This window comes from Marivita lacus, assembly GCF_014637725.1.
Taxonomy (GTDB): Bacteria; Pseudomonadota; Alphaproteobacteria; order Rhodobacterales; family Rhodobacteraceae; genus Marivita; species Marivita lacus.
The window spans coordinates 113874-168553 of sequence record NZ_BMFC01000007.1; the positions used below are offsets into that span (position 1 = coordinate 113874).

The 54680-nt window shown below is 60.7% G+C and carries 60 protein-coding genes (1 of these 60 only partly in view); 36 read left to right on the forward strand and 24 right to left on the reverse strand.

Features of this window, described 5'->3' with window-relative positions:
• From IEV82_RS14120 to IEV82_RS14145, 6 genes are all read left to right on the forward strand, one after another.
• Window positions 1-722, forward strand: the 3' portion of a protein-coding gene (locus IEV82_RS14120) for a CheR family methyltransferase (protein ID WP_188482681.1). Its footprint begins 202 nt before the window's first position; only the last 722 of its 924 coding nucleotides appear in the window; the start codon falls outside the window, past its left edge; its stop codon occupies window positions 720-722.
• Window positions 719-1108: a response regulator gene (locus tag IEV82_RS14125; RefSeq protein ID WP_188482682.1), complete on the forward strand. Its 390-nt coding sequence runs from the start codon at window positions 719-721 to the stop codon at window positions 1106-1108. Before IEV82_RS14120 ends, IEV82_RS14125 begins: the two co-directional genes overlap by 4 nt.
• The gene (locus tag IEV82_RS14130) at window positions 1108-1443 is read left to right on the forward strand and encodes a hypothetical protein (protein ID WP_188482683.1); all 336 of its coding nucleotides are present in this window, start codon (window positions 1108-1110) and stop codon (window positions 1441-1443) included. The genes IEV82_RS14125 and IEV82_RS14130 overlap by 1 nt, the downstream gene beginning before the upstream one ends.
• A gap of 94 nt (window positions 1444-1537) precedes the next feature.
• Entirely contained in the window at window positions 1538-3820 is a 2283-nt protein-coding gene (locus tag IEV82_RS14135; protein WP_188482684.1) for a methyl-accepting chemotaxis protein, read from the forward strand.
• A 133-nt stretch (window positions 3821-3953) separates the two neighbouring features.
• The gene (locus IEV82_RS14140) at window positions 3954-4982 is read left to right on the forward strand and encodes a CheB methylesterase domain-containing protein (protein ID WP_188482685.1); all 1029 of its coding nucleotides are present in this window, start codon (window positions 3954-3956) and stop codon (window positions 4980-4982) included.
• A gap of 65 nt (window positions 4983-5047) precedes the next feature.
• On the forward strand, window positions 5048-5503 hold the full coding sequence (locus IEV82_RS14145) for a chemotaxis protein CheD (RefSeq protein ID WP_188482686.1): 456 nt from the start codon (window positions 5048-5050) through the stop codon (window positions 5501-5503).
• Between the two features lie 88 nt (window positions 5504-5591).
• Here the strand turns inward: IEV82_RS14145 and IEV82_RS14150 are convergent, their stop codons facing one another.
• Both IEV82_RS14150 and IEV82_RS14155 read right to left on the reverse strand, forming a co-directional pair.
• Window positions 5592-6362: a hypothetical protein gene (locus IEV82_RS14150; protein WP_188482687.1), complete on the reverse strand. Its 771-nt coding sequence runs from the start codon at window positions 6360-6362 to the stop codon at window positions 5592-5594.
• Between the two features lie 368 nt (window positions 6363-6730).
• On the reverse strand, window positions 6731-7681 hold the full coding sequence (locus IEV82_RS14155; RefSeq protein WP_188482688.1) for a hypothetical protein: 951 nt from the start codon (window positions 7679-7681) through the stop codon (window positions 6731-6733).
• A gap of 130 nt (window positions 7682-7811) precedes the next feature.
• On the opposite strand from IEV82_RS14155, the gene motA reads away from it, so the two are divergent.
• Together motA and IEV82_RS14165 are read left to right on the forward strand one after the other, a co-directional pair.
• Complete coding sequence (motA, locus tag IEV82_RS14160) at window positions 7812-8675, forward strand: flagellar motor stator protein MotA (protein ID WP_188482689.1); 864 nt, start codon at window positions 7812-7814, stop codon at window positions 8673-8675.
• Window positions 8672-9121, forward strand: a complete 450-nt coding sequence (locus IEV82_RS14165) for a hypothetical protein (RefSeq protein WP_188482690.1) — start codon at window positions 8672-8674, stop codon at window positions 9119-9121. Before motA ends, IEV82_RS14165 begins: the two co-directional genes overlap by 4 nt.
• Here the strand turns inward: IEV82_RS14165 and IEV82_RS14170 are convergent.
• Window positions 9093-10454 carry a FliI/YscN family ATPase gene (locus tag IEV82_RS14170; RefSeq protein WP_188482691.1) on the reverse strand — a complete coding sequence of 454 codons (1362 nt, stop codon included), beginning with the start codon at window positions 10452-10454 and terminating at the stop codon, window positions 9093-9095. The genes IEV82_RS14165 and IEV82_RS14170 overlap by 29 nt on opposite strands.
• 72 nt (window positions 10455-10526) lie before the next feature.
• Between IEV82_RS14170 and IEV82_RS14175 the strand changes: the two genes are divergently transcribed.
• From IEV82_RS14175 to IEV82_RS14210, 8 genes are all read left to right on the forward strand, one after another.
• Window positions 10527-10868: a flagellar basal body protein gene (locus IEV82_RS14175; RefSeq protein ID WP_188482692.1), complete on the forward strand. Its 342-nt coding sequence runs from the start codon at window positions 10527-10529 to the stop codon at window positions 10866-10868.
• A gap of 5 nt (window positions 10869-10873) precedes the next feature.
• A complete protein-coding gene (flgC, locus tag IEV82_RS14180; protein ID WP_188482693.1) occupies window positions 10874-11284 on the forward strand; it encodes a flagellar basal body rod protein FlgC in 411 nt (136 codons plus the stop codon).
• Between the two features lie 5 nt (window positions 11285-11289).
• Window positions 11290-11613 carry a flagellar hook-basal body complex protein FliE gene (gene fliE / locus IEV82_RS14185; protein ID WP_188482694.1) on the forward strand — a complete coding sequence of 108 codons (324 nt, stop codon included), beginning with the start codon at window positions 11290-11292 and terminating at the stop codon, window positions 11611-11613.
• Window position 11614: 1 nt separating this feature from the next.
• Window positions 11615-11884: a flagellar biosynthetic protein FliQ gene (locus tag IEV82_RS14190; RefSeq protein ID WP_188482695.1), complete on the forward strand. Its 270-nt coding sequence runs from the start codon at window positions 11615-11617 to the stop codon at window positions 11882-11884.
• 113 nt (window positions 11885-11997) lie between these two features.
• Window positions 11998-12852: a lysozyme family protein gene (locus IEV82_RS14195; RefSeq protein ID WP_229747809.1), complete on the forward strand. Its 855-nt coding sequence runs from the start codon at window positions 11998-12000 to the stop codon at window positions 12850-12852.
• 3 nt (window positions 12853-12855) lie between these two features.
• Window positions 12856-14958 (forward strand): flagellar biosynthesis protein FlhA, encoded by a 2103-nt coding sequence (flhA, locus tag IEV82_RS14200; RefSeq protein WP_188482697.1) that lies wholly within the window; start codon window positions 12856-12858, stop codon window positions 14956-14958.
• 3 nt (window positions 14959-14961) lie between these two features.
• Window positions 14962-15723, forward strand: coding sequence for a flagellar biosynthetic protein FliR (locus tag IEV82_RS14205; protein WP_229747810.1), 762 nt, complete (start codon window positions 14962-14964; stop codon window positions 15721-15723).
• Window positions 15724-15726: 3 nt separating this feature from the next.
• Window positions 15727-16866: an EscU/YscU/HrcU family type III secretion system export apparatus switch protein gene (locus IEV82_RS14210; RefSeq protein ID WP_188482698.1), complete on the forward strand. Its 1140-nt coding sequence runs from the start codon at window positions 15727-15729 to the stop codon at window positions 16864-16866.
• A 122-nt stretch (window positions 16867-16988) separates the two neighbouring features.
• Here the strand turns inward: IEV82_RS14210 and IEV82_RS14215 are convergent, their stop codons facing one another.
• The 7 genes from IEV82_RS14215 to IEV82_RS14245 all read right to left on the reverse strand — a co-directional run bounded on the left by IEV82_RS14215 (window position 16989) and on the right by IEV82_RS14245 (window position 24421).
• A complete protein-coding gene (locus IEV82_RS14215) occupies window positions 16989-17501 on the reverse strand; it encodes a hypothetical protein (protein ID WP_188482699.1) in 513 nt (170 codons plus the stop codon).
• Window positions 17498-17785: a rod-binding protein gene (locus IEV82_RS14220; RefSeq protein WP_188482700.1), complete on the reverse strand. Its 288-nt coding sequence runs from the start codon at window positions 17783-17785 to the stop codon at window positions 17498-17500. Before IEV82_RS14220 ends, IEV82_RS14215 begins: the two co-directional genes overlap by 4 nt.
• Window positions 17785-18927, reverse strand: a complete 1143-nt coding sequence (locus IEV82_RS14225; protein WP_373285233.1) for a flagellar basal body P-ring protein FlgI — start codon at window positions 18925-18927, stop codon at window positions 17785-17787. The genes IEV82_RS14220 and IEV82_RS14225 overlap by 1 nt, the downstream gene beginning before the upstream one ends.
• A 55-nt stretch (window positions 18928-18982) precedes the next feature.
• Window positions 18983-19891 (reverse strand): flagellin, encoded by a 909-nt coding sequence (locus IEV82_RS14230; protein WP_188482701.1) that lies wholly within the window; start codon window positions 19889-19891, stop codon window positions 18983-18985.
• Between the two features lie 13 nt (window positions 19892-19904).
• The gene (gene flgK / locus IEV82_RS14235) at window positions 19905-21299 is read right to left on the reverse strand and encodes a flagellar hook-associated protein FlgK (RefSeq protein ID WP_188482702.1); all 1395 of its coding nucleotides are present in this window, start codon (window positions 21297-21299) and stop codon (window positions 19905-19907) included.
• Window positions 21300-21311: 12 nt separating this feature from the next.
• On the reverse strand, window positions 21312-22586 hold the full coding sequence (locus IEV82_RS14240) for a flagellar hook protein FlgE (protein ID WP_188482703.1): 1275 nt from the start codon (window positions 22584-22586) through the stop codon (window positions 21312-21314).
• Window positions 22587-22648: 62 nt separating this feature from the next.
• Entirely contained in the window at window positions 22649-24421 is a 1773-nt protein-coding gene (locus tag IEV82_RS14245) for an amino acid adenylation domain-containing protein (protein WP_188482704.1), read from the reverse strand.
• 387 nt (window positions 24422-24808) lie between these two features.
• Between IEV82_RS14245 and IEV82_RS14250 the strand changes: the two genes are divergently transcribed.
• Genes IEV82_RS14250 through IEV82_RS14270 form a run of 5 tightly spaced genes read left to right on the forward strand, consistent with a single transcriptional unit; the run spans window position 24809 to window position 28302 of the window.
• Window positions 24809-25552 carry a flagellar hook-basal body complex protein gene (locus tag IEV82_RS14250; RefSeq protein WP_188482705.1) on the forward strand — a complete coding sequence of 248 codons (744 nt, stop codon included), beginning with the start codon at window positions 24809-24811 and terminating at the stop codon, window positions 25550-25552.
• Window positions 25553-25585: 33 nt separating this feature from the next.
• Entirely contained in the window at window positions 25586-26371 is a 786-nt protein-coding gene (gene flgG / locus IEV82_RS14255; protein WP_188482706.1) for a flagellar basal-body rod protein FlgG, read from the forward strand.
• The gene (gene flgA, locus IEV82_RS14260; RefSeq protein ID WP_188482707.1) at window positions 26368-27054 is read left to right on the forward strand and encodes a flagellar basal body P-ring formation chaperone FlgA; all 687 of its coding nucleotides are present in this window, start codon (window positions 26368-26370) and stop codon (window positions 27052-27054) included. Before flgG ends, flgA begins: the two co-directional genes overlap by 4 nt.
• A 14-nt stretch (window positions 27055-27068) precedes the next feature.
• Window positions 27069-27836 carry a flagellar basal body L-ring protein FlgH gene (locus IEV82_RS14265; RefSeq protein ID WP_188482708.1) on the forward strand — a complete coding sequence of 256 codons (768 nt, stop codon included), beginning with the start codon at window positions 27069-27071 and terminating at the stop codon, window positions 27834-27836.
• 25 nt (window positions 27837-27861) lie between these two features.
• Complete coding sequence (locus tag IEV82_RS14270) at window positions 27862-28302, forward strand: hypothetical protein (protein ID WP_188482709.1); 441 nt, start codon at window positions 27862-27864, stop codon at window positions 28300-28302.
• Window positions 28303-28357: 55 nt separating this feature from the next.
• Here IEV82_RS14270 and IEV82_RS14275 read toward each other — a convergent pair whose 3' ends face one another.
• The 3 genes from IEV82_RS14275 to IEV82_RS14285 are packed head-to-tail and all read right to left on the reverse strand — an operon-like array spanning window position 28358 to window position 31712.
• Complete coding sequence (locus tag IEV82_RS14275; RefSeq protein WP_188482710.1) at window positions 28358-29005, reverse strand: flagellar hook assembly protein FlgD; 648 nt, start codon at window positions 29003-29005, stop codon at window positions 28358-28360.
• A gap of 11 nt (window positions 29006-29016) precedes the next feature.
• Window positions 29017-30747, reverse strand: coding sequence for a hypothetical protein (locus IEV82_RS14280; protein ID WP_188482711.1), 1731 nt, complete (start codon window positions 30745-30747; stop codon window positions 29017-29019).
• Window positions 30744-31712 (reverse strand): sigma-70 family RNA polymerase sigma factor, encoded by a 969-nt coding sequence (locus IEV82_RS14285; RefSeq protein WP_308420441.1) that lies wholly within the window; start codon window positions 31710-31712, stop codon window positions 30744-30746. The genes IEV82_RS14280 and IEV82_RS14285 overlap by 4 nt, the downstream gene beginning before the upstream one ends.
• Here IEV82_RS14285 and IEV82_RS14290 point away from each other — a divergent pair.
• Window positions 31666-32604 carry a flagellar motor protein MotB gene (locus IEV82_RS14290; RefSeq protein ID WP_188482713.1) on the forward strand — a complete coding sequence of 313 codons (939 nt, stop codon included), beginning with the start codon at window positions 31666-31668 and terminating at the stop codon, window positions 32602-32604. The genes IEV82_RS14285 and IEV82_RS14290 overlap by 47 nt on opposite strands.
• Window positions 32605-32688: 84 nt before the next feature.
• Here the strand turns inward: IEV82_RS14290 and IEV82_RS14295 are convergent, their stop codons facing one another.
• The gene (locus tag IEV82_RS14295) at window positions 32689-33423 is read right to left on the reverse strand and encodes a response regulator (RefSeq protein WP_188482714.1); all 735 of its coding nucleotides are present in this window, start codon (window positions 33421-33423) and stop codon (window positions 32689-32691) included.
• On the opposite strand from IEV82_RS14295, the gene IEV82_RS23610 reads away from it, so the two are divergent.
• The gene (locus tag IEV82_RS23610; protein ID WP_229747822.1) at window positions 33368-33592 is read left to right on the forward strand and encodes a hypothetical protein; all 225 of its coding nucleotides are present in this window, start codon (window positions 33368-33370) and stop codon (window positions 33590-33592) included. The genes IEV82_RS14295 and IEV82_RS23610 overlap by 56 nt on opposite strands.
• Window positions 33593-33766: 174 nt before the next feature.
• Here the strand turns inward: IEV82_RS23610 and IEV82_RS14300 are convergent, their stop codons facing one another.
• Complete coding sequence (locus IEV82_RS14300) at window positions 33767-35638, reverse strand: hypothetical protein (RefSeq protein WP_188482715.1); 1872 nt, start codon at window positions 35636-35638, stop codon at window positions 33767-33769.
• 343 nt (window positions 35639-35981) lie between these two features.
• On the opposite strand from IEV82_RS14300, the gene IEV82_RS14305 reads away from it, so the two are divergent.
• Window positions 35982-36428, forward strand: coding sequence for a hypothetical protein (locus tag IEV82_RS14305; protein ID WP_188482716.1), 447 nt, complete (start codon window positions 35982-35984; stop codon window positions 36426-36428).
• Window positions 36429-36524: 96 nt separating this feature from the next.
• Here the strand turns inward: IEV82_RS14305 and IEV82_RS14310 are convergent, their stop codons facing one another.
• From IEV82_RS14310 to IEV82_RS14325, 4 genes are read right to left on the reverse strand one after another with little or no spacing between them, the layout of a single operon-like run.
• Window positions 36525-37178: a MotE family protein gene (locus tag IEV82_RS14310; protein WP_188482717.1), complete on the reverse strand. Its 654-nt coding sequence runs from the start codon at window positions 37176-37178 to the stop codon at window positions 36525-36527.
• On the reverse strand, window positions 37172-37510 hold the full coding sequence (locus IEV82_RS14315) for a hypothetical protein (RefSeq protein WP_188482718.1): 339 nt from the start codon (window positions 37508-37510) through the stop codon (window positions 37172-37174). Before IEV82_RS14315 ends, IEV82_RS14310 begins: the two co-directional genes overlap by 7 nt.
• On the reverse strand, window positions 37507-38475 hold the full coding sequence (locus IEV82_RS14320; protein WP_188482719.1) for a flagellar motor switch protein FliM: 969 nt from the start codon (window positions 38473-38475) through the stop codon (window positions 37507-37509). Before IEV82_RS14320 ends, IEV82_RS14315 begins: the two co-directional genes overlap by 4 nt.
• 13 nt (window positions 38476-38488) lie before the next feature.
• Window positions 38489-39007, reverse strand: coding sequence for a flagellar basal body-associated FliL family protein (locus IEV82_RS14325; RefSeq protein ID WP_188482720.1), 519 nt, complete (start codon window positions 39005-39007; stop codon window positions 38489-38491).
• A gap of 266 nt (window positions 39008-39273) precedes the next feature.
• On the opposite strand from IEV82_RS14325, the gene fliF reads away from it, so the two are divergent.
• The 5 genes from fliF to IEV82_RS14350 are packed head-to-tail and all read left to right on the forward strand — an operon-like array spanning window position 39274 to window position 43774.
• On the forward strand, window positions 39274-40908 hold the full coding sequence (fliF, locus tag IEV82_RS14330; protein ID WP_188482721.1) for a flagellar basal-body MS-ring/collar protein FliF: 1635 nt from the start codon (window positions 39274-39276) through the stop codon (window positions 40906-40908).
• A gap of 5 nt (window positions 40909-40913) precedes the next feature.
• Window positions 40914-41582 carry a FliH/SctL family protein gene (locus tag IEV82_RS14335; RefSeq protein WP_188482722.1) on the forward strand — a complete coding sequence of 223 codons (669 nt, stop codon included), beginning with the start codon at window positions 40914-40916 and terminating at the stop codon, window positions 41580-41582.
• Complete coding sequence (gene fliN / locus IEV82_RS14340) at window positions 41575-41904, forward strand: flagellar motor switch protein FliN (RefSeq protein ID WP_188482723.1); 330 nt, start codon at window positions 41575-41577, stop codon at window positions 41902-41904. The genes IEV82_RS14335 and fliN overlap by 8 nt, the downstream gene beginning before the upstream one ends.
• 3 nt (window positions 41905-41907) lie before the next feature.
• Window positions 41908-42738: a flagellar type III secretion system pore protein FliP gene (fliP, locus tag IEV82_RS14345; protein ID WP_188482724.1), complete on the forward strand. Its 831-nt coding sequence runs from the start codon at window positions 41908-41910 to the stop codon at window positions 42736-42738.
• 22 nt (window positions 42739-42760) lie between these two features.
• Window positions 42761-43774 (forward strand): flagellar motor switch protein FliG, encoded by a 1014-nt coding sequence (locus IEV82_RS14350; RefSeq protein ID WP_188482725.1) that lies wholly within the window; start codon window positions 42761-42763, stop codon window positions 43772-43774.
• A 21-nt stretch (window positions 43775-43795) separates the two neighbouring features.
• Here the strand turns inward: IEV82_RS14350 and IEV82_RS14355 are convergent, their stop codons facing one another.
• The 5 genes from IEV82_RS14355 to IEV82_RS14375 form a co-directional block, all read right to left on the reverse strand.
• Complete coding sequence (locus IEV82_RS14355; protein ID WP_188482726.1) at window positions 43796-44617, reverse strand: DUF1217 domain-containing protein; 822 nt, start codon at window positions 44615-44617, stop codon at window positions 43796-43798.
• Window positions 44614-45039 carry a flagellar biosynthesis repressor FlbT gene (locus tag IEV82_RS14360; protein ID WP_188482727.1) on the reverse strand — a complete coding sequence of 142 codons (426 nt, stop codon included), beginning with the start codon at window positions 45037-45039 and terminating at the stop codon, window positions 44614-44616. The genes IEV82_RS14355 and IEV82_RS14360 overlap by 4 nt, the downstream gene beginning before the upstream one ends.
• Window positions 45039-45434 carry a flagellar biosynthesis regulator FlaF gene (flaF, locus tag IEV82_RS14365; RefSeq protein WP_188482728.1) on the reverse strand — a complete coding sequence of 132 codons (396 nt, stop codon included), beginning with the start codon at window positions 45432-45434 and terminating at the stop codon, window positions 45039-45041. Before flaF ends, IEV82_RS14360 begins: the two co-directional genes overlap by 1 nt.
• Before the next feature lie 92 nt (window positions 45435-45526).
• Complete coding sequence (locus IEV82_RS14370; protein ID WP_188482729.1) at window positions 45527-46507, reverse strand: flagellin; 981 nt, start codon at window positions 46505-46507, stop codon at window positions 45527-45529.
• Between the two features lie 102 nt (window positions 46508-46609).
• Window positions 46610-46948 carry a hypothetical protein gene (locus IEV82_RS14375; protein ID WP_188482730.1) on the reverse strand — a complete coding sequence of 113 codons (339 nt, stop codon included), beginning with the start codon at window positions 46946-46948 and terminating at the stop codon, window positions 46610-46612.
• Between IEV82_RS14375 and IEV82_RS14380 the strand changes: the two genes are divergently transcribed.
• The 7 genes from IEV82_RS14380 (at window position 46947) to phoB (ending at window position 54164) form a co-directional block, all read left to right on the forward strand.
• Window positions 46947-47660 (forward strand): response regulator transcription factor, encoded by a 714-nt coding sequence (locus IEV82_RS14380; RefSeq protein WP_188482731.1) that lies wholly within the window; start codon window positions 46947-46949, stop codon window positions 47658-47660. The two genes, IEV82_RS14375 and IEV82_RS14380, sit on opposite strands and share 2 nt — an antisense overlap.
• A gap of 464 nt (window positions 47661-48124) precedes the next feature.
• Complete coding sequence (locus IEV82_RS14385) at window positions 48125-49153, forward strand: substrate-binding domain-containing protein (RefSeq protein WP_188482732.1); 1029 nt, start codon at window positions 48125-48127, stop codon at window positions 49151-49153.
• A gap of 113 nt (window positions 49154-49266) precedes the next feature.
• Window positions 49267-50604, forward strand: coding sequence for a phosphate ABC transporter permease subunit PstC (gene pstC, locus IEV82_RS14390; protein ID WP_229747812.1), 1338 nt, complete (start codon window positions 49267-49269; stop codon window positions 50602-50604).
• 8 nt (window positions 50605-50612) lie between these two features.
• A complete protein-coding gene (gene pstA, locus IEV82_RS14395) occupies window positions 50613-51917 on the forward strand; it encodes a phosphate ABC transporter permease PstA (protein WP_188482734.1) in 1305 nt (434 codons plus the stop codon).
• A 14-nt stretch (window positions 51918-51931) separates the two neighbouring features.
• Window positions 51932-52729 (forward strand): phosphate ABC transporter ATP-binding protein PstB, encoded by a 798-nt coding sequence (gene pstB, locus IEV82_RS14400; protein ID WP_188482735.1) that lies wholly within the window; start codon window positions 51932-51934, stop codon window positions 52727-52729.
• A 13-nt stretch (window positions 52730-52742) separates the two neighbouring features.
• On the forward strand, window positions 52743-53471 hold the full coding sequence (gene phoU, locus IEV82_RS14405) for a phosphate signaling complex protein PhoU (RefSeq protein WP_188482764.1): 729 nt from the start codon (window positions 52743-52745) through the stop codon (window positions 53469-53471).
• Between the two features lie 3 nt (window positions 53472-53474).
• Entirely contained in the window at window positions 53475-54164 is a 690-nt protein-coding gene (gene phoB, locus IEV82_RS14410) for a phosphate regulon transcriptional regulator PhoB (RefSeq protein WP_188482736.1), read from the forward strand.
• Window positions 54165-54680 lie beyond the last annotated feature (516 nt).

Here is a 54680-nt window from a genome sequence, read left to right on the forward strand (position 1 = left end):
CCTATTGCGATCACGTCGAGAGCGTGGCCGGGCTGCCGGAGCGGACAGAGATGTTATCGGCGCTCACGACGAACGTGACACATTTCTTCCGGGAGCGGCACCATTTCGACCTTCTTTCCAGTCTGGTGTTGCCGCCGCTTATCGAAGCCGCGCGGCGCGGGTCCCGGGTCAGGCTCTGGTCAGCCGGGTGTTCCTCGGGTCAGGAACCCTACTCGCTTGCGCTGACACTGCTGGCGCTGTGCCCCGATGCGGCGCGGCTCGACATTCGCATTCTCGCCACGGATATCGACCCGAAGATGATCGCACGGGGCAAAGACGCCCTTTATCCTGCGGCTGAACGCATTGCCATCAGCGAGCCCCTTCTGTCGCGGTTCACCGAAGCCGAGCCCATGGGCGATGGCTTTCGCATATCGGAGGCTGCGCGCGCGCTTGTTACCTTTGCGCCGCTTAACCTGATCGGTGACTGGCCGATACGCGGGCCGTTCGACGTGATCTTCTGCCGCAACGTCGCGATCTATTTCAGCGCCGCCATTCAGGAGCGCCTCTGGCAGCGGTTCGCCGCCATCACGCGACCCGGCGCATATCTTTTCATCGGTCATTCCGAACGGATCACCGGCCCCGCAGAGGCGCGGCTGGAGAACGTCGGCATCACCGCATATCGCGTTCTGCCGCAGCACGATGGCGACCGGCAGACATCCGACAGCACAGGAGCGACGCAATGAGTGTTCGAGAAAACATCCGGGTCATGGTGGTCGACGACATGGGCGTCAGCCGGGCGCTTGTCGTCAACGCCCTCGACGAAATGGGCGTCATTCACTACTCGGCCGAGGCCGATCCCAAGGTCGCGCTCGCCAAGCTGTCGGCAAATCCCGTGCACCTTGTGCTGTGCGACATGAACATGCCCGGCATGAACGGGCTGCAGCTTCTCGAGGCGCTGCGGCGTCAGCCTGCAACGGCCAATATCGGTTTCATCGTCATCACCGGCACACCCTCACCGGACATCATCCAGAAGGGCCAGGCGCTTCGTCTCAACAATCTTGTCGCCAAGCCTTTCGACACACCCAAGCTTCGCTCTGCGATCGAGCAGGTCATCGGAAAGCGCCTGTGATGACAGCCCTTGTTTCCCTCTCTGCCGCCGAATTCCTGCAGCGCGCAGCACTCGAAATCGAGCGGTGCCGTCGTCTTGTCGACATGGTCGAAAGTGCGGCCATAAAGCTGTCCGCCCCTGACTGGCACAGTGATTTCCAGAGCATCGATCTTCTTGACCAGATGCTGGGTGACCTGTCGGTTCTTCTCGACACGCTTGCGCGCACACCTGAACTTGACGGGCTCATCCTCACCGACACCCAACGGCTGACCTCGCCGCTGCGGCTCGGCGCAGTACGAGCGCGGCTTCACGAAACCCCGCATGACACGGGAGGCAACAATGTCGAACTCTTCTGAGTCCAAGCCCACCCTCAAAGACTTGTTCCAACGAATGAGAGTCAAATCCCCTGCAAACCAGCCGGCAGCATCGCAAACCCAAGGAAGGCACGTCATGGATACCACCCGAATGAAGCTCAAGACAAAGATCCCGCTTGCCATCGGGGGCGTCAGCATCGTGGTGGCCGCCGTTCTCCAGGTCCTGAGTTATTCAGAGATGCGCAATCAGGCGATCGAAAACCAGGAGAGTCGTTTCCTGCTTCAAGGCGAGGCATTGAGGCAGAACGTGGTCAACTGGGTTGAAAACGCAAAGCTCACCTCACTGCAGCTGGCGTCCTCGCCCCTGATCGTACGCAGCGTGCAGCCTGCCGCGACATTCACCGGCACTTCGGCTGGGCCGAGGGTGGTTGGCGCACCGGACGACAAGAGCGACCTGATCCGATACCTGAATGCGTTTGCTGAAAGTGCCGAGTCCGACGATATCTTCGTGATCGACGCTCAGGGGGTCGTGGTGCAGACTGTGGACCAGGAAGTTGCACCCGGAACCCGGCTTCTGGATGGCCCGCTGGCCAATAGCGCGTTGGCCGAAGTGTTCACCGAAGCGATGGCGTCATCGGCAGGTGAAGCGCAATTCGCAGATTTCCAAGGATACGCGCCGTTCAACGGAACGGTCTCAAGCTTCGTGGGCGCACCCATCATCAACGGTGAAGGTTCAAAAGTCGGAGTGCTGGCCGTCCACCTGCATCATGACGAACTGCAGGAATACATGATGAAAGGCTATACCTTCGGTCTCGCGACGGAAGCTTATGTCATCGGCTCGGACTTCAGCGCCGCGTCCATGCCGACCCGAGGCGAGGCTTTCGACCTCTTGGACAACATGCCACGAAGTGAGCAGGCCGTCGCCGCCATCGAGTCGAATGAGGCCACTGTCATTCCCGATGTCCGCAGCGTTTCTGACGCACCCGACGCTGATCCCAGCGCCTATGCGGTGTCCGTACCGATTGATCTGTTCGACGAACACTGGGGGCTTGTCGTCGAGAAGGGCAATTCGGAGATCTTCGCCGAGGTGGACGCCCTTTTGACCGAGCAGATCTTCGTCACGCTCGCCGCAGTTGGCATCACGCTGTTTTTGGGCTTCTTTATCGGGCGGTCGATCACTCAGCCGCTCAGCCGTGTCACCGGCGCGATCCACCGGATCGGTGATGGAGCGCTTGACGCTGAAGTGGTCGATATCGACCGGCGCGATGAACTTGGCGACATTGCCAAGGCTGTCGAACGCCAGCGCGCCCTGTTGCTTGAACAGCGCGAACTGGAAGCCGAACGTGCCCGCCAGCAGGAAGAACTGCAGCGTGTGGTCGAAGGCATGCGCGACGGCATGACACGGCTTGCTTCCGGCAACCTCTCGACCTCGATCGATACCCCCTTCGCAGAGGCATACGAAGTTCTACGCGAAAATTACAACCAGACCCTCGGACAACTGAACTCCACCATCTCCCAAGTCGTCGAAGTGGCCGAAAGCATCCGTGCCCGGTCGAGCGAGATCAGCAACGCCTCCGTCGATCTGTCCCGCCGCACCGAGAACCAGGCGGCCGCGCTGGAAGAAACCGCCGCCGCGCTCGACGCGATGACCACCAGTGTGAAGGCCAATGCGAGCGGCGCGGTCGAGGTGGAATCCACCGTCAAGACAACCCGCTCGGAAGCAGAGGAAAGCGGCAAGGTCGTCAAGGCTGCCGTTTCCAAGATGACCGAGATCCAACGCTCTTCCGAAAAGATTTCGAACATCAGCGGCACCATCGAGGATATCGCTTTCCAGACCAACCTTCTGGCGCTCAACGCAGGCGTCGAGGCGGCACGTGCAGGGGATGCGGGCAAGGGCTTTGCCGTCGTCGCCTCCGAAGTGCGTGCGCTTGCGCAGCGATCCTCCGACGCGGCCAAGGAAATCAAGACGCTCATCACCTCGAGCAGCCAACATGTTCGCACCGGTGTGGACCAAGTCAACCGCGCGGGCGAGGTCATCGAGAACATCGTCGGCCGCGTGACGCATATCTCTGAACTGATGTCCGGCATTGCCGCCGGTGCCGCAGAGCAATCGTCGGGCCTGAGCGAGATCAACATCGGCGTGACCCAGCTCGACCAGGTGACACAGCAGAACGCTGCCATGGTCGAGGAATCGACTGCCGCAAGCCAGGGCCTGGCGCAGGATGCAACCAATCTCGCGGGTCTTGTCAGCCACTTCCAGTTTCGACGAGATGGCGTCCGTCAGGCCAATCGGCCCGTCACTGCGCCTGAAGCGCTCGGGGCTGTCAAAACTGAGGCAACATCCGCAGAAACCACGCCCGTCGTTGCCAAGCTCCGCGCGGCCATAGAAACGCCCCACGGCGTTTGGCAGGACTTCTGAGCACTGGCGCCCGTCAGTACAGGGAGGCGGATCTCGCCTCCCTGGAACACAATGATCCCTTAAGAACAAGGTGGCGGGTCCGAGACCACCGACGCGGTGTCTGTCATCAGGCACCGCTTTTCAGGAGAAGACCATGAGTGCAACGCGCATCGTCCTCGTCGCAAAAAGCCCACTGTCTCGATCGCTCATCCTCCGGCTGCTCACCGCGCTGCCCGGGGTCGAAATTCTGGGCGAGGCGACAACTTTCGCCGAAGCGACGAGCATGATCAAAGCGATGCGTCCGGACCTTGCGGTTCTCGGCCCGAGTTTCGCCACCTCTGGTGACGCCAGGCACCTGCGTGACCTGCTCGGCACCGTGCGATGCCGTTGGATCGAGATCGCGGGTCTCCACGCCGATGCCGGCGCTGACGGCCTGGTTCGGGACGGCCGTCACCTGCCCGTGCTTTTGCATGGCATGACGCAGACCCAGGCCGAAAATGCCCTTTCCGAAGTCATGGCGGCTCCCTTCGACTGGACCATCTCCGAAGACATCACATCCAAGAACTGCCGAGCCGTCGGTCCTGAGCAAAGCCAAGCCGAACCCACGAACCGCTTCATCCTTATTGGCGCATCTACGGGAGGCGTTGATGCGCTGCTGCAAATTCTCGGTGACTTCCCCGCGGACTGCCCCCCGACGGCTATCGTTCAGCACACTGGTCGAGGCTACAGCGGTAGCCTTATCCAGCTTTTGGCACAGCGCTGTCGCGCCAAGGTCGTGGCCCCTCGGGACGGAATGGAACTGCGCCGCGGCATGGTCACTGTCGCCGCTGGTGGCGAGGCACATCTGAGGATCGCTGCTGGCTCCGCGCTTCGCTGTCAGCTCCACCAAGGCATGCCGGTTTCCGGGCACATGCCCTCGGTCGATGCGCTTTTCACATCCGCGGTTCCGTGGGCAGGCCGCGCCGTCGCAGTGATCCTCACCGGTATGGGCAGCGATGGGGCGAAGGGATTGCTTGACTTGCGCCGCGCTGGCGCCACCACCATCGGTCAGGACGAGACGACATCGCTGGTCTACGGCATGCCGAAGGCCGCCTGGAACCTGGGAGCAGTCGAAAGCCGTTTGGCGCTGTCCGACATCGCCAGCGCGGTCTTGAACGCCTGCCACGTTGGCAGCCTCAAATGATCCCCGATATCCGTCGCACAATCACAATCACCCAAGGCGAATTCCTCGCCGTTCGGGAACCCGACGTGGTGCTGTCCACGATCCTCGGGTCTTGTGTTTCTGTCTGCCTCTACGATCCCAACCTGCGGGTCGGTGGCATGAACCACTTTCTCTTGCCACAGGGTCAGGATACCTTTGGCGGTCGTTCGGAACGGTACGGCGTTCATGCCATGGAGCAGCTCATCAACGCTCTCCTCCGTCTTGGTGCAGACCGCAAGGCGCTTGTTGCCAAGGCTTTCGGCGCCGCAAACATGACCGAACGCCTCAGCCCAATCGGCGACTCCAACGCAAGGTTCACCCGTGAATTCCTTTTGGCGGAAGGAATCGCATGCATTGCGGAGAGCTTTGGGGGGGTAAACGCCCGCAAGGTCCTGTTCCACGCCACCAGCGGCACGGCCCGCCAGATGATTGTCCCGGGTGACTTTGACGAAGGGCGGAAACCGCAGGCTGAACCGCCCAAGCCGAATGTTGTGTTGTTCTGACATTGAACCGCGGTTGCGGGCAATTTGGCGACTGCTCCGGCGACGGTGTCGGGCTGAATAGCATTTCGCCCAAAGCACGGCGCTTTATTCAGCCGATACCGCCACTGTCGGCAAGCTCCACGACCAGATCATGCGCAAGTCGCTCGACAAGCCCGTCGAGAGTCGGTCTCAGTGTCGTGACCAGGGAGTCGAGAACACCGCCGATCCGACGATCCGAACATGTCACCTCGGCTCCGATGGGCTCCAGCAGTCGGTTGGCCGCCTCTACCACGTCATCGAGACGAATACAGGCAAGCGGTTGCTGCCGAGGTCCGGTCCCGAGGCGGTCAAGCACCTTTGCGCGCTCTTCAGGATGATCGAACTCGGCTTCGACCTGATGGAACAGGGCCTCTGCCCGCTGTTTGGCACGACAGGGGACATGCAAGGCAGCGAGGTTCGCGATCTCGGGGGTCACCTGCCAAGAGCCGACAGGCGGCGGCGCCTGCTTGACGCGGCGCCGATCGACAATTGTGCATCCGAATGCGCCCTCTGCGTCCAACTGCAAAAGGAGGATGCCCTCTCCAGAGGCCCGCGCGCCGGCTTCGGAGACACTGGATAAACCGACGGCTGCCAGCGTCTGCTGCGCCTGCTGCGCTTCGGAAACGAAGGAAAAGAGGTGAAGCGTCCATTTGCCCTTGCACCAATTGGCGGTATCGGAGGTCAGAACCTCACCACCGATCCGGGTCGTTGGCCGCGCTTCACCGTCTCTGGGAAGCTCGAGCCATAAGGGGACAACGTGATCCACGTTGCTTACGGGAAAGGTGTGACCCTGCTTCGTCGAACCGCACTCAAGCATCTTTCGATAATCATTGGTCAGCACTTACGCATCTCCTGAATACACTAAGGATTTTCTGTGACCGTTTAAAATGAGACTTGTGGATAGAGTTCGCAGAAGTTGTGTAAAATCTTGTCAAACTTGATATTTTGCCAAACGAGCGGGCATTGAGACCAAAACTCGATAGATGAGCGCCTGTAAAACAGACGATCGCGGGCGGTCACCTGTGGTCGTTTCGGCGTGGTCGGCATCTCAGGAGGATGCAGTACAGGTCCTGAATTGGGACGTTATGGATTGAGGCTGCGCGTAAATGCATCGAAAGAGCGCTGCGGGCGCGTCCCAAAAGCACCGCCTACACCGTGGGTGCAACCGAATTCTTCAAAAGGAACGGCACGACCGAACCAAGGCGTGTGCTAGAACAATCCCGAGCGCAAGGCGTCAACGGGCGTCTCCGGTGGCAGTGCGCGGGTGGGGGCTGACGAAAACAAGGCCACCGCCGCAAGTAGCGCAAAACCTGCAACGGCACCAACTGCGCGCTGCATTCTCCAGCTTGACGGCTTTGCGTCCGAGATTGCGCCGCCGACGGGCGTATTCGAAGCCGCCGGTTGCACGGCGAATCCGAGGATGGGGGTGAAGAGCACGTGCTCGGCGCGCGCGAAACACGCGAGGGGGATGTCGCAAGCCAATCGCTCGAGCGCTTTTGGCAAGCTGCCCTTTGCAAGCTGCAAGGCGTAGGGTTGATGCTGATCTTGCGTCACCGCCTCTCGGCGCACTGCGAATCCAACACCGTCATCCCGCACAAGGATCTCTGGCGTTGCGATGACGCCTGGGGGCAACGAAGGATTCAGGATGACAAGCGCCTCACCCGATGCGGCGATCCGCAGGACTGCGTCAGGAAACGGCCGCAAAGCCGCAGCATCAGACCTCAGAGGCACGTAGCCCGGCAACACGACTGGTGCGGCCTGCGTGGTTGGCGTGAAAGCGCCGGAGAGATCGATCCCCTCTTCTGCGGCGAAGGCAAAATTCACGGCGAAGTCTTCCGCCTCCTCCACAACATCGGGAGACGAGGCCAGGAACCTTTCGATCCCGGAGACAAGATCGCGCAGGGTGCTGACCGGCAGGTCACATTCGGGATGCCCCTCGACCGGGGGATAGACCGCCGCGGCTCCAAGTGCGATCCCCGAAAAATCCTCGATCCGACGCAGCAATGCAGCCGGGGCTTCCTGACGGTGGACAGGGAAAATCTCGACTTCCGGACCGGTGGTTCGCACAACGGCAACACCGACATCTTCCGGCCAGCCTGAAGGCGGCACGAATTCTTCTGCGAGCAACAAACGCACATAGATGGCGGTCGCAGGTTCCATGAGAGCGGGCTCCGTACAGCGTCAGATTTGCGAAAAACATACAGTAGCTCTTTTATTTTCGCAATCCCTCTTTCCATTCAGTAGATCCTAAAGTAGTTTTCGCAAAGTCAGGCTATGGAAGGCTTCCGACATGATGATCCTCATCGGACTGGTCCTGGTCTTCGGGCTGGTGTTTGGCGGTTTTGCCCTGTCGGGCGGCAAGTTCGACGTGCTGCTGTACGCCTTGCCCTTCGAGGGAATGATGATCGTCGGTGCCTCGCTCGGGGCCTTCATCATCGCCAATTCCGGCGCACACTTGAAAATGACGCTTACAAGTCTCAAGCGCACATTCACCGGAGCACGGTGGAATTCGCAAGATTACAATGATCTGCTCGGGCTGATGTTCGAACTGGCCCGGCTTCACCGCAGCAAGGGGGCCGTGGCACTGGAAAGCCATATCGAGAACCCGGGCGAATCAAGCATCTTTCAGCGCTATCCCCGCATCCTGAAGAATCATGAGGCGACCAGTCTGATCGCGGATGCATTCCGGATGCTCAGCATGAATTTTGACGACCCCCATCAGATGGAGGATGTGCTGACCAAGAAAATCGAGGCGATCCACCACGAGAACATGATCCCGGTTCATGGGCTTGGTGTCGTGGCCGACGGGCTGCCCGCGATTGGAATCGTCGCCGCCGTCTTGGGTGTCATCAAGACCATGTCTGCGGTCGATCAGCCGCCGGCGATTCTTGGCAAGATGCTTGGTGGTGCCCTTGTGGGAACATTCCTCGGCGTTTTCCTGGCCTATTGCATCGTCGCTCCGGTGGTGGCCCGTCTGCAGGCCATAGAGGAGCAGGACCTCGCCTTTTCCTACGTGATCCGGGATGTGGTGGTCGCGATGCTTCACAACCATCCGGCCAATATCTGTGTCGAAATCGGACGCGGCTCCATCCCACCGCATCACCGCCCCAGTTTCGAGGATACCGAGACCGCGCAGCGTTCGATTGCCGCATGACGCGTCGCCTTGCAACCTTGGCCATGCTGGGCCGCCTTTACGACCGGAAGCTTAGCCTGTGTGCGGCAGACCTTGCCGCGCTGCAGGATCAGGCGTCTGGACTGGAGGCCCAACGAGCGGAACTTGACCGGCGCAGGCATGAGGAAACCGCCGTCGAGATGACCGAAGCGATGCATTATACAGCCCGGTTTCTGCTGACACTGCGGAAGGAACGTGACCGTCTGACGGCCGAGAAAGACGGCGTCGAGAAGGCGGTGGAGGCAAAGCGGGAAGACGTGCTCGAAGCGTGGCGGGACCTCAGATGCAATGCGCAGCTGAGAGAGACCATCCTGGCCCGGATCCTCGAAGACAACCAGCGACGGGAACAATCAGAGGCAGACGAACGCGGCACGGTGGATCACGCCCGCGCCCGCTCTGTCAACCGGCGCTCAGCTCTTCTGGGCTGAGCGGTAATCCTGCCTCATCCAACAGTCCATACAGCGCCGCGAAGGTCTCATCGGAACTGAGGCTGTCCCTGGTTCCCTGACGCAGAAAAACATCGGCAAGGGAGGCAAACCGGATCGCGGCATCCGTCCATGCATCGCCACCGGCCCGGTAGGCACCGATCCGAACGAGATCCTCCATCTCTGCGTTCAGCGCCAAAGCGCGCCGGGCGGTGCTCATGATTGCGCGCTCCGCGGCGGCATGACAATGCGGCAATGCCCGAGAAACGGATTTCGCAATATCGATCGCTGGATAACGCCCACCCTCGGCAATCTTGCGGGCAAGGATGATATGCCCGTCAAGAATGCCCCTGACAGTATCGGCAATCGGCTCGTTGTGATCGTCACCATCCACCAACACGGTGTAGATCGCCGTGATGTCGCCCTGCCCGGTGACGTTCCGTCCCGGACCTGACCGTTCAAGCAATCGCGGCAGCTCCGCAAAGACGGTTGGCGTATAGCCACGGCTTGTCGGCGGTTCGCCAGCAGCAAGGCCAATCTCACGCTGCGCCATCGCGAAACGGGTCACGCTGTCCATCATCAGAAGGACGTGCAGTCCCTGATCGCGCAGGTACTCGGCGATGGCGGTCGCGGTCCAGGCGGCCTGACGTCGTGTCAGCGGCGGCTGGTCCGAGGTCGCAACGATGAGCACCGACCGTGCCATACCTTCCGGACCAAGGTCGCGCGAGATGAAGTCCTGCACCTCGCGGCCACGTTCACCGACAAGCCCGATGACGATCACATCCGCATCGACCTGCCGTGCCAGCATCGCCATGAGGGTGGATTTTCCAACGCCCGACCCGGCAAAAACGCCAAGGCGCTGGCCACGGCAGATGGGTGTGAAAGCGTCAATCACCTTGATACCGGTCTCGAGCTTCCGTCCCGTTGGGCGGCGCTGAAAGGCGTCCGGCGGGACTGCGCGCGGCGGATAGCTTCGCGGACCGTCACAGAGCACGGCATCATCAAGCGGCTGCCCGAAGGCATCGAGAACACGACCGAGCCAGCTTTGGTCCGGGTAGAGGTCACCATCCGCCCCGATCAAACGCACCTCGTCATCCAGCGCGACACCCTCCCATGTGCCGAAGGGCAGAACGGTCGCCACACCGCGATCAACCGCGACGATCTCGCCGCGAATCCTGTCCGCCACTTTGACATGTGCGCCCATCCGCGCCGCGGCACCCAGCCCCCCAACCTCGAGCTGAAGCCCCCCCAACGACAGGACCGTCCCGAAGACCTCGCTTTCGGGAATCCGGCGGGTCTGAGCCCTGAGCAAGGAGAAAATCGTACGCTCGTTCATTCACGCTTCCTTTGAAGATATTTCTGTGCTTAAAGCACTGAGTATCGTTTTTCGCAAGAGTGAGACATCACCGTGAACAAGATCTCCATGTTCCAGATGGCGAGCCAGCGGCTGGAGTGGCTTTCAGCCCGCCAAAAGGTCGTCGCCGAGAATATCGCGAACGCCAACACACCAAGCTACGTTGGGCGCGACGTGCAGAAGTTCGAGGATTTCCTGACAGGAAATCGCTTCGGAACCGAGTCCGTCAAGGTCGAGGATACAGCCAGTAGCTGGGGCGGCAGCAAGGATGGCAATACCGTGGTTCTTGAAGAACAGACGATTCTCGCAAGCCAGATCAACGGGCAGTTCCACCTCGCCTCTCGCCTCTACAGAAAAGGTCATGACCTGATTGGCCTCGCATCCGGACGGAGATGAACACCATGGATATCCTGAGCGCACTTGGCCGCACGGCCTCTTCCGGCCTGACCGCGCAATCCCAGCGGCTGCAGATCATTGCCGAAAACATGGCGAACGCGGATTCGACGGGGTCGACCGCAGGGTCAGACCCCTATCGGCGCCGGGTTGTGACCTTTGGCGACATGATCGACGACTCCTCGGGCGCATCGCTTGTGTCGGTCCGGTCTGTCATCGAGGATCAAACACCCTTCAGGATGCGCCACGATCCGTTCCACCCCGCCGCGGATGCCGAGGGCTATGTGAAGACGCCCAATGTCGATCCGCTGCTTGAACTGGCCAACATGCGCGAGGCGGCCAGATCCTATGAGGCCAACCTCAACATGATGGAAACCGGCCGAAAGATGCGCGGCCAGCTGCTTGACATGTTGGGATAACAGACATGATCGAAAGCACGAGCGGCTTTGTCACCGGCGCGGTTTCACGCGCTTACAAGACAAGCCAGGCCTTGCCCGCCGCCGCACCCGCCCAGAGTGAAAACGCGACGCGGCCAAGCTTTGGCGATGTGATGGAACGGACCGCGCTCCAGACACTCGAAACCGTGCGGCAGGGCGATCAGGCCGCCGTTGCCGGGCTTGCCGGTTCACTGCCCATGCAACAGGTGGTCGAGGCGACCATGGCGATGGAATCGGCGGTCAAGGTTACGGTCGCCGTGCGGGATCGGATGGTCGAAGCCTATCAGGAAATCCTGAGGATGGCGGTCTGACATGTCACCGGCCGATGTCAGCGAGATCGTGGTCGAGTCGATCTGGGTGATCCTGATCGCTTCCGGCCCAACCCTGTTCGTTGCAATGGCGGTGGGCTTGGGAATTGCGCTTCTCCAGGCGCTGACCTCGGTGCAGGAGATGACGCTCACCTTCGTACCAAAGCTTGCGGCCATCTTCGTCTGCGTTGCGCTCACCTTGCCGCTGATCTACACGACGCTCTTTGGCCTCAGCGAACGGATATTCGACCTGATCCAGTCGGGCACGATCTGATGCGGCGCGCGTGCCTGATCCTGGTCTTCCACCTTGCTCTGCCATCAGCTTCGGATGCTGGCATTTTTGACGGTCTGTTCAACTTTCCGAGCAAGAGCGCCTCGGAGGCTGCGGTGGAGACCGAGATTGACCAACGTACCATGACAACAGGGCCGGATCAGGCGATCTGCATTCAAGCGATCCGCGAGGCTGAACGCGCGCATGGCATTCCCCACGACCTGTTGATGGCTTTGGGATTGCAGGAAGCTGGCATGACCTTTCAGGGCGCACGCACGATCTGGCCCTGGTCGGTGAATGTCGAAGGACGTGGCCATCGTTTTGACACCCGCGCCGAGGCCGAAGCGTTTGTGCAAGGCCAACTGGCGCAGGGAATTCGCTCGATCGATGTCGGCTGTCTTCAGATCAATCTGCGTTGGCATCCTGACGCCTTTCCAACTCCCGGCGCAGGGTTTGAACCTGCCCTGAATGCCGACTACGCCGCGCGTTTCCTGGGCGATCTCAAGACGCAGACCGGCGATTGGTGGCAGGCGGCCGGCCATTATCATTCTGCCACGCCGGAGCGAAAGGCGATCTACCTCGCAGGTCTGTCTCGGCACGTCGCGGCGCTCGAGAAAGGTAGCGTGAAGCTTGATGCGCTGGCCGGGCAGATGCGCGCCACGCCACTGTCCCCGAACATTCCCAGGACCACCAACAAAACAGCAGGCGTAAGCGTTGCAGCAATGGCGCCGCGGCGGATGCGCCCGCTGAAAGCACAGATCCGGCACGTGCAACCTCGGGACCCGAGCTATGTGCGGGTTCTGGAGCCACTTCCGACCTTGGTCTCGAACCGAGATGCCTCCCCCACGCCTGCCGAGCAACAGATCAGTGCCGGGTGGTCAGCAACGCTGTCGGACGACCTCGGCGGTGCTGCATCGCTATTCGGCGGTGCGGCGCGCCCTCTGTTCTCATCTTCTCCACCGGCGAACTGATCCATGACCCGCACAGTCCGACAGAAGTCGTCTCTGCCCCTCGACATGGTCCTCGACTTTGTCGCACCGCTTCTGCGCAACCGCGACGTGTCATTCGCGGTGGGCATCTCGGTGATCCTCGCGGTGCTCTTTGTGCCGCTGCCCTCGGTCCTGCTCGACCTCGGGCTGGCGCTGTCCATCGCGCTGTCGATCCTCGTGTTGATGGTGGCGCTATGGGTGAACAAACCCCTTGAATTCAGCAGCTTTCCGACGCTGCTTCTGGTGGTGACCATGCTCCGGCTGGCGCTGAACGTGGCATCGTCCCGGCTGATCCTGTCGGAAGGGCAATCAGGAACCGATGCGGCAGGGCATGTCATCGAAGGCATCGCAAGCTTTGTCGTGGGCGGCGATTTCGTGATCGGCGCGGTCATTTTTTGCATCCTGATCGTCATCAACTTCATGGTGATCACCAAAGGCTCCAGCCGGATCGCAGAGGTCTCCGCGCGGTTCTCGCTTGATGCGATGCCGGGCAAACAGATGGCGATTGACGCCGACCTCGGCGCGGGTGTCATCGACGAAGACGAAGCCCGGCGGCGGCGCAAGGAAGTCGAAGGCGAGAGCAACTTCTTCGGTGCCATGGACGGCGCGGCAAAGTTCGTCCGCGGTGATGCGGTGGCGGGCATCATCATCACGATAGTCAACATCCTTGGCGGTGTTCTGATCGGTATCCTGCGCCACGACATGCCCATCGGCGAGGCGATGCACAACTTCACCGTCCTGACCATCGGTGACGGGCTGGTCACCCAAATCCCGGCGCTCATCGTCTCCATCGCCGCGGGCATGATCGTGACGAAGGGCTCCAATGAAGGCATGGCAAGCGAGGCGGTGACCGCACAGCTTGGTGCAAGTCCGAAAGCCCTGCATCTTGCGGCGGTGCTGGTTGGGGGTCTTGGTCTGCTTCCGGGCTTCCCGCACCTGATGTTCCTGACGCTCGCAGGTGGCCTCGCACTGATCGGGTTCACGGTTCAACGCAACATCGACCGTCAACGCGCGGACGAGGAGGCCGAGGCCCGCCGTCCGCAAACCGAAAACGCCGAGGATCAGGCCGATCCGCTCAGGATCGACGCCATCTGCCTCGATCTTGGAACAGCGCTCATGGTGCTGGTCAACGACATCGACGCCTCGCTGCCCGGCAAGGTGCGCAGCCTGCGCAACTTCTTCATGACGGAGTACGGTTTCATACTGCCACCCGTACGGATCAAGGATGACGCGCGGCTCAAACCCCATGGCTACCGCATCAGCATCCAGGGTCTCGATGTTGCCACTGACGAACTGCGTCCTGGCGGGCGTCTGCTCATTGATCCAAGCGATGCGGCCACCTCCATTCCGGGCGAACGGGTCCGGGAGCCGACCTTCGGCCTCAACGCGGTCTGGATCGATGCGTCCGTCGAGCACGAGGCAGAAGCGGCCGGATTTACCGTGGTCGACCCCGAAAGCGTGGCCATCACCCATATGACCGAGGTCATAAGAGAGCATCTTCCCGACCTTCTGACATTCGGGGCCACACAGGACCTGATCAAGCGGCTGGATCGGGACTACCAGAAGCTGGTCAGCGAAATTCCGAACCAATCCCCGGTGATCCTGCTGCAGCATGTGCTGCAGAACCTGCTGGCCGAGCGTCTCTCCATCCGCAATCTTCCGATGATCGTCGAAGCGGTGGTCGAGGTTGCCGCGGTCACCAAGAACGTCACGCTGATCGGCGAACATGTCCGCCGACGGCTGGCCGTGCAGATCTGCCATGGCCTCGAGGATACCGAAGGGTACGTGCCTGTGATCGTGCTCGGCCCCAAGTGGGACACCGAGTTTGCAGCAAACATCCGGACGCAAGGCGACGAGACCATCTGCACGATGTCGCCTGCCAAGGTGCAGGAATTCATCCTCGCGGCACGGGTAGAAATCCAGAAATTCGCAACCCGCGACGAATGGCCGGGGCTTCTGGTAAACCCCGATATCCGGCCCATCGTGCGCTCCATGCTGGAGCGGGTCAGCGGTCAGACGCAGGTCCTCTCACACTCTGAAGTGCATCGCAAAGCTCGCCTCAAGACCGTCGCCACGATCGGGACGTGACAGGTGGACCCGAGCCTCGCCCCCGAGATCGTCAACAGCTGGATTCAGCTTGCCGCTGTCGCCTTCGCGCGCGTCGGAACGGCCATACTCCTTTTGCCCGGCTTTGGCGAAGCGCAGATTCCGCCACGGATCCGCATCGCCCTTGGCCTTGTGCTGACACTGTCGCTTCTGCCGATCCTGCCTCTCCCCGAGCCTCCGCAGCAGGTGACTGCGTTCGCGCTCCTGATTGGCGCTGAAGCCGCAATCGGGATCTTCATCGGTGCCGGCGCGCGCATCCTCATCGCCGCGCTTCACCTGCTGGGCGCGCTCGTGGGCATGGTCTCGGGTCTCAGCAATGCGTTCGCTCCCAGCCAGGCCAATACCGAAGGCGCCACGGCGCTCGCGGCGCTCCTGTCGGTGGCAGCCATCGCGATGATCTTTGCGACCGACCTGCACCATTTGATGATCTCCGCGATCCTGAGGTCCTACGCGATCCTGCCGCCCGGACGGCTGCCCGTCGGCGACATGACAGACCAGATCGCCCGGCTGGGCGCGGGCGCGTTCCACATTGCGACCAGCATGGCGACGCCGTTTCTTGTTATTGCAGTGGTTCTCAACCTCGCGCTTGGCCTCGCGAACCGGATCATGCCGACCATGCAGGTCTTCTTCGTGGCCGCCCCCGGCCTCATCCTCGCTGGCCTGACGATCTTCGTCATCACTCTGCCCGCCGTGCTGGATCACATGATGGTGGTCCTGTCCGACTGGCTCCTCGCACTGAGCATGTAAACGATGTCCGAAAATGATGACGACAGCTCCAAGACCGAAGCGCCATCCGACCGGAAACTCCGCAAGGCGCGCGACAAGGGAGATGTCCCGATCAGCCGCGATGTCGGGCACCTCATGGGCTTCGCCGGACTGCTTGGCATCGTGTTCCTGCTGTCGATCGGGCCGGGTCTCAAGGCGACGCAGGCGCTTGGCGAACTTTTGACACAGGCAACGATGATCGAGATCGGCAGCGGGGAAGCGGGCATCGGCGATCTGGGAGGCCTGATCCTCGATCCGCTGCGGCCAGCGGCTCTGATGACGGCCGGGGCGCTGGGTGTCCTCGGTCTGTGCGGGCTTCTGGCCGGTCTCCTGCAAGGCCCGTTCGCTGTCTCGGGCGAAAGGATCCAGCCGAAGCCTGACAAGATCTCACCGATGAAGGGCGCGAAGAAACTGGCCTCCGCCGAGCATCTTGTCGAATTCTTCAAGAGCCTTCTCAAGCTGATGATGATTGGTGCGGTGGGATTTTATGTCGTCTGGTCGATGATGCAGGCGCTGCTGCCGGGTGCTGTGGCCGGACCTGAGTGGATTCCGGGCATGCTTGCCACCAGCACGCTGCGGATGCTTGGCCTCATCTGCGCCTTGATGGTGCCGGTCGTGATCTTTGACCTGCTGTGGAAGCGGTACAGCCACAACAAGAAGCAGCGCATGACCATCAAGGAGGTACGCGACGAGCACAAGGAGACCGAGGGCGATCCGCAGATTGCAGCGCGGCGCATGCAGATCCGCCGCCAGCGCAGTCAACAACGGATTTCGCAAGCCGTTCCGACGGCGACACTCGTGATCGCCAACCCCACACATTATGCCGTTGCACTGCGGTATGTGCGCGGCGTCGATCTCGCGCCGGTCTGCGTTGCGAAAGGAACCGATCTCGTGGCAGCGCGCATTCGCCAGTTGGCGCATGACAGTGAGGTTCCGGTGATCGAAAGCCCGGATCTGGCCCGTGCGTTGCACGCGACGACGGAGGTGGGGCACACCATCCCCGAACGGCACTGGCAGGCGGTTGCACAACTCGTGAACTATGTTCTCGACCTGCGTCGGCGTATTCGGCGCAAGCCCCCCGAGGGGGCGCGGCTGCGCCAACCGGAGGACGAAGATACGGTCTAGATCCGTCAATGCGCGCTGAGAGCCTGCACCGTGAACGGCTGATGCGTCTGCAGTTCCAGCAAGATATCGAGCCGGAATCGCCCTGCATGACCGAGGCGTTGGTTATCAATGCTGCCTTGAGATCAGAGCGTCTTTTTCGTGCCCGCAGACCCACGACCCGCTTCGTCGCGCAACTGCCCGGTCTTGTCGTACAGACCCCGAAGGCTCTCGCGGCTTCGCGTCCGCTCCACCTCGAGAAGGATCGCCTGCGAGGCCTCTGCCATGCCCTTGAGCAGTCGCCCGTTCACCTGCAACTGCTCGGCCAGCGCGCGGATCAGCTCCCGAAGGGTGCCGGTGGCGTCAGAGCCATCGCGCAGGAACGGTTCGATCACTGGCTGGCGCAGTTCGAGCGCCTTCAGAAGATGCGCCTTGTCTTCGTAGAAGCCCGCCACCGCGCCGATGTCACCGGCAACCAGCGCTTCATTCTCGGAAGTAAGAAGCGTGAGCGTTCGGGACAGGATTTCCTCGAAGCTCTCGATATTGCCGCGATCCTCGGCTGTCATCGCCGGATCGCCTTCCTCGGTCTCGGTCTGGCGGCGCTCGCGCAGACGCATCGCCAAGCGCGACAGCATCGCGGGTGGGCGAACCAGCGTCACCGGCGGTAGGCCTCGAGCTGCGCCTCGACGCTCCGGGCCAGACCCACACCGCCGCTCCGGACGATCTCCTTGGCAATCTCAGCGCCCATGAGGCTCACGAACATCTGCTCACCGGAACCGCCCCCCATCGTCTTTGGCCGGGCGGACTCCAACATGCCTTCGAGCATGGTTGCAAGGAAGACCGCTTCGAACTCTTCGGCAAGCTTGGCGCTCTGACCATCAGAGAGAGGGGCACTGCCCGCATCGGGCATCGTCATCACGGGCAAGGAGCGCAACGGGTCCATCAGATCACCTTCAGGTCTGCATGCAGCGCACCCGCCGCCTTGATCGCCTGCAGGATCGAGATGATTTCGCGGGCGCTCACACCAATCGCGTTCAACCCGTCCACAAGCTCTTGCAGGCTGACTTGCCCTCCCACGACGGCAAAACCGGACTCGCGCTGCATCACCGCGATATCAGTCTGCGGGATGATCACTGTCTCGCCAATGGAAAACGGCTCGGGCTGGCTGACGCTGGCGCTCTCGCTGATACTGACCGTCAAGCCGCCCTGGCTGATCGCCACCTCGTCGATCCGGACATCGGCACCGATCACGATGGTGCCCGACTTCGAATCCACCACGACCCGCGCGCTCGCGGCCGGGCTGACCATCAGGTTCTCGATCTGCGCCAACACATCCGGCATGCGCGACTTTTCCGAGAACGCGATTTCGACGGTTCCAGGATCGAGCATCTGCGCCGAGGCGGGAAGCGACGCTTCATTGATCACGGTGGCGATCCGGTACGCCGTGGTGAGATCGGGGTTGCGCAGCGCGAGGCGGATCGACCCGAGCGAGGACAGCGCAAAATCAATCTCACGCTCGACGATCGCTCCGTTGTCGATCCGCGCAACGGTGGGCACACCCGAAACGATCTGCGCCGCCGCGCCTTCCGCGGCAAAGCCTCCGACCGCAAGCGGGCCCTGGCCGACAGCGTAAACCTCGCCATCCGCGCCAACAAGCGGCGTCACGATGAGGACGCCGCCGTGCAGAGACCGGGCATCACCAAGCGACGAGACGACGATGTCCACTGGCATGCCGCGACGCGCGAAGGGCGGCAGGTCCGCCGTGACCATCACTGCAGCGGTGTTCCGCGTGCGCAGTTCCTCGTCCGAAAGGTTGCCGACGCCGAGGCGGCCCAGCATCCCTTCGATCGAGCTTCGGGTAAATGGCGAGTTTCGCAGCGAATCCCCCGAGCCATCCAGACCAACCACGAGACCGTAGCCAACCAACTGGTTGGCCCGCACGCCCTCGAAAGTGACGATGTCCTTGATGCGCACCTCCGCCGTCGCGAACCCCGCGCCCAGAATGAATGCAATCGTGAGAAGAAGCCGCCCGACCATGTGCCTGAAATCCCGAACCTGTCCCTGCTCCATCACAGGAAATTTCATTTTTCGCAAGTGCTGAAGTGCAAGTTGAGGCGATGTCGTTCGCCTGCGCCTGCCATCAAAGATAATCGAGCAATGTCATCCGACCCAACCGTGCCGTCACCTCGAACGTTGCGCGCAACTGGACCTGCATCGACTGCAGACGCACCGCGGTCTCCTCGACATTGACACCCTCGATCCCGGTTACCGTCTTCGTGTAAAGTTGATCCAGCGCATATTGCGCGTCGATCTTGTCTTGCAACTGCTGTTGATTGTTGCCAAGCGCCGCCTGCCGCGACGTGAGAAACTGCAGACCTTCGGAAAGCGTCGTTGCAACCGTCTCGCGCAATGTGTCGAAGGCAGCGGGTGTCATCGCTCCGACATCGGCGTTCAGGACCGAGGTGAGCGTGTCGAAGATCCGCGTAAAGGCGGGATCTGTGGCGCTGAGCCCATAGGCCATGTTCGTCCCATCGTCGATCTGCGCGGACAATTGCCCTGGACCACCCAGATAGTTGACGGCCAATCCGGGGGGCGGCGCGGCATTCAGCTCGACCGTTTTGCGATCGGTGCCCAGCCCCGAGAAGACGTGATCCCCGCCATGGGTCGTATTGGTGAAGTTGACGATCTGCTCGAGCGTGTGTTCGGCCTGCAAACGGTAAATCTCGCGGCTGCTGCCTCTCATTGCGTCCGACAGGGTCAGTGCCTCGAAGCTGCGCGCCTGCTCGGAAATCGCTGCCAGCGCGTTCGACATCGTCTGAAGGCGCCCCTGCAGAACCTCGTTGGCCTCCATGTAGGCGCCGTTCGCTGCCATATGTGATCTCAGTGAAAGCGACCGGGTCCCGGCTGCGGGACCGTCGGAAAAGACGTCCTTCTTCATGCCGGTCGCCACTTCCTGCGTCAGTTTCGCGGACTCGGCGGTCTGTTGTGCAACGATCTGGCGCAGCCCCATGGACTGCTGCAATGTCGCGATCTTGATGAGCGTGGTCATGAAAAGCCTCCTGTCAAACCGCTGCGAGCAGGGTGTCGAGCATGTTGGTCACGGTGGTGAGCACCTTGGCGTTGGCCGCGTAGCTCTGCTGGACGAGAAGCAGCTTCTGCATCTCGTCGTCGATGTTCACGCCTTCGAAATTCCCCCGCGCGGCCGAGACCGTGTCGGACGCTGTGCGGGAGGTCGTGGCTGCAGCTTCGGCATTTGCACGCACCCTCTGCTGGTTGCCAACCAGGGTTGGCGCGAGATCGGCAAGCGTCAGAGTGGTGCCCAGCCCGCCCGTGTCGACGGTGACAACCTGCGAGAAAACCTGGGTCATTGCATCGATGCGTGAGGCATCGCTGGCCGGAACTCCGGGAAGACCGCCCGATTGGAGCAGCGACGGGTTACCGCCAAAATCCGGATCAAGCGCAGCGTTTACCGTGAGGCGCCCGGCGAGACCGGGCTGGAGCGCTGCCGAAAAGACCCCACCTGCGTCAGTGAACAGGCCGCGCCCACCTGGGGCAATCGGGTTGGCGGCCTCGAACCCCTGGACAAGCGCGGCAGCCATCCCGTCAAGCTGGTCGCGGAAGGCCGGGACCATGCGATTGTTCAACTCGATAAGCCCCGCCAGCGTCCCACCCGTCAATGCCCGCCCCGGCACACCGAGCGTGATATCGACCGTGCCGGCCCGAAGCGTGCCCGAGGTGCCGTCATAGGACACGTCAAAAACCTTGTCCCGCACGACAAGTTCGACACCGCTCGCGGTGTAGAGATTCACAACCCCCTGCCCGGTCGTGACGGTTTGAATGTCCATGTACTCTGAAACGATATCCACGAGTTCGCCCATCCGGTCGGCGCGTCGGGTTTCGTCCAGCGGTTCGGTGGGGGTGCCGACACGACGATTGAGCTGCGCGAGTTCCTGCATCGCGTCGTTCACCGCCGTCACGTCGTAGCGCAGGTTCAAATCGACCTCGCGTGCGACCGAATCCAGCGTTCCGGAGAGATCACGCAGATTGCTCGCTGCGGCCTTGGCCATGGAGACGACCTGCAGCTGTGCGGCCTCCTGATCGGGAAACCCCGCCAGTGTCGCAAGCGCGGCGCGAAGCTTTTCGACATGCGCCGCCGGTGAGGTTGCATCCGACGGCTGGCCAAGATGGCTTGTATAGGCGCTGATGCCCTCGGCCACGGTTGCATGTGCGGCCAGTTTCGACTTTCCCGCGCGGTCAAGTCGGGTGAGCATGGCATCAACGCTTCGGTCGATGGACCCCGCTCTCACCTGTCCCGAGGCGGTGGTGATTGTCGATACGGATTTGCGGGTAAAGCCCGGTCGATCCGCATTCGCGATGTTCTGCGACGTAACGCCTGTCTTGAGCGCCGCAGCGCCCAGCCCGGAGGATGCAATGTTAAGCGCTGTACTGAGTGACATGCGAAGCTACCTTCAGCGCTTGAGGTTGTTGGCTTCCTGGAGAAGCTCGTCTGCGGTGGTCACGATCTTCGAGTTCGACTGGTAGGCCCGCTGAACCATGATGAGGTCGGTCATTTCCTGCGCCAGGTCGACATTCGAGTTCTCGAGCGTGTTCGACAGGATACTGCCCGCAGGCTGGTTGCCCGCCACGTTCAGCAACACGTCGCCCGATTCGGATGTAAGCTGGTATGCGTTTCCGGTCACTGCCTGAAGTCCCTCGACATTGGCGACATTGGCGACGGGAATCTCGTAGAGCGCCTTTCGAACGCCGTTCTCGAACAGCGCCCAGACGATGCCGCTTTCATCGATCTCGGTCGAGGCCATGTCCGAGACTTCCGATCCGTCGATCGTCACCCGTTGCGGTTCGTAGTCACCGGCGAATTGGGTGATCCCGTCGTAGGTGTCCGGCGCACCCAATGCGATGGTCAGGACTTGAGGAATTAAGGCGTTGTTGATGGTGATGGTCATCTCTCCGGTGGCCGCGTCCAGCGCCAGTGGCGGGGCGCCCGGGCCGGTATAGAGCAGCGGCGCTGCCGGGGTCGCGCCCGAATCGTGGAAGTCCACTTCCACCGTGCCGTATGCAGTACCGCCCCCGGCGACATCGAGCGTCCAGCGGTTCTCGATTGCCGGATCAGGAGTCCAAGTCAGGGTCAGCTGCTCTTCCGCGCCAAGGTCGTTGTAATAGCCGACTGTCGATACGAATGAACCTGCTGCAGCACCTGTACCCGTTGCATCTGCCGGGAGGTTGCCGCTGATGGTGGCCGTGGTGGAGGCCGCGGCAGTCAGTTCGACATCGCCAAGGTTGATCGTCTCCAGCGAACCATAGCTGCGGCGGTCGACCGCGCCGATTGTTCCAGTATCGTCGTATTTGAAGCCGGACAGATAGTACCCGGCCGCGTTCTTGAGGTTGCCGTCTGCGTCGACGGAGAACGATCCGGCCCGGGTCAGCATGTAGTTGGCAAGCACCGGATCATTGGGCTGTTTCGAGACCACGAAAAAGCCCTGACCGCCGATCGCCAGGTCCGTTGCGCTTCTTGTCATGATGTTGGTGCCTGCGGCACTGACCTCGGACGCGCGCTGTGCACGCACACCTGCGGCATCTCCCGAGTTGATCGTGACCATCTGCGCGAAGGAGCGTTTGAAACCGACAGTTCCCGTATTGGCGATGTTCTCACCGATCAGAGAGACGGCCTTGGCGTTGGCGCTGAGACCGCTTACCCCGGCCTGCATTGCGTTGAGGATCGACATGGTTGTTTCCCTTCAGAATTGCTGGGTGAAACTGAAATTGCGGAGGATATGGCGAACCATGATCAGTCCCCCTGCCCCAAGAGGGCGGTGATAGCGGTTCCGGCTTCTTGTGCACCGGCGATGATCGATTCTGCGGTGCTGACTGACAGCGGACCGTCGATTGGCTCTTCGGCCACAAGTCCCGTCACCAAAGCGCCCTGGCGCTGGCCGCGCTCCCCGGAAAGGAGCTCGACATAGCGTCCTGCGCGGTCCTTGTCTTTCGCCTCGCCCGCAAGGCGCGCAGCATCGACGCGTTCAGGCAGGCTCGCGATGTTGATGGATCGGTCGTAAGCCGCAAGTGCGGTGGCGACATCGCCGATCTGTTGCGCGGATTTGGCAAGACCGATCTGCACCGATGGATCGGTGATATCTGCAGGGTCCCCGACGTCCAGCGCCGCCAAGAACGGAGCCGGAAAATCGCCGGTTCCGTTCGCGGCAACACGCAGACCTGCTGCCGGAATGAGCAGGTCCGCAGACCCCGGAATCAGACGTCGGTCAAGCACGGCCAGCGCGCCTGTCGGATCGCCATTCGCCAGCAAAAGGCCCGCCTGCCGATGCACCGCCTCGTCAAGAACCTGGGCATCCGCCTTTTTCAGGGTTGTCGCAGGCAAAGCAGCGATGTCCCCGTGTTCCGCCAGCGCCGCCTTCATCAGCCCTGCATCTTGGAACCTTTCTGCAAGGCGCACCCGCACCGAGACCCAATCGCCACGCCCCGCCATCAGCGGATCGAGCCGCCGGACCATCGCCAACGCTTCGTCGAGAGGCATCTCACCGCTGTTGAGTTGGTCGTCGACACGATCAAGAAGGACGCCAAGACGCTCGTCGGCAAGATTTGCTTCGGGGGTGCCCGGATGTTCCCGGAAGATCATCGCCATGACCTCGATCGCGGTCGCATCATCGCCGATTTCTTCTGCCACACGGGCAAGCTGCACCCGGAGCCGCAGCGCAATGTCGTCTCCGCGCCAGTTGGACAAGCCTGCGCGCAGCAGGTCGCGCACTTGGGGCAAGAGCGTCGGGTCATCCCGAGACAGAGCCATGTCCGCAAGCGCAAGTCGGGCATATGCGGCGACCTCGCCATGTCCCTCCGACACGCGCGCGAAGATATCGAAGGCCATCTCTTCTCCGCCCTGCGCAAGCGCAAGGCGACCGCGCATGAATTCAAGAACGTCCCAACCATCAAGATCGGTACCCGCCGGTGCAGCGGCAAGGATCTCGGCCGCCACGTCCACATCGCCGCGAAGCAGAGCATGGTCGAACAGGTCGGGCAGAACTGCAGTCGCAACGCGTCGGCTCTGACGCGACAGCGCCGTCAGTGCTGCGCGCAGGTCAGCGCCACCCGGTTCCCAGGCGTCCTGGGGCGCGGCAAGCAAGAGCGACCAGAGCGGATCGTCGTTCCAGATCGGAGGCACCGGGGCTGCCGGAGGTTGGCCCGCCAGTCGGGAAAGGATCGCCGCGTAGCCAAGCGCGCGGTCGCGGTTGACGGCATCGAGATTGGGTTCGTCCAACGGGAGCGATGCAAGGATGCTTTGCGCTTCGGCCACCATCATGTGCGCAATGAGGAACTGAACGTAATCGAGCCGCAATGCAGCTTCCGCACGCGGATCCGGAGCCTGCAGGGCGGCAAGCAGAGCATCGCGCTCCTCGACATAAGGCAGAATGAACTGCGACGTGGTGCCAAACGCGGCCACGTTCGGCCGAGCGGAGACATGGGCCGAAAAAGGGAGCGGCGTGTCGTCAGGTGCCGTCGCGTTCGAGACAGCAGGTGGTTGCGCGACGACAAAAGACGCGACGTCCACCAAGGAATCAGCTTTCGCAATTTCCGTGGATGGCTCTGGCTGTGGTCCGACTCCAATCAGATCGGACACTGGCGCAGATGAGTCTCCGGCGTCGGGCAGGACTTGGATTTGGTCTGCAGCAATCTCCACAGGCCGCGGGACAGGTCGCAAGCTGCTTTCCGGAGGGCTTGCGGCCAAAAGGGTTGGCGCAAGAAACGCGACTGAAGTGGTCATTGCCCAAAGAGGAAGACGACGGACGGACGCCGTGAGGCGACCTTTTCGGTCCGCTTGCCCATCTGCGCTGCACCCGATCAACATGCCATCCACTTTCAGTTTGCGAAAAACTAAATAGCCGTATAATGATTTTCGCAGATCAGATCAATAGCTCAGTTCGAACGGAGGCAGGCGATGGAGAATACCGGATACGTGGCGCTCTCACGGGCAGCAATGCTGGAACGCGCAACCGACGTGACCGCAAACAATATCGCCAATGCCAACACGATAGGCTTCCGCGCTGCTGCACCGCTCTTCGAAAGTCTGATGGTCCGCGGCGGGATGGACGGCGACCTCAAGTCGATGGCCTATTCCATAGAGACCGCGACCGTGTCGAATCTTTCACCGGGCGGTGTTTTTCGCACGGATAATCCGCTCGACGTCGCTTTGCCCGGTGACGGCTGGCTTGCCTACCTGACGCCCGAAGGTCAGACCGCCCTTGGCCGCGACGGGCAACTCGCGCTCAGCGACCAAGGCGATCTTGTCACTGCCGGCGGGGATCTGGTGCTCGATCTCGGGGGAGCACCCATCACCCTTCCGCCGGATGAAGCGGGTCTGACCATCGCCAAGGATGGCACGATCACTGCGGATGATGGTGCAGTGCTGGCCCAGATCGGTATTTTTGAACAACCTGGAATCGCCGGATGGCAACACTTGCGCGGCTCTCTCCTTGTCCCTCGAGACGAGAATGTAGAGCTGATGCCCGCGCTGGAGCCGAACCTCCTGCAAGGACATCTCGAGCAGTCGAACGTCAATCCCATCGAACAGATGACCCTGCTGATCAGTCAGCAGCGCGCTTACGAGCGCTCCATGAACATGGCGACGATCAGCGATGACCTGCGCAAGCAGACGCTGAGCCGGCTTGGCCCCAATACCTGACAATTTTGCGAATAATGAAAAGGACGCCATGAAATGAACGCTCTCGGCATCGCCGCAACCGGAATGCTCGCCCAGCAGACGCAAGTCGACGTGGTTGCCCACAACATCGCAAACGCCAACACGACCGGCTTCAAGGCTGGTCGGGCCGCGTTCCAGGACCTGATCTACCAGACCCAGAAGCGCGAAGGCGCACTCACCGGTGAGGACGGGACAGCCCGGCCCGTGGGTGTCGATATCGGGCTTGGCGTGCAGACCGCGGGGATCATCCGCCTCAACACTCAGGGCGGACTGCTCGAAACCGGCAACCAGCTCGACCTCGCCATCGACGGGCGCGGCTATTTCGTGGTCACCCGCCCGGACGGCTCGGCCGCCTACACACGCTCCGGTGCCTTCAACCTTTCGGCCGAGGGCGAGGTTGTCTCGCTTCAGGGTGACCGCCTCGAGCCGCCGATCGTCATTCCCGAGAACACCACGCGCGTCGAGGTTTCTGTTGACGGTCAGGTGATGGCCTATGTCAGCAACGAGGCTGCACCACAGCTTATCGGCCAGATCGGGCTCGCCACCTTTGTCAACGAGGCTGGCCTGAAGCCCATCGGCGACAACCTCCTCCTTGAAAGCGCGGCCTCCGGCACGCCGATCGACGTGGAGCCGGGCGTCGAAGGCATGGGTGTGCTGCGCCAAGGGTATCTTGAACGATCGAATGTCGATGTTATCAAGCAGATCACAGACCTCATCACAGCACAGCGCGCCTATGAGATGAACTCCAAGACGCTGACCACAGCCGACCAGATGCTGCAAACCGCGAATCAGATCAGATGATACGCCAATTCCGTATCCTCCTCGCGGCGCTGGTCGTTCTGGCCACTTCCGGTTCCGGTCCCGTTCAGACGATGGCCGGGCAAGGTGTATCCAGTCTTGTGCTGATCGAGGAAGCAGTGCTGTCAGACGGTGCGCTCAGCATTCCCGCCGATGGAGAGGTCCAGATCTTTCTTCCGTCCGGCGTACCCGACACGGCGCTTGCGATCGAGGCCTTCAGCTTTGATCCGCGCGCCGGGATCTTCGCTGTGAGGATGCTCCTGACGGATGGGCAGTCGCTGGGATTCCGGGGACAGGCAAGCGTCACTGTTCCCGCTTCTGTTCCGGTGCGCCGCCTTCAACCCGGCGAGATCCTGACCGACGCGGATCTCGCACCTGCCAGTGTCCTTCTCGCCACGCTGCCCTCATCGACGCTGCGCCTGACCGAAGACCTCGTCGGCAAGGAGGTGCGCCGCACCCTCCTCGCCGGCCGTCCTGTGCCCGGCGGATCGATACAGGAGCCGCGCGCCGTCCTGCGGGGCGAAAAGGTCACGATTTCCTACAGTCACAAAGGTCTCGATCTCTCCGCCACAGGGCGCGCTCTCGAAGACGGCGCGCTTGGAGACGTGGTGCGGGTCGTAAACCTATCCTCCAACCGGACCATATCGGCGGCCGTAGCCGGCCCCGGCCTTGTCAAAGTCCAATGACCCGCGAGAGACACATGCACGGACCACACTCTCCTCTTTGCCTAACGGTGCTCTTCGCGGTCGCCAGCCTTGCAGGCTGCGCGCAGATTGCCGAACACCGCGACCCACAGCTGACGGGCATGGTGCTTGATCAAGGGACCATACCCGAAGCCTTGTCGGTTCGTGTGCCGCAAAGGGCGCAGCCGCTTCGCAATCCACCAGTCAGGGCCGAAGCCGCGTCGCTTTGGAGTAATGGCGCGCCCAGCTTCTTCGCCGACAGACGTGCCGCGCAAGTCGGCGATATTCTCACCGTGGTGATCGAAATCGACGACGAAGCTCAGCTTGAGAACGAATCTCGACGGTCACGGACAGCCAGCAATGATCTCGGGAAACCCACCTTCCTTGGATACGAGACCAAACTTGATCGGTTCCTTCCGGGCCTCGATGAGGAGGATCTGCCAAGCGGGTCGCTGATCAACCTGTCGTCCAACAGCGGCGCTCGTGGCAGCGGGTCGATCGGGCGAAACGAACGCATCAGTCTGCGCGTCGCGGCCATGGTCCTTCAGGAACTTCAAGGCGACAACCTCGTCATCGCCGGGCGGCAAGAGGTCCGCGTCAACAACGAACTGCGCGAACTGCGCATCGCAGGCATCATCAGAAAGGTGGACGTCGACATGTCAAATGCCATTCCCTACGACAAGATCGCAGAAGCCCGCATCTCCTATGGCGGGATCGGACAGATTTCGCAGGTCCAGCAACCCCGCTACGGACAGGATGCCCTCGATGTCATCCTTCCCTACTGAGATGGAAATGGACCAGGAGATGCCCGTGGCCGACGACACTCCGGCGCCGGCGCCAGTTCCGCGCAAACTCAAGCCGAAACTCCTTGTGCCCTTGATCGTCACGGTCGCCGCAATCGGTTTCGGGGTGGGGCACCTGAGCGTGGCAGGGATCGCACCCGCGTCTCAAAAGCAGGCAGTGAATGCTGCACCTGAAGCTTACAACACGGGGCGCTTCGCCATCGTGGTTCACGACCCAAAGCTCACATTCCTTGAGGCCACGGTATTGGTCGAACCCGGAACCGCGAGCCCGCAAAACCCGGCGCAGCTGCGCGATGCGATCCTTGGACTGCTGACCGAAGCGGCGTCTCTTCCGCTCGTGCAACAGGCCGACGACACGATAGCAATGCTCGAACGTTCGACAATGGCCATGGCATCCGAAACCGCGCCATGGCTCGCAGGCCTCGATCTCTCTGCTGTCACGGAATAAAGGCTGAAACCCGGTCGGCATGGATCAGGCCGACCGGGCTTCACCAAGAATGCCCTTATTCGATGCGGACGATCTGAGTGCTCATGGCGCTGCCGCCACCCGACAGATCAAGCCGCTGCTCGCCATTTTCAAAGCTAAGCGAGATGACCTCGAAACTGGCATAGGTATTGTAGCCTCCTGTCGCGTCCGCCGTGGCAAGCGCGACCTGGTACCGACCCGGGGGCAATGGAACGCCATTGGCATCCGCCCCGTCCCACGCAACATTGACCAAGCCCCGATCCGTCGCCGGCAGCCCGGCGATCTCGCGCACGGGAACCCCCGCAGCATCGCGGATGATTGCGGTAACGCTTGTCGCCGTTCCCTGCAATTCATAGCTGAAATCGGCACCGTCCGGGCCAAGCTCGATTTCCTCGGACGGCACGGTGACGGTCCGCCCGATCAGCGACGATTCAGAAAGCGCCGCGCTGAGCGCGAGCTGCGTCCGCAGGGATTGCATCTGATCGTTGAGCTTCACCGATTGTTCGACCCCGGTGAGCGTCGCAAGTTGCGAGACGAACTCGGTCCCGTCAATCGGCTTCAGCGGGTCTTGGTGGCTTACCTGCGCAACGAGAAGGCTGAGAAAGCTTTCATAGTCATTCGACATGGTCGGGGGCGTGTCCATGGACGGTGTGGCGGGGGCGGTGGCGATCGGGGTCAGGTTCATGCTCGGGGTCCTCAGGTGATGATGTTGACGCGGTCGGACTGGATGATCTGACGGGTCACGGCCTGATCTGCGGCAGTGTCCAGCGTCTCTTCGGTGGTGGGTAAGGAGCCGGATCGCGACGTGGCGCCAGAGCCATCGCCTTGCGCGCCGCGCTGCCCGCTACCGGATTGGAAAAGGTCCATCGTCAGCGACCCAGACGCGGCACTCCCCTGCCCCCCAATCGCTTGCGCAACGGCTTGCCGTTCGGCTTGCATCGCCTCGAGCACCATGGGGTTCTGTATCCGCAGCACGATGTCGAGACCACCGTCACGCGCCTGCTGGATGCTGACCTCGATCAGCCCCATCCCGTGGGGTTTGAGATGGATGACAGTCTCGCCCACCTCGCGAGGAAGCGCCGCCACACGCTCCACCACGTTCGGCACGATTGCCGAGCGTGGTCTTACCGGATCGGTGGGCCGGTCTGAGGCTACCTCTGCTGTCTGGGGCTCGGCTTCGACGAGAGCAGAGGGAGGCGACTGATCAATGGTCCATTGGACCTGCTTGTCATTGGCGTCACCGGAGAGTGGCAGACCTTCCAAAGGCTGCGTTTCAGCAAGGGCGCCGTTGGTTGTCACAGGACCAAGAGGCGCCAGATTTTTTGGGACATCACTTGTGGAAGGAACTTCAGGATTGTCGAATGGGATAGCCGTTTGCACGCTCTCTACGGAGATCGGAACCCCGTCAGTCTGCTTTGCGGTGATGGTTCCAGTTTTGGTCAAACCTGCATCGGGCTTTGCCGCAGCTGAGCCGGCATTGGGCGCAGCCGCGACCATTGACGCGATTGTCTCGGAGCCCATCGAAGCTTCGCTTGGCACAGCATGCGTGTTCGCGGGCATAGCGTCCTTGACCGGATCGACCGCTGTTTCCGAAGGTGATGCAGACAATTTGGATGTGAAGAGCACCGAGGCGTCGTCGGATTCTGTCGGCAATCTGGCAGCAAGCATGTCCGCGGGCATTCGGTCCTTGACCGGATCGACCGCTGTTTCCGAAGGTGATGCAGGCAATTTGGATGTGAAGAGCACCGAGGCATCGTCGGATTCTGTCGGCAATCTGCTCGGATCGGTCGTCCCCTGCCCGTCCTCAACAGCATTGTCCGTCTGGACAGGTAGTTCATGTAAGCGGGATATTGGCGCGTTTCCGATCTTGCTAGGGTCGCTTTCAACACCAATTTTGTCTAAGGAAATTTTGGATGCGTCACTGAAAGAACCATTTTTCCCATTATGCACCGGCACCTGGTTGGTAGCGGTCAAATCATCGCCTAGCTCAACAGGCACGACGTCCCGCGCAGAGACCACTGGCGGGGTGGCGAAGGCGGACGGGATCGGCTTCGTCTCACCACCACCGGGCATCAAGCCATCCGAAGACCCAAACTCCGTCGTTGAATCTTGATCACCCAATTGCTGGGCAAGTTCCGTGGGTTGAAGAATGTCCATAGGAACGGGCACATCCTCCACAGTCACTGGCAGATCAGATGAATCAAGCACATCCTGCTCTGCCAAATCACCGTCTTCGGCGTCACTCGGCACGGCAGCCGCTTCCAGATCCTCCTCCGACAGCGGATCTGGTAAAATCCCCGACACCTCCACGGCTTCAGCCTCACCGATAAGCCCATCGAACGTCATCTGGGCATCCGTGACGTTGCCGGCTCCGCGAGATGGCATGCTGACACCCATCGCCGACAGCAAGACGACCGCCTGCATCATGGCTCATCTCCAACCTGGGCCGAGGTGACGCCACTCCGGATGAACTGTGCTTTCATGCGCGAGAAAGCACGTGCTTCCATCTGGCGGATCCTGGCCACACTGGTGCCCACACTGGCCGCGACAGCCGCAAGCGGCAGGTCACTTTCGCTCCGGCATCGTTCGACAAGCAGGCGTTCCGTATTGCTCAGGCGCGACAAAGCCGCATCAATGATCCGCTGTCGTGCAAAGGCCTCTTCGGTGCGGATCATGGTCAGTTCTGCCGGGTCTTCGGGTGCGCAAAGCTCCCATGTTTCTGCATCGCCCATTCTGTGCGGGTGCGCGGCACCGCGCAAAGTGGCCAGTTCTCGATCTCCGAGCCGACCCTCGCGGGCAGCACGTCGATGCTGCAAGGGTATGGCGACAACAGCGGCGTTCTTGAAAACCTCCCGGCGCATGGCAGCACGCACAAAGGGACGGGCATAGGCAAAGAACGGCACGCCCTCGCGCGGCACATAACCGTCGATACAGCAGATGAGTGCCAGATTGCCTTCCGAGATCAGATCGTCCCACTGGTGGGCTTGCGTTGTCCAGGCACGGGCCATCGAACGAATCACGGACGCATGGGCCCGGAGCAAACTGTCGAGGGCGGCAGGCTCTCTATCCGCCTGCCAACGTGAAATCCATTTTCGCTGATCCGCCCGATCTTGTGACAATGTCTCCGCAACTGGAGTGGCACCATCGCAATCCGTGTTCTGCATGTGTTTCATCGTGCTGCATCGTCTCCGCACTTTGCTCAGGCAATTGAATGGCACTTCGAAATCACAAACACAACATTTTTCGCAAATTATGTTGTGAAAGGGATATACCTGAATGCGAATTTCTGTATTTGTTTTCGCACAACGTGCTTGAACGCTACTGGCACCCTGCGGAGACGAGAAAATGGCAGACCCAACCAACGTTCCGAACACCCCAACCATTGTCATCATCAAGCGACCCAAGAAGGTGATCAAAGGCCATCACGGCGGGAACTGGAAGGTGGCCTATGCCGATTTCATGACGGCCTTGATGGCGTTCTTCCTCATGCTTTGGATTCTTTCGCTCAGCGAACCGGAAAAGCTTGAGGGGATCGCGGATTACTTCACGCCTGCGAGCATCCCGCTTGTCGATATCCTCGGCTACGATCCGGAAGCGGCCAAGGTGCGGGACAAGAACGACATGGTTCCGATGCCTGAAAGCGCGCTATGGGAGGACCCGCCCGCCGAGTTTCCTCTCGATTCGGAGGCTGAAACTGCGGACGAAGCGCCTACGAATCCTTGGACCGCTTTGGAGCAAACCACACAGACCTTATCCGAAAATTCGGCAGAGACACGGGACTCGCAGGATCCGGTTGACGCCATGCTGTCTGCGCTCAAGGACACGATGGCAAAAGGCAACCCGCTTGAAAGTCTTGCGGGCAACCTGATGGTTTCGAGATCAGCCGATGGTGTGATTGTCGAGATCCTGGATCTCGGCGAACGCCCGATGTTTCAGTCGGGCAGCGCCGAATTGACCGCGGTTGTGCGTCAGGTCCTGAGCGAGGTGGCCAACGTGATCGCGGCGGTTCCCATGAACATCAAAATCATAGGCCATACGGATGCGACCCCTTTCCGCGGGAGCAGTGGCTATGGCAATTGGGAACTCTCGGCTGATCGTGCCAACGCAGCGCGCCGAGCACTGGAAACGTTCGGGGTTTCGCCCGAAAGATTCACCCGGGTCAGCGGGCGCGCCGCAGTCACGCCGCTCATTCCCGAAGACCCGAGCGATGCCCGCAACAGGCGCATCACCATTGAACTGGTGACGGTGGAAACCCCTTCGAAAGCGGCCGCATCGAATGACTGATCTCATGCGAGGCTTGACTTGTCACTCCTATCCGAAACGATTGTCGCTCGCGCTGAAGGCTTTCAAAACATTGAGGAAACACATCTATCCGGAAAAGGAATAGCCGACGCCGTGGACGGTGCGAATGTAATGCGCGCGACCGGGAGCGACCGGAAGTTTCTTTCGCAACCGGCTCACAAGCCCATCCACAGCCCGGTCATAGGCATCCCAGTCACGACCCTTGATCGCATTCATCAGTTGATCCCGGTTCACCACGCGTCCCCGCCGCTCGATCAGCGCACAGAGCAACTCGAACTCTGCTGTGGTGAGCGGAATTTCTGCGCCGTCGGCGTTCCAGACCAATCGGGCGGACGTGCTGACCGTGTAATCGCCGAAGCGATAATCGGTCTCTATCTCGGGCATCGATTCCGGTTTGCTGACAACTGGGCTTGACGGAGAACTCCTGTACCGGCGCATGACCGCATTCACGCGCGCCGCCAGTTCACGGGGTCGGAACGGCTTGGTCACGTAGTCATCAGCGCCCAGTTCAAGACCCACAACGTTGTCGGTCTCTTCGCCTCGTCCCGAGAGAATGATGATGCCGCTCTCGCCTCTTTCCCGCAAAGATCGCACAAGGCTCAAGCCACTGCCATCGGGAAGAGTCAGGTCGATCAGATAGACATCTGCTGTGGCCGATTCTGCCATTTTCTCGAATTCGGCGATAGAGCACGCGCAGCGTATTTCCATGCCCTCCCGTTCCAACGAAGCTCGCAGGAGATCACGGATGGCTGGCTCATCGTCTACCGCAAGAATCCGGGGTTGGGACAAAAATCTCTCCATTCGCAAAGAGCTCCTAACTCAAAACTTCCCTTCTTACAAAATGGTCAAACTATTTAATGAGACAATTACGCCGGAAAGCCTGATCCGCCGCACGGCAGAGCGTTCCTTGTGTCAAAAGATCCCGAACGCTGCACCTAATCGACCCTTTTGGGTCGCCAATGCAACCTAAAAAGCATCCTTTCTGAGTTAATTCAATACTTCGGCATGATCAACGCGGAGGTGTGTTTTTTTCGCCATTGCAATGCAAAGGTTGAAACGGGCGACCGGAGTCTTCCTTCAAACCCTAGCGCGCCTGATCGAGCATGACCGGGTCACACTCTCGACAAACGGTGGAATCGGCCTGTCAGTCTGCAACATTAGGTGCGGGGATGCTGTTGGCGCGATACTCCCGATAGCCCTCCCAAGCCTCCAGCAAAAGCGACAGCACCTGCCGACGCGAGCCGCGTTTTTCTCCCTCGAGATTTCTGGTGCGCCGAATACGTTCGCGAAGAGCGAGCACCGGGTTTTCCTTGGTCAGGTTCTCGCCGGTGAAGAGATCCTTAAAAAAGTCCTCAGCTGCCTCGGGATCTTCCCGCCGCAGGTGATACAGCACAAACGTCATGACCCCCGACGATCCGAACTCGGCCACTTGCCGCTTGCGCGACTCGGGGAACCAGTCGGCAAGACCCGGATGCCGCTCCAGCGTTTCCTTCAACTCGGAGGCAGAGGGCACGGCTCGGTCATTCGGGTTGAGCCCTTCGTCCAAGCGCCACTGGAAACGTGCCGCTCCAGCGAGAACACGGAGATCCGACTGCGGTCCCCCGGACGAGAACACTGCCCTGCGGGAATGCGTATCGTAGGTCGCAAAGGCGCTTTCGGCGATGCCACTCGCCACCGGGACTTCGATGGACATATCGGCCTCGATGACACCGTAAAGCCGGTGCTGACCATTCAAGAGCCGCGTGTCGCCGCGCCGGGCTCCGGGAGCAAAGGGATCGGCGGTAAAGCAGATCGGCTGGGCGTTGACCATCCAACGACCCGCCTTGATGTCGCGCGCGATGGCGTCAACCTGGGTTGGCTGCGTCCGCCGGTTGCCATCGTTGAATTCTCGCAACCAATGTCGCGCAATTTCGGGTGTGACCTCTACCATCCGGACCTGCACACCATCCTGCGCATGTGCCGCGGTTTCACGCAACTCGGCAACAAGACGGCTGTCGGTCTGATCGCCGCGCAATGGGTCACCCACGTGACCTTCGCGCAGACCGGGATACTCCTTCATCGTCGGCAAGCCGAGATTGGGCAGAAACCGCTGCTTGCCCTTGGTCACCGCATGCGCGTCATCCTCCGTGCCAGCCTCCACATCTTCAGCCCCGTCATCGCTGAGCGGTCTCCTGTCCGGTGACCATTTGTAGACCTTCCGACGACGCCCCTCTTCGATCCAGTCGTTGAAGGCAAGAATGCCAAGCGCGATCATCTGGTCGGTGTCGACATCGCCCACCGCACGCATCGCTTCGATCGTGGACAGGAGGTTCGTTGCACCGTCAAAGCCCGACCCGCCGTCTTCATCATCGGTGTCGAGCGCCACGAGAAAATCGCGGAAGGCTTTCCCGTGCCCCGCGCGCAAGGCCATGAACGCGAGCACCGCGACCGGTTGCGAATGCAGCTTCAGACCGCGGTACCGGTCTGCAAGATCGACAGCCTGAATGAGTTCAGGATTGGCTTCGAGAACGCGGTCATAGCGCGACCAGCTGATCGGGATCGCCGAAAGCCCGAGCATTCCGTTTTCGACGCGGATCAGTTTTCCCATCAACCGTACAAGAGAGGCAGGCCGACGGTACGTTCCACGCGCTTCGAGCACTGCCACATAGGACCGGGCGCGATGCTGGTCGATCGTGTGGAGCGTGTCACCCTTGACGTTGCGCGCCACGATTGTGGAAAACGGCACCCCCGCTTCGATGCAGGCCGACAGGCGCTGGATGCCGTCGATCAGGTGGCCATTGTTGTCAAAAATGACGGGCTGACCATTCACAACCCATGCCTTGGCCTTCATCGTGCGTGCGTAATTGCCAACCGCCCGAGCATCGGGGCGGCGCCCTGCCTCTGCGGCGGCAAGGTAGATTTTGGCTTGTTTCGGCGCAATGGTCTCAAGCGCGAAGGAGAGACCTCCGGCCTCTGGGCGAGAGTCGGGCGTTCCCAGCTTGTTTTTTTCGCTTTTCGCGGAGGTTAGCACTGACATCTGCTCTTTTCTCTTTCTGCCTTGGAGCCTATCAGGCTACGGTCGCTGAACGGTATCAACGCGACCAATGGCCATGTCCCGGCAACACATACAGGATGATGGTTTACCTGCTTCTTGCATCAACATGTACATCTTTGCGAAAAATATCAACAATTTTTCGCAGATTAATCTCTATCTTTTACACATCCTGAACTGCCAATGTTGACAGAGCGCTTCATCGAAAGCAGAAAACCCCGCAAAAATCGGCAAATGCTCCGAAATTTCTTGGACCTCTTGGTGAAAACCAACAGCTCTGTTGACACAGATACTGGCCGTTCATGTTCCATCCCTGTAGGTTTTTCTAATGCAGAGCAGAAGCTCCCCCCTCGACGCCCAGCTGTCCCGGAACCTGTTGATCTGCAGCGGCTTCAATCGAGGGGATGCGACTCACATTTTCAGCGTCCTTCAGCAGCTCGGGCTTTTCCTTGATGATGAAGGCGGGATCGGGACGGTCACCCAAGACGCGGACGGCAGCTTGCGTCTCGAAGCGCGGGGCGACGCGGTCAGAGGCTATCTTTTGGCGGATGACGGCGAAGAGGCGGAATTACAGGACATCAAGAGACTGGTTCTGGCTTGCGCCCTCCCCACGAGCGAAGTCCATTTTACCGGCAGTTGCCGGCTTGACCCGGAAAAGCTTCTTGTGATCTCGAGCCGGGCACAGCACGACGGAAATGTGGTCAAGTGGAAGTCGACCCGAACCGTGATCGGCCCGTCAGGCAAGGCCAAGACGGTGCGCGACAACGATTATTGATCAGACCGGTTTCGACGCTCCTCGATATCCGATAACGATCCCTGATGATTTTCCCGATACACAGCCCGTGTTCAGAATCCCGAACGACCTCTTTGATCAGTCAAGTTGGACAATGACCGGCATGCGGTCTCCGGGCAGGCGGGAGCGTTCCAAGATGACCCGTGAAATCGCGTTGGCGCGGTTCGGTGCCATTTCGGCCATGATCGGTCCGGAGTTGCGCTCGGACATCGCAGAAATGACCAGCACGGCAAGCTCAAGGTCCGCTTGCTGCATGATCGCCGCCGCTTCTGCCGGTTTCATGGCACCATAAATGTTGACCAGCCGCGTGACGTCGGCTCCGTTCTTGTCCTGTGCCTGCTCCAGAAGGTGGCTCAACTCTTCTCGCAAGGTGTCGAGTTGCCGGTTCTGCGCCAGAACAGCCGACCGCGCCAGTTCGATCTCGGCTTCGCGCAGGTCAAGCTCGGCCGCACGCGCGGCCAGCGCATCGTGTTCGGTCGCGATCGCGACCAGAAGTTCGGGCAGCGCATCCCCTGGTCCGGCCTCCGGGCCGGCGGGTTCACCAAGAAGCGACCGCCGTATCGTGCCTGTCCCGTCCCACACGACGTCCACATCCGGGCGCATTCCAGCGTCCGACACGGCGGCGTCAGCCGGCTTTATCAGCGCAAGCGCATCTTCAGGCAGCAATGAGGCCGCCTTGGCACCGACAAGCCCGACAAAGGCAACGGCACCGATCTTGATGATCTTCAACATTCCCGACGCCTCCCCCGAACGATCTCCAGAAGTGAATTGATCAGAATTTCCCGGTCTTCGTTCGGTGTCGCGCCCTTGGCGCTCTTCTCGGCACCCACGGACCGGTTGGCGTTGGCTGCAACCGACTTGAGGCGAACACTTTCTTCGCGCATGTCGTTCACCGACTGTTCCGACCGGTCAACGGCCGCGGAAAAAGCCGCAAGTGCCGGGCCAAATTCGACAAGGGCGCGGCTCAGCTTTTCCAGCCGCCGCGACAGGACAAAGCCGTAAGCGATTCCACCCAGCAGGAGGGCAAGGATAGCGACCTCAACAAGGTCCATGTCTGATGTCATAACGCCTCCAACGTTTCAGGGGAAATGGGCTCTACCGGATCGCCTGCCTCGCGCTCGACCCGCAGCGCGATGTTGCCGCTCTTGAGACGGCCAGCCTTCCCAAAGAGTATCGGAATGCCGGAACACATCACGGTCACCTCCTGATCAGGCAGAATTCCAAAATCGATCTGCGTGCCGCGTTTCCAGTTCAGGATTTGGGCGAGTGGGATCTGTTTCTCGTGAATCCGCGCCGTAACAACGACGCTGGAGCCGGTGATCCGGTTCTCGATGTGGTCCCGCCAAGACGTGTCACCACCCAGCTTGTCGCCGAGAAACATGGTGGACAGCCGCTCCTGCACCGGATCGAGTGTCCGCAACGGGATGATGACGCTGAAGCTTCCCTCGCATTCGTCGAGCCGGACCTCCATTCGCCCAACAGCGCAGGGCGTGTTGACCCCGTGGATCGCGCCGATTTCCTTTGGAGACTCGACGGCTTCGAGGTTGAGCCGCACCTCGGCGATCCGCGACATGTTCGTGCCAAGGTCTTCAAGGATCAGACGGAAGAGATGGCGCATCGTCTCGCGCTCGATCCCTGTTGGTGCCCGGGCGGGCGCGCCACCGGGAACCGGCATCCCCCCTGTCAGCTTTTCCATCGCTGCGAAAACGAATTCGCTGTCCATGGAAAGCGCAATTGCCCCGTTCCATTCCGGCGCCTCTGCTGTCGCGCAGATTGCATGCGGGTCCATACCGTTCACGATTTCACCCCAACAGGCATAGGTCGTGCGGTCGAACCGAATGTCGGTCAGAAGGTTCGCCCGGGCACGGAACGAGGCTGCAGTTGCGGGGGCCATACGGGAAAAGATGACGTCCAGCATCGGCAGCGGCTGAAAACCGGCCGAGGCCTTCGCGATGATCTCTTCCTCGACAAGCCGGGTCTGAGGCACAATCAGGCCGATTTCGATCTCTTGCGGGGCAGCGTCTTCCATCCGGGTTTCTCCCTCACTGGATAACCAGGTCCTGGATCAGGACCATCTTCGCGTTCAGATCCGGTGCAACGGCGCGGGCCCGGCGCAAAAGCTCTTCTCGCAGCAAGGCAAACCCTGCGCTGCCCCGCACGTCGCTTTCCCTGAGTTGCGAAAGATATTCGATGAAGGCATCGCGCAACTCGGCAGTCGGCATCGTCGCCGTCCCTTCCTTGTCGGAATCTCCGGCTGCCGACTCGGGATAGGCAACCACGAGAGGCGCAATCAGCAGATGGAGCTTTCCGCCACCTGCCCGGTCTGCCGGGATGACGACAGTGATCCGTCCGATGTCGATCTCCTGCCGATTGCCCTCGCTTCTTTCCTCCTTTGGCATATCCGCGCCAGGCGCATATTCCGGCACGGCCTCGTCTTTCAGGAAGGTGCCGAGGCCGATGCCGGCACCGGCACCAACGATGAAAACCGCTGCGACAACGGCGACGAGGATAATCCTGCTTCGAGAAACGGGGGCTTCGGGAATCGCCGTGGCGCTGGACATGATACGCGAACTCCGGGTTAGTGTGATTTTCGCAAAATACTAACCTGTCGATATCATCTTGGGAAGCCCTGCCATCAAACTTTCGACAGTCAAAGCCCGTTTTAGCCAATATATCATGATCCTTAGGACGTGAAGCGTTGCAGAAAGGCTTCAAAAAACCCCTTGCAACACGATTGTCTTGAGATCGCCCAAAATCCGTTATACATCGTTTTTCGCAAGACCCTCTCGATGATTCCGTCGGCAGGTAGGTCAGATTCCGAGGGCCCGTGAAAAACGTCATCGAAAATCTAGCAGCACTCGGCCGCCGCCGTCTGATCATTCTGGCGCTGACCGGTCTTGGCGTGCTCCTCTCCATCGGAGTGGGCCTGAGCGTGGTCATGGCACCGACTTACCGCCCTTTGGTGACCGATGCGACTGCAGCGACAAGCTCACAGATCTTCGCCGAACTCGAGCGCGCAGGCCTTGCGCCGCGCATTTCATCCGACGGCACGGTGATCAGCCTTCCCGAGGCGGACATCCCCCGGGCCCGCATGGCACTGGCCGAAGCAGGCCTGCCGCCCGCAGATACAGCGGGATGGGCGCTCTTCGACAATGTTTCCGCCATCGGGATGAACAGCTTTTTGCAACGGGTGAACCGGCTACGCGCGCTTGAAGGCGAACTCACCCGGTCGATCAAGAGTCTCGACATTGTTGAGGATGCCCGTGTCCACCTTGTTCTGCCAGAGCGTGAAACCTTTTCTCAGGAAAGACCGGAAGCTTCGGCTTCCGTGATCGTGCGCACCCGTCCCGGGCGCGTCCTGGAGCGCCGCCAGGCACTGGCGATCCGAAGCCTCGTCGCAGCTGCAGTGCCAGATCTTGCTCCCGGCCGCGTGACCGTGCTTACGGCAAGCGGTCAGACCATTCTTGCCGAGGAAGGCACCGAGATCGGGATCGGTGACGCCCAGCTTGAGATCGAGGAACGCCTGCGGCGCAACATCGAGAGCATCCTCGGGGCCCATGTCGGCGCCGAAAATGTGCGGGTGCGCGTCACGGCCGAACTGGAGTCCACGCGTCGTGTCGTTGTCCAGGAAAGCTTCGATCCGGAAACGTCGGTCCCGCGCACAATCACCTCGACCAGTGAAGAATCCCAGTCAAAAGACGCAGATTCCGGAGCCATAGATGTCGCCAACAACCTCGCCACCGTCAATCCGGTGGGAGGCGGCGGCGGCAGTTCAGAGAGCCGGTCTCGGCAATCAGAGGAACGCCAGTTCTCCATAGGCTCGGTCCGGTCCGAACAAGTCACCGAAGCTGGCGGCATCAAGCGGCTGACCGTTGCGGCGGTCATCAACGGCATCTGGGACGGAACCACCTACCAGGAGCGCAGCCCGCAAGAGCTTGAACGGCTTGCATCCCTCGTGACGACCGCTGCCGGGATTGATCAGGCGCGCGGCGATCTTGTCACAGTCGAAAGCTTTCGCTTCGCCGAAAACCTGGCCCTTCTCGACGGCGAAAGCGGCGGCCTGTCCGAACTGCTCGCGCTGCATCTCGGAACCATCCTGCGGGCGCTCATCGGCTTGATCGCCGTCTCGCTGGTCCTGCTCCTCGCGGTTCGACCCGCGCTGAAGCAACTCTCCGCACCGCGCGAGGCAGGGGCAAGCAGTGGATTGCCGGCGCTTGGTGGCTTTGGGGATGAACCGATGACTATGGCCGTCGCGGGCCCCATGGCGATGGGCAGCGCTTTTTCTGTCCCGAACAGCACAGGATTTGCCGATGGCGCGCCAAATGAAGGTGACTTCGTGTCCTTCTCGTCCTTCTCGGGAAACGTGATGCGACAGTATGTCGATGACTTCAGCCACTTGGTCGAAACCGAACCAGAAGCCTCCATGCGCACGATCCGCGCCTGGATCAACCAGAAGGGCTGACGCTGATGACGATGGCTAATCTGCTGTTCACCCGCGACTTCGATGCAGAGATCGACGCAGAGCGCCACATCGCTGAATGCGTGGTCCCGGTCTATGGCCCGGACGAGCTTGCGGCGGCGGTCGAGGCGGCGCGACAGGAAGGGTTTGCGCAAGGCCTCGCACAAGGCATCGAGGATGGGCGCGCGGAAGTTGGCGCAGCACTCGAGGCGCGACGCGCGGAAGCGCTTGAACACCTCCTCCCCGAGATCGCGGCCCTGATCGCAGATCGGGCGACACACCGTGCCTGTCTTGAAGCCGAGATGGCAGCCTACATGCGGGACGTGTCCGAAACGATCCTGCCGGAGGTCCTCCGCTCACTTGGGCACCAACGGATCGACGCAGAGATCGCCCGCATCGTCAAACGCGCCGTGGGCAGCCCGGCGCTCGAGATCCGCGTGTCTACGATTTTCGCAGACAGCTTTGCCGCCGACCTTGCATCCCCGAGCGATCGCGAGGGGCCAGCCATTCGGGTCGTGCCCGACGCCGCGCTCGAACCGTCAGAGGTCAGGGCAAGCTGGCGCAACGGTCGCTCGCGCTATTCCTTCCCGGCACTGTGTCGATCGATACTTGCTCTCGTCGCCGATGTCGCGATCTCCCCCACCCCCAAAGCAGTAGCAGGTCCCAACGATGCCTAACCCAACAGAGTCCAACCTTCTTGACGACCTCACCAAGGTCAGCCCCGCCCAAGAGGGCTCCGACGGTCACAACATCAATTCGATGCTGAACGTGTCGCTGAACGTGCAGGTGGTCCTTGGCCAGGCGCGCATGTCCATTTCGCAGCTTCTTTCACTCGCCCGTGGGTCGGTGATCGAGATCGACCGCAAGATCGGCGAACCTCTGGACGTGATGATCAACGATCGCCTCGTCGCGCGCGGTGACCTGGTCAAGGTCGGTGAGGACGGGATCGGCATCACGCTGACCGAGATCGTCAAGGATTATGTGTCGGTGATTGGCTGACACATGCGCGGGACACTCCCTCTTGCCTGTCTGATCGGTCTTTGCGCGGGTCCCGTCGTGGCCCAGAGCACGCCGATGGAGTCGATCGGCCCGCTGCTCCGCGACCTGTCTCAGAGCATGGGCGATGAGGGGGGAGGCGAATTGTCCGGACGGCTTGTCCAGCTGATCGGTCTCCTGACGGTTCTGTCGATTGCGCCAGGATTGATGATCGTCATGACCTGCTTCACGCGCTTCGTGATCGTGTTGTCGATGCTGCGCATGGCGCTCGGCCTCAACCAGTCGCCACCGAACCTCGTCATCACCTCGCTCGCACTGTTTCTGACCTTCTTCGTCATGCAGCCCGTTTTCCAGACCAGCTGGGATGAGGGCCTCGCGCCATTGCTCGAAGGCTCGATCACCGAGGAACAGGCCGTATCGCGGATCGCCATGCCCTTCCACCGCTTCATGGCCGCCAACACGCGCGAAATCGACATCGCGCTTTTCGAACGGTACGCTTCCGAGGGTGGGCGCAGCGAGGCACTTGTCACACCTCCGTTCTCCGCAATGGCAGCCGAACCGCCCGAAGGCCCCCGCGACCGGGCTGATGTTTCATGGTCGGTCCTTGTTCCTGCCTTCATGATCTCCGAATTGCGACGGGCTTTCACCATTGGTTTCCTGATCTACCTGCCTTTCGTCGCCATCGACCTCATCGTCGCGTCGATCCTCATGGGGGCGGGCATGATGATGCTGTCCCCTGTCATGATCTCCCTGCCCTTCAAGGTCATCTTCTTTGTTCTCATCGACGGCTGGTACATGCTGGCCGGCTCGCTCATCCAGTCTTACGCGTCCTATTGAACCCGAACACGCAGGCCATCCCATGAAACTCCCCCCTGACGACATTCGCCTGCGCGGCATCGAAAAGGCCGCAATCCTGTTCATATGCCTCGGCGAGTCGCGCGGATCGGACCTGATGCGCCAATTGTCGACGCCCGAGATTCAGGCGCTGGTCTCTGCGATGTCGACGCTTGGCACGATCCCGGCGGCCACGGTGGAGACAGTGCTGAAAGAGTTCTCCGAAAACGTTTCGGGCTCCGCCGGTGTTCAGGGATCGATCGAGATGGCCGAGCGGCTTCTTCTGAACTTCATGACCGAAGATCAGGTGGCCGAGATCATGGGAGAGTTGAAGGGTCCGGCGAGTGGCCGCAATGTCTGGGAAGCGCTGTCCACCCTCAACGAACAGACCATCGCAAGCTGGCTCAAGGGGGAACACGACCAGACGATCGCCGCGATCATGACAAAGGTCAAACCCGACGTCGCCGCGCGTGTCGTGCCTCTTTTCGGACCCGAGAGGATGGCCGACATCACGACGCGGATGATCCGGATCGACATGCTGCCGCGTCACGTGACAGAGACGCTCGAGAACGTGGTGCGCAACGAGCTTCTTGCCGCCGCCTCGCGCAAGACCAGCCACGATTCAAAGCAGCGGATGGCCGACATGTTCAACAAGATGGACGGTGCTGTCTTTGACCGGCTGTCCGAAGAACTCGAAGTTCGCGCACCCACGGATTTCGTCGCCATCAAGCAAAAGATGTTCACCTTCGACGATCTTATCCGGCTCGACGCAAACGCGCTGCAACGGATCATCCGGATGGCCGATGGCAAACTCCTCGCACTTGCGTTGCGCGGCGCAAAAAAGAACATCCGCGACGGTATCATGGAAACGCTGACGCTGCGCATGCAGGAAATGCTGCGCACCGAGATGCAGGAAATGGGACCCGTACGCGCCCGCGACACGCGCGAGGCGCAATCGGCGCTGATCGACATCGCGAACGATCTGGCCCGTCAGGAAATCATCCGCCTGCCCACTCAGGAAGACGAACTTCTGGAGTGATCACCCCTCGGGGGTGCTGCCTCAGAGTCCGCGGCGATAGCTTGAGGCCGAGAACTGGCTGATCGCCTCGAGATTGATCGTGATGGGTGTCCAGGCTCCGCCGGTATTCGAAAAGAGATCGAGAATGCCAGCTTGCCTTGGGCCGGGATCGAGAGCGCCAGCGATGGCCGCATATTGGCGGACAAGCTTCTGCTGCACGGCGGGGTCTTGCAGTTCTTCGATCTTCATCCGCTTCTCGAACAATCGCACTTGTGAGTCGACATCTCCTTGACCGACAGACGCGGGCAAGCCAAAGGCGGTGCGGAAAAACTGGCCCATCGACTTGTCCGCGAGCACCTTGTACCAGCTTGTCAGCGTCGGCACCTTGCGTTCGAAATCCAGCGCAATACCAACGCTGGGGTTGGCGTCCATCTGCCCGTCGATCAGCCGCTGGTCGACATACCGCTCCACAAGCGCATCGGTCCAGGCGGCGGAGCCGAAATCAACGCGGGCGACAGTGCCGTCAGTGTCAAAACCCATGACCTTGTTGATCTCCCGGTAACGGCTGTCGGAAAGCTTGTTCACCAGTGAGGTCTTGTCGAGAGGATCAGAGGTCATGATCTTCTTCATCATGGCCTTTGCAAAGATCTCGCTTTCCAGCCCGAAGGCCTTCATCACGAAGCCAAAAACCTGGCCATCCTTCAAAAGCTCATCGACAGAACCGATGCTGCCGATCCGCTCCTTGAAAGCCTCGATCTCGCGCTTCGCGACGGGCTCGTTGCGAAGCGACGTCTCGAACTGATCGCGATTCCTCGCGATCAGTCCAATGGCAAGGATTGGCGACAGACCACCCGTGGAAATCATGCCGCGACCCCCGGTGCTGCCCCCGACGGGGCTGCAAGCCTCAGAAGCTGCGCCTCTCTGGCAAGCAAAGGCCCGAGGGATTTCAACGCGCCGTAATAGTCTTCCTTGTTGATGCAGTCGCGCACAGCCTCAATCGCAGGCGCAACCACCGGATTCAGCACAGCCTCGATTGCGTTCAGGCTGCTGGAGATATGCGGCAGAAGCTCTTCGCGATGGTCCCGGCTCGCAAGGGCATGCTGGATCGCGTGGGCGATACCCCGAACCGGAGTACACGCGTCTTTCTTGGAGATGATTTCGTCGCCCCGCAGGACGTCGGAACGGTTCTCCACCTCGATGTCCATGCGGCTGCCTCCGACATTGCGGATGACGCAGCCATTCAGGATGACCCGCTCGCCGGATTTCAGTCTGATGCGCAGTCCCATCACGCGGCCTCCGCGACTTGGCCGGAAAGACCGGCGACGATGGGACGATTGACCTCGAGAAGCGCGGTGACCCGCCCCTCTCCACCAAGGACGGCGGCGGTATGCCGTTCGACGAAGGTGGCCAGATTGGCGAGGCTGCCACGAAGATCGTTTGGCAACTGGTTGCCAGGGCTCAGGACATCGGTCTTGAGCGTGGACCAGAGGCGGACATTGTCGAAAAGCGCATCGCGCAATCCATCAGCGAGCACGCCAAGGCGCTCGGACCGGGTTTCTGCTGCGTCGTAGCGGTCGGCATAAGTGGCGATGTCTGACGTAATGCGAACCAGGATGCGCCGTTCGATCTGGCGGGGGGTTTCGGTATCCTTGAGGGTGCGTTTATATGCGGACAGGCTCATGTGCTTTCACCTTCTGGCGATGCATGATGGGAGGCAGGCCCCGGGGGATCCGGGGCCTGATGCGATGGTGGCGGGCTTGGCCCGCCGGTTCATCAGCGGAAGAGCGCCATGATGCTCGACGGGCCCTGGTTGGCGATCGAGAGCGCCTGGGTCGCAAGCTGCTGCTGGGTCTGCAGCGCCTGCAGGCGGGCAGCTTCCTCTTCCATGTTCGCGTCGATCATCGAGCCGACGCCCGTGTCGATGTTGTCGGACAGTCGGGTGAGGAAGTCCTGCTGCACCTCGATGGTCTTCTCCGACAGACCGAGGGAAGTGGCCGCTTCGGTAGCTCTGTTGAGCAGGGCTTCGGCGCTCTTCAGGTTGCCCGCGAGATAATCTGCGCCCTGTGTCGAGTTGTCGCCGAGTGTGAGGACGTCGGCATCGGCGCCGCCGGTTACAGTCGCATCGACTGCGCGGGTTGAAAATGCGTTTGCCAGACCCTTGAAGTCGCCCAGCATGGCCGACAGGTCCACGGTGGCCACGGCAGTCGTCGTCACCGAGATGCCAGTTGAGTCGCGGCTGATTCCGGTAACGACGTTACGATTCGAAGTCGTCTCGACGGTTGGCGTCGCAATTGAGCCGTCCGTGGCATCCACGGTGAGGTTGGCGGCGACCGTACCTGCGGTGGCGGCATTGACCATGTCGTCGCCGTTGAATGTCGACTGCTTGATGGTGACTTCCATCTGCTTGACGATCTCGCCTAGGTCTTTCTCGATCTCGGCATAACCGCCCTTTGCGCCCTGCGCGAAGGCCACACGCTCGACGAATTGGTTCGCGAGGTCCTGGAAGGTTTCTGCACCAAGGCGGGCCGTGGCGATGGAGTTCTTGGTCAGCGTCAGGCCTTCGTTGATCGCCGAGATCGAGCCGGAATCGCCCTTCATGGTCTCGGAAATCTGGAAGTAGGCGGCGTTGTCCTTGGCCGAGGTGATCTGCAGGCCCGAGGAGATTCGGCCCTGGACCTGCGAAAGGTTGTTGTTGACCTGACGCAGTGCGCTCAGGGCGTTCATGGCGGAGGAGTTGGTGATGAGTGATGTCATTGGATCAGTTCCTACGTTCTTAGGTTCAACCCGGTTTCTCCGGGCCAGCAATGCCTAGGCGGTGCTGACATGAAGAAGGGTGACTGACGTTTCAGGAAGGTTTCATTTTTCGCAAATTGCGATCGGAGGCTTGATTTTGTCCCCGCCGATGATCGCCCCGCTTCGCAGCAAATCTGCCCCGGCCTGTCCTGGCGGCCCAAAAGGCATTGGCCAATTGGCACGAAAACCTGAGGAGAAGCCGCCCGACGAGGCGGCAGATCTTCGAACTTTCTTCAGTTTACCTTGAAGCATTCTGTTTTCGCAAGGAGCCAAGCGCATCTCATCCTGAACTCGACAGACGCGAATTAACCCTGTTGATCCGATCTCGTTCAGATGTATACGTGGAAAAATTGTTTTTCGCAAATCCGCTTCAGGAGACGGCAGGTCGATGAAGATATTCATGCATGATCCAGATGCGGTTCGGCAGCAAAGATTCGTCACCGCTCTGTCGAGCGGCGCGATCCAACACGAACTGATCCCGTCGACCGCAGCCTTGCGGGGACTGGCGGGCCTGAGCACGGAGGCCGCGCGGTCCATACCCCTTGTGTTGGGGCAGCAGGACAGCACGCTCGATCAGGTGATCGCGCTGCGTCGGTCAGGATGCGAGAACCCCATCCTCATCCTCGTTGACCATCGCGCACCCGAAAGGGATGCAGCCCTGCTCGACGCCGGTGCCTGTGACATCCTCGCAGCCCCGTTTCACGACCGCGAGATCGCCGCCCGTTTGAGAACCACGTTCAGGCGCCGCAACAATCTGGCCCGCAACGACATCACGATCGGTGACCTGGTGGTGTATCTCGACGGGCGCGATCCAGAGTTTCAGTCACTGCCGGTCAAGCTGTCAGCCAAGGAAAACGCGGTGCTCTGCCTTCTCGCCTCCAACCAGGGGCGTGTTATGCCGCGCACCGCCATCTTCGAATTGCTCTACGGCCTGTCGGAGTACCAGCCGTTCGACAAGGCGGTCGACATCCATATCTGCCGCATCCGGAGCAAGTTCGCCCGCGTCACCCCGGAAGCCAGCAACATGATCGAGACATTTCCCCGTCGCGGCTATGCCCTGCGCGCCAGCCAAGGCGCCGCTATCGAACGTGCCTGCGCCCAACGCCAGCGATAGACCCCTAACCTGAGCCGCTCCGCGCCCTGACTTCTTCTCGTATCGCGCGTGACACGGTGAAAACCGCAACGAGCGGAATTTGAGTCTTCTGCCATCGCCCAGCACAATCTCACGTGAGATCAGGCGCAACACGGCGAGGGACCCAGGCAAAGCCGTGTGCGGCGTTTTAACCCATAAAGCTCACAGCGGTCCTCAAGCCATTTGTTCAGTTCGGCCGAGCCTCTCAAGACAGGGACGATGTGCCAAAGACGATTGCGCGCATGGCTCATATATCCGTCTGTTTGACCCTTGGCTTGTGTCGTTCTGCAACTGGACGCACACGACGCAAAAAACGTGCAGCCGAAAAAGGTGTCTCTCCTCTTGTTACAAAACTGTCACAAATCTGTTGCATAAGGATCATGGAATCGGACTAGCGAGCACACAAGGTCGAATGCTCCGGCCGAATTCATGAATCAGGAGTTCTCATGACGTTCACCAAACTTTCCGTTTCCGCACTGGCGATCGCCGCCGTGTCCGCAACAGCCGCAGCTGCACGTGACGAAATCCGCGTCGTCGGTTCGTCGACCGTGTTCCCGTACTCGCAGGCCGCGGCCGAGCAGTTCGGCAACGTGTCCGACTTCCCGGCCCCGATCGTCGAATCCACCGGCACCGGTGGCGGCATGCAGATTTTCTGCGGTGGCATCGGCGAAGCCCATGCTGACATTACCGGCGCGTCGCGCGCCATGAAGACATCCGAATACGAACTGTGCGCCGGGAATGGCGTGACCGACATCACCGAAGTCCAGATCGGATCCGACGGTCTGTCGATCGCCGTGTCTCGCGACAGTGCATTCGAGTGGGACCTGACCAAAACGCAAGTCTATCTCGCCCTTGCTGCCGAAGTGCCGGTCGATGGCGCAATGGTCGCCAACCCCTACATGAAATGGTCCGACATCGACGCCAGCCTGCCTGACGCGGACATCCTCGCCTACGGCCCCCCGCCGACATCCGGCACGCGCGACGCGTTTGTCGAACTGGCCATCGTCGAAGGCTGCATGGAAATCCCGATGATCGAAGCCATGGGCGGAGATTGGGCCGAAGACAACTGCGCGCGCCTGCGTTCGGACGGACCGTTCATCGAAGCCGGTGAAAACGACAACCTGATCGTGCAGCGCCTGCAGTCCGATGCCAACGCAGTCGGTATCTTCGGCTATTCGTTCCTGTTCGAGAACAGCGACACGCTGAAGGCTGTGGACATCGAAGGCGTCACACCCAGCTTCGACACCATTGAGTCCGGTGAATACGGCATCTCGCGCCCGCTGTTCTTCTACGTCAAGAACGCACACCGTGGCGTGATCCCCGGCCTGCAGGAATTCGTCGAAGAGTACACCTCGGAAGAGTCGATGGGCCCGGGCGGCTACCTTGCCGAACGCGGCATGGTTCCGCTTGGTGACTCGAAGCGTACCGAAGAGCGTGAAGAAGCGGCGAATGCCGTGAACATGCCTGCGAAGTAAGCGCGAGCTGTTGAACCCATCCCGCCCGGAATCAGTCCGGGCGGGATTTTGCACTTCTGTCTGATGGTCCCGTCATGGTCTTATTCGCCTTTCTGCTCCTGTTTGGCGCTACAATGCTGGCTTACTTCGTGAACAGGCGGGCCGCTCTCTCGATGCGCGCGGGTGGCGCGCGGCTCCATTCGCTTGAATCCTTTCACGGACTTTTCGCAGCCTTATCAGTCCTTGTTCCTGTGTTTGTGGGGATCCTGTTTTGGCTCGTGCTGGAAGGCGCAGTTGTCGACTTGTTCATGCTCAGGGGCCTTCCAGCAGGGACATTCGACGGTCTCGACAGCGGAGCGTCGCAACTTATCGTCGCCGAAATCAAGTCCATCGCGGGTGGCAGGGTGTTCGGCACGCCCGAGGCATGGAAGATCGAGGCAGCAGAACGGCTGGTACGATATCACCGGATCGCAGACTGGCTCCTAGTGGCGCTCGTGGCGATCACGGCCGCGATCCTGCTTTGGGTCGCACGGCGCAGTGTCGTGGAACAGTTTCGTGCACGTCAGGGTGCGGAACGCATCGTGCTGGGTCTGATGATCTTCTGCGCCACCGTCGCAATTTTCGTCACCATCGGCATCGTGTTTGCCCTGACATTTGAGACCATCAAGTTCTTCCAGATCGTACCGATCACCGAATTCCTGTTCGGAACAAGCTGGGAGCCACAAATTCCGATCCGCGAAGATCAGGTGGCCGCGGAGGGCGCATTCGGCGCTATTCCGGTGTTCCTCGGCACGATCGTCATCTCGGCCGTGGCACTTTTCGTCGCGGTTCCTGTCGGCCTGATGACAGCGATCTACCTCAACGAATTCGCTCCGCAGCGTGTCCGAAAATCGGTGAAGCCGGTTCTGGAGATTCTCGCCGGCGTGCCCACGGTCGTCTATGGCTTCTTCGCGGTTCTCACGGTTGCGCCTGCCATTCGACAATTCGCAGCATCGATTGGTGTCGACGTTGCTCCGAACACGGCGCTTGCTGCTGGTGGGGTCATGGGGATCATGTTGATACCTTTCATCTCGTCTTTTGCCGACGATGCGCTTTCGGCCGTGCCGCGTAGCCTGCGCGATGGTGCGCTGGCTCTTGGCGCGACGCGGGGTGAGATGATGCTGAACGTTCTCTTTCCCGCAGCAATCCCCGGCATCGTGGGCGGAGTACTGCTCGCTGTCAGCCGCGCCATCGGTGAAACGATGATCGTGGTCATGGCGGCAGGTCTGATCGCCAAGATGACAATCAACCCACTCGACAGCGTCACCGCAGTAACAGTTCAGATCGTCACGCTTCTGATCGGGGACACGGCATTCGACAACCCCAAGACCCTGTCCGCTTTCGCTCTTGGCATGATGCTGTTTCTTGCCACGCTGATCATCAACATCTTCGCGCTGCGGATCGTCCGCAAATACCGCGAAATCTACGACTGAGGGCCAAGATGACCGATATCACACCAGAACAAACTGGGTCCAACCGTTCCCGGTCCTCTACAGAACTCGTTCGCCAGAGCCTTGCCCGACGCAATCGCAAACAGAAAGTTCTGCAGGGCTTTGGCATCGCAGCGATCTTCTTTGCCTTGTCCATGCTGGTCATTCTTGTTGGATCGCTGATCAGCACTGGCTATCCGGCTTTCACGCAGACCCATGTCGAGCTGGAAGTGTTCGTTGACCCTGAAGAAGTCGACACGGAGAATCTGTCGCGTGGCAACTACGACGACATGATTGCTGCTTCTCTCGGCGCGTATTTCCCTGACGTCGACATGTCCAGCCGCATCGCCTCACGAGAGGTGACGCAGGTCTTGTCCAGCGGTGCCCAGCTTAAGTTGCGCGATCGCGTGTTGGCTGACCCGTCTTTGATTGGCGAAACCATCACCATCAAGGTTCCTGCATCCGATAATTTCGATCAACTCAACAAAGGGCTTATCAAGCGCGATACACCAGAAGAGAATCGTCGTCTTAACGATGCAGCAATCGCAAATTTCGACACGCTTGACGCAGCCGGTGTAATATCTGCCCCCCTCAACACCACGCTCATCACCAGTGCTGACTCGCGCTTTCCCGAACTTGCAGGCCTCAAAGGCGCGTTGGTCGGATCGTTCTGGGCACTTCTGGTTTGCTTTGTGATCTCGTTCCCGCTCGGTATCGGTGCAGCGATCTACCTCGAAGAATTTGCGCCGAAAAACCGTCTGAGCGATATTATCGAAATCAATATCAACAACCTGGCTGCCGTCCCTTCAGTTGTCTTCGGCCTGTTGGCTCTGGCTGTTTTCCTGAACTGGTTCGGCATGCCCCGATCGGCTCCGATCGTGGGTGGACTGACACTCGCGCTCATGACCTTGCCAACGATTATTATTGCCACGCGCGCCGCGCTCAAGGCCGTACCCCCGTCAATCCGCGAAGCGGCTCTGGGGGTTGGCGCCTCAAAACAGCAGGTCGTTTTCCATCATGTTCTGCCACTGGCAATGCCAGGCATCCTGACGGGTACGATCATTGGTATGGCACAGGCACTCGGAGAAACTGCCCCGCTTCTGCTGATCGGGATGAATGCCTTCATAACATCTGCTCCGTCTGGGCCCTTTGACAGCGCAACCGCCCTGCCCACCCAGATTTTCATCTGGGCCGACAGTCCAGAACGTGGATTTGTCAGCCGGACGTCCGCGGCCATACTCGTGCTGCTGACATTCCTGATCTTCATGAATGCCATTGCGATCTACCTGCGCAGCAGGTTCGAGCGGAAGTGGTGAAAAAGGTGAATACCATGTACGACGTACCCCACGGAAGAAACGAGGTAGCTGTGACAGATGTCAAGATCACCGCGCGCAATGTGCAGGTTTATTACGGTGACACGCACGCCATCAAGGACGTGAATGTCGAGATCGAAAGCAACACCGTCACCGCTTTCATTGGCCCGTCGGGCTGCGGCAAGTCCACGTTCCTGCGCTGCATCAACCGGATGAACGACACGATCGACATCTGCCGCGTCGAAGGCGATATCCGCATCGACGGCGACGACATCTATGACAAGCGCGTCGATCCGGTGCAGTTGCGCGCCAAGGTCGGCATGGTGTTCCAGAAGCCGAACCCGTTTCCCAAGTCGATCTACGACAATGTCGCTTACGGGCCCAAGATCCACGGCATGGCCAGAAACAAAGCCGAACTGGATGACATCGTCGAACGCGCCCTGCGCCGCGGTGCCATCTGGGACGAGGTCAAGGACCGTCTGCAATCGCCGGGCACCGGCCTGTCGGGTGGCCAGCAACAGCGCCTGTGCATCGCGCGCGCCGTGGCGACCGAACCCGAAGTGCTTCTGATGGACGAGCCCTGCTCGGCGCTTGACCCCATCGCGACCGCCCAGGTCGAGGAACTGATCGACGAACTGCGCCAGAACTACGCAGTTGTGATCGTGACCCACTCGATGCAACAGGCCGCACGGGTCAGCCAGAAGACCGCGTTCTTCCACTTGGGCAACCTTGTCGAATACGACGACACCACCAAGATTTTCACGAACCCCGAAGACAGCCGCACCGAAAGCTACATCACCGGACGGATTGGATAATATCGTGCCCCCCATGCAAGACCATATCTCAAGCGCGTTCGACCGCGATCTTGAAGGCATCCAGGCCCGCATCATGAAGATGGGTGGCCTGGTGGAACAGGCGATCCTCGATGCCGCCCAGGCGCTTGAAACACGCGATCAGGAACTGGCCGATCAGGTCAGGGCAAATGACCGCGTGATCGACGACCTTGAGGAGCTTCTGAACGAGGAAGCCGCCCGCGTCATCGCCCTGCGCGCACCCACCGCCGTCGACCTGCGGGTCATCCTGTCGGTGATGCGCATGAGTGCCAATCTCGAACGGATCGGTGACCTGGCCAAGAACCTGGCCAAGCGCAATGCCGTTCTGATGTCCATGCCCGCGATCAGCGGCTCCACTTCGCAATTGCGGCGCATGTCCCGCGATGTTCAGATCATGCTCAAGGATGCGCTTGATGCGTATATCCAGCGTGACGAGGCGCTGGCTCGCGACGTGATCGAACGCGACGTAGACATCGACCAGATGTATAATACGCTGTTCCGCGAATTCCTGACCTTCATGCTGGAAGACCCGCGCAACATCACCCCCTGCATGCATCTGCATTTCATCGCCAAGAACATCGAACGCATGGGCGATCATGTGACCTCGATCGCTGAACAGGTGGTGTTCCTCGTCACCGGCGAAAAGCCCGAGGAGCCGCGCCAGAAAGAGGACAACACTTCGACTGATCTTGGTCTGTCTTCGATGCAAGGCCGAGGGGTCTAACATATGAGCAGCGTCCAGCCCACAGTTCTGGTCGTCGAAGACGAACCTGCGCAACGCGAAGTTCTGGGCTACAACCTCGAGGCCGAGGGCTTTCGCGTCGCCAAGGCCGAGAACGGCGAAGAGGCGTTGCTCCTCGTCGACGAGGAGCAGCCCGACATCATCGTGCTGGACTGGATGCTGCCCAACGTGTCCGGGATCGAGGTTTGTCGTCAACTCAAGACGCGCGCCGACACGCGCAATGTGCCGATCATCATGCTCTCGGCCCGCTCCGAAGAGGTGGACCGCGTGCGCGGACTGGAAACCGGCGCGGATGATTACGTGATCAAGCCCTATTCGGTGGTCGAGTTGATGGCGCGGGTGCGCGCTCAATTGCGGCGCACACGTCCCGGCGCGGCAGGTCTGCGCCTCGAATTTGATGATATCATTCTGGATTCAGAGACCCACCGTGTTACCCGCAACGGGGCCGAGGTCAAGTTGGGCCCGACCGAGTTCCGGCTGCTGTCCACGCTTATGGAAAAACCGGGCCGCGTCTGGTCGCGCGAGCAGCTTCTGGACCGCGTCTGGGGCCGTGACATCTATGTCGATACGCGGACGGTGGACGTGCATATCGGCCGCCTGCGCAAATCGCTGACCATGGCCGGGGGCATCGATCCTCTGCGCACCGTGCGCGGTGCCGGGTATGCTTTGGGATAGCCCTGATCTGCACCTTGTTTCTCTGCTGTCGGAAACGCGTGGTCTTGCGCTCGTTCTGACAGCACCTCAAACATCTACAACTTGCCGCACCGTCATCCCAATTTATAGAAATCAAGGCGCATATGCGCGACGGAGCCTAGACGACCGTCATGCAAGAGTGACTGACAGCGGTTTCCGATACGACGCGCCGTGCCGCCCGTGGTCTACTTTGCGAACTGATGGTGAGCCTTGGAGCCAGCCAGAGCCGGATGTCGCGGCACATGAAGGTTCTGCGCGAAACCTGTCTCGTGTTTGACAGCCCGCACGCGCAATGGCTCCGATGGCGGCGACATTATGGCTGCACCGCAAGTAGGTCAGTCCGGTTTCGCCTATCTCGAGCAGTTCGAGGCACTGGCAGGCCGCAACGCGCAGGCAGCCTTTCAGCAAATGGAATGGGAATAGCGACAGGACGCGCGGTGCCTTTGTGCCGTTTCGAAAGGAATCTGCAGGGCATGCTGCGGCCTGCAAAGATTTTCC

What these genes read in the sequence shown, in the direction of transcription:
- IEV82_RS14125 (WP_188482682.1), top strand. Translation starts at nt 719, where the DNA reads ATGAGTGTTCGAGAAAACATCCGGGTCATGGTGGTCGACGACATGGGC.
- IEV82_RS14130 (WP_188482683.1), top strand. Translation starts at nt 1,108, where the DNA reads ATGACAGCCCTTGTTTCCCTCTCTGCCGCCGAATTCCTGCAGCGCGCA.
- IEV82_RS14135 (WP_188482684.1), top strand. Translation starts at nt 1,538, where the DNA reads ATGGATACCACCCGAATGAAGCTCAAGACAAAGATCCCGCTTGCCATC.
- IEV82_RS14140 (WP_188482685.1), top strand. Translation starts at nt 3,954, where the DNA reads ATGAGTGCAACGCGCATCGTCCTCGTCGCAAAAAGCCCACTGTCTCGA.
- IEV82_RS14155 (WP_188482688.1), bottom strand. Translation starts at nt 7,681, where the DNA reads ATGGAACCTGCGACCGCCATCTATGTGCGTTTGTTGCTCGCAGAAGAA.
- motA (WP_188482689.1), top strand. Translation starts at nt 7,812, where the DNA reads ATGATGATCCTCATCGGACTGGTCCTGGTCTTCGGGCTGGTGTTTGGC.
- IEV82_RS14165 (WP_188482690.1), top strand. Translation starts at nt 8,672, where the DNA reads ATGACGCGTCGCCTTGCAACCTTGGCCATGCTGGGCCGCCTTTACGAC.
- IEV82_RS14170 (WP_188482691.1), bottom strand. Translation starts at nt 10,454, where the DNA reads ATGAACGAGCGTACGATTTTCTCCTTGCTCAGGGCTCAGACCCGCCGG.
- flgC (WP_188482693.1), top strand. Translation starts at nt 10,874, where the DNA reads ATGGATATCCTGAGCGCACTTGGCCGCACGGCCTCTTCCGGCCTGACC.
- fliE (WP_188482694.1), top strand. Translation starts at nt 11,290, where the DNA reads ATGATCGAAAGCACGAGCGGCTTTGTCACCGGCGCGGTTTCACGCGCT.
- IEV82_RS14190 (WP_188482695.1), top strand. Translation starts at nt 11,615, where the DNA reads ATGTCACCGGCCGATGTCAGCGAGATCGTGGTCGAGTCGATCTGGGTG.
- flhA (WP_188482697.1), top strand. Translation starts at nt 12,856, where the DNA reads ATGACCCGCACAGTCCGACAGAAGTCGTCTCTGCCCCTCGACATGGTC.
- IEV82_RS14210 (WP_188482698.1), top strand. Translation starts at nt 15,727, where the DNA reads ATGTCCGAAAATGATGACGACAGCTCCAAGACCGAAGCGCCATCCGAC.
- IEV82_RS14220 (WP_188482700.1), bottom strand. Translation starts at nt 17,785, where the DNA reads ATGGACCCGTTGCGCTCCTTGCCCGTGATGACGATGCCCGATGCGGGC.
- IEV82_RS14225 (WP_373285233.1), bottom strand. Translation starts at nt 18,927, where the DNA reads ATGAAATTTCCTGTGATGGAGCAGGGACAGGTTCGGGATTTCAGGCAC.
- IEV82_RS14230 (WP_188482701.1), bottom strand. Translation starts at nt 19,891, where the DNA reads ATGACCACGCTCATCAAGATCGCGACATTGCAGCAGTCCATGGGGCTG.
- flgK (WP_188482702.1), bottom strand. Translation starts at nt 21,299, where the DNA reads ATGTCACTCAGTACAGCGCTTAACATTGCATCCTCCGGGCTGGGCGCT.
- IEV82_RS14240 (WP_188482703.1), bottom strand. Translation starts at nt 22,586, where the DNA reads ATGTCGATCCTCAACGCAATGCAGGCCGGGGTAAGCGGTCTCAGCGCC.
- IEV82_RS14250 (WP_188482705.1), top strand. Translation starts at nt 24,809, where the DNA reads ATGGAGAATACCGGATACGTGGCGCTCTCACGGGCAGCAATGCTGGAA.
- flgG (WP_188482706.1), top strand. Translation starts at nt 25,586, where the DNA reads ATGAACGCTCTCGGCATCGCCGCAACCGGAATGCTCGCCCAGCAGACG.
- flgA (WP_188482707.1), top strand. Translation starts at nt 26,368, where the DNA reads ATGATACGCCAATTCCGTATCCTCCTCGCGGCGCTGGTCGTTCTGGCC.
- IEV82_RS14265 (WP_188482708.1), top strand. Translation starts at nt 27,069, where the DNA reads ATGCACGGACCACACTCTCCTCTTTGCCTAACGGTGCTCTTCGCGGTC.
- IEV82_RS14275 (WP_188482710.1), bottom strand. Translation starts at nt 29,005, where the DNA reads ATGAACCTGACCCCGATCGCCACCGCCCCCGCCACACCGTCCATGGAC.
- IEV82_RS14280 (WP_188482711.1), bottom strand. Translation starts at nt 30,747, where the DNA reads ATGATGCAGGCGGTCGTCTTGCTGTCGGCGATGGGTGTCAGCATGCCA.
- IEV82_RS14290 (WP_188482713.1), top strand. Translation starts at nt 31,666, where the DNA reads ATGGCAGACCCAACCAACGTTCCGAACACCCCAACCATTGTCATCATC.
- IEV82_RS14285 (WP_308420441.1), bottom strand. Translation starts at nt 31,712, where the DNA reads ATGATGACAATGGTTGGGGTGTTCGGAACGTTGGTTGGGTCTGCCATT.
- IEV82_RS23610 (WP_229747822.1), top strand. Translation starts at nt 33,368, where the DNA reads ATGGCTGGCTCATCGTCTACCGCAAGAATCCGGGGTTGGGACAAAAAT.
- IEV82_RS14295 (WP_188482714.1), bottom strand. Translation starts at nt 33,423, where the DNA reads ATGGAGAGATTTTTGTCCCAACCCCGGATTCTTGCGGTAGACGATGAG.
- IEV82_RS14300 (WP_188482715.1), bottom strand. Translation starts at nt 35,638, where the DNA reads ATGTCAGTGCTAACCTCCGCGAAAAGCGAAAAAAACAAGCTGGGAACG.
- IEV82_RS14305 (WP_188482716.1), top strand. Translation starts at nt 35,982, where the DNA reads ATGCAGAGCAGAAGCTCCCCCCTCGACGCCCAGCTGTCCCGGAACCTG.
- IEV82_RS14310 (WP_188482717.1), bottom strand. Translation starts at nt 37,178, where the DNA reads ATGTTGAAGATCATCAAGATCGGTGCCGTTGCCTTTGTCGGGCTTGTC.
- IEV82_RS14315 (WP_188482718.1), bottom strand. Translation starts at nt 37,510, where the DNA reads ATGACATCAGACATGGACCTTGTTGAGGTCGCTATCCTTGCCCTCCTG.
- IEV82_RS14320 (WP_188482719.1), bottom strand. Translation starts at nt 38,475, where the DNA reads ATGGAAGACGCTGCCCCGCAAGAGATCGAAATCGGCCTGATTGTGCCT.
- IEV82_RS14325 (WP_188482720.1), bottom strand. Translation starts at nt 39,007, where the DNA reads ATGTCCAGCGCCACGGCGATTCCCGAAGCCCCCGTTTCTCGAAGCAGG.
- IEV82_RS14335 (WP_188482722.1), top strand. Translation starts at nt 40,914, where the DNA reads ATGACGATGGCTAATCTGCTGTTCACCCGCGACTTCGATGCAGAGATC.
- fliN (WP_188482723.1), top strand. Translation starts at nt 41,575, where the DNA reads ATGCCTAACCCAACAGAGTCCAACCTTCTTGACGACCTCACCAAGGTC.
- fliP (WP_188482724.1), top strand. Translation starts at nt 41,908, where the DNA reads ATGCGCGGGACACTCCCTCTTGCCTGTCTGATCGGTCTTTGCGCGGGT.
- IEV82_RS14350 (WP_188482725.1), top strand. Translation starts at nt 42,761, where the DNA reads ATGAAACTCCCCCCTGACGACATTCGCCTGCGCGGCATCGAAAAGGCC.
- IEV82_RS14355 (WP_188482726.1), bottom strand. Translation starts at nt 44,617, where the DNA reads ATGATTTCCACGGGTGGTCTGTCGCCAATCCTTGCCATTGGACTGATC.
- IEV82_RS14360 (WP_188482727.1), bottom strand. Translation starts at nt 45,039, where the DNA reads ATGGGACTGCGCATCAGACTGAAATCCGGCGAGCGGGTCATCCTGAAT.
- flaF (WP_188482728.1), bottom strand. Translation starts at nt 45,434, where the DNA reads ATGAGCCTGTCCGCATATAAACGCACCCTCAAGGATACCGAAACCCCC.
- IEV82_RS14370 (WP_188482729.1), bottom strand. Translation starts at nt 46,507, where the DNA reads ATGACATCACTCATCACCAACTCCTCCGCCATGAACGCCCTGAGCGCA.
- IEV82_RS14380 (WP_188482731.1), top strand. Translation starts at nt 46,947, where the DNA reads ATGCATGATCCAGATGCGGTTCGGCAGCAAAGATTCGTCACCGCTCTG.
- IEV82_RS14375 (WP_188482730.1), bottom strand. Translation starts at nt 46,948, where the DNA reads ATGAATATCTTCATCGACCTGCCGTCTCCTGAAGCGGATTTGCGAAAA.
- IEV82_RS14385 (WP_188482732.1), top strand. Translation starts at nt 48,125, where the DNA reads ATGACGTTCACCAAACTTTCCGTTTCCGCACTGGCGATCGCCGCCGTG.
- pstC (WP_229747812.1), top strand. Translation starts at nt 49,267, where the DNA reads ATGCTGGCTTACTTCGTGAACAGGCGGGCCGCTCTCTCGATGCGCGCG.
- pstA (WP_188482734.1), top strand. Translation starts at nt 50,613, where the DNA reads ATGACCGATATCACACCAGAACAAACTGGGTCCAACCGTTCCCGGTCC.
- pstB (WP_188482735.1), top strand. Translation starts at nt 51,932, where the DNA reads ATGTACGACGTACCCCACGGAAGAAACGAGGTAGCTGTGACAGATGTC.
- phoU (WP_188482764.1), top strand. Translation starts at nt 52,743, where the DNA reads ATGCAAGACCATATCTCAAGCGCGTTCGACCGCGATCTTGAAGGCATC.
- phoB (WP_188482736.1), top strand. Translation starts at nt 53,475, where the DNA reads ATGAGCAGCGTCCAGCCCACAGTTCTGGTCGTCGAAGACGAACCTGCG.